Source organism: Xenorhabdus miraniensis (assembly GCF_002632615.1).
Map to the genome: position 1 here is coordinate 54,611 of NZ_NITZ01000014.1, position 57,671 is coordinate 112,281.

43 protein-coding genes, 1 tRNA gene and 1 other annotated feature (1 of these 45 cut by a window edge) are annotated in these 57,671 nt (G+C 41.2%); of the genes, 19 read left to right on the forward strand and 25 right to left on the reverse strand.

What is annotated here, in order from left to right; genetic code table 11:
* Positions 1-68 precede the first annotated feature (68 nt).
* Positions 69-158 carry a DUF2498 family protein gene (locus Xmir_RS35830; RefSeq protein ID WP_145956902.1) on the forward strand — a complete coding sequence of 30 codons (90 nt, stop codon included), beginning with the start codon at positions 69-71 and terminating at the stop codon, positions 156-158.
* Between the two features lie 182 nt (positions 159-340).
* On the opposite strand, the gene sohB is transcribed toward Xmir_RS35830, so the two are convergent.
* Positions 341-1,387: a protease SohB gene (sohB, locus tag Xmir_RS35835; RefSeq protein WP_099114798.1), complete on the reverse strand. Its 1,047-nt coding sequence runs from the start codon at positions 1,385-1,387 to the stop codon at positions 341-343.
* A 238-nt stretch (positions 1,388-1,625) separates the two neighbouring features.
* Here sohB and Xmir_RS35840 point away from each other — a divergent pair, with 238 nt between their 5' ends.
* Positions 1,626-2,390 (forward strand): YciK family oxidoreductase, encoded by a 765-nt coding sequence (locus Xmir_RS35840; RefSeq protein WP_099114799.1) that lies wholly within the window; start codon positions 1,626-1,628, stop codon positions 2,388-2,390.
* On the forward strand, positions 2,390-2,986 hold the full coding sequence (gene cobO, locus Xmir_RS35845; protein ID WP_099114800.1) for a cob(I)yrinic acid a,c-diamide adenosyltransferase: 597 nt from the start codon (positions 2,390-2,392) through the stop codon (positions 2,984-2,986). The genes Xmir_RS35840 and cobO overlap by 1 nt, the downstream gene beginning before the upstream one ends.
* A gap of 68 nt (positions 2,987-3,054) precedes the next feature.
* Here cobO and rluB read toward each other — a convergent pair whose 3' ends face one another.
* The 5 genes from rluB to Xmir_RS35870 all read right to left on the reverse strand — a co-directional run bounded on the left by rluB (position 3,055) and on the right by Xmir_RS35870 (position 12,813).
* A complete protein-coding gene (gene rluB / locus Xmir_RS35850) occupies positions 3,055-3,978 on the reverse strand; it encodes a 23S rRNA pseudouridine(2605) synthase RluB (protein ID WP_099114801.1) in 924 nt (307 codons plus the stop codon).
* A 57-nt stretch (positions 3,979-4,035) separates the two neighbouring features.
* On the reverse strand, positions 4,036-4,656 hold the full coding sequence (locus Xmir_RS35855; protein ID WP_099114802.1) for an L-threonylcarbamoyladenylate synthase: 621 nt from the start codon (positions 4,654-4,656) through the stop codon (positions 4,036-4,038).
* Positions 4,657-4,673: 17 nt separating this feature from the next.
* Complete coding sequence (gene rnm / locus Xmir_RS35860; RefSeq protein ID WP_099114803.1) at positions 4,674-5,546, reverse strand: RNase RNM; 873 nt, start codon at positions 5,544-5,546, stop codon at positions 4,674-4,676.
* A 155-nt stretch (positions 5,547-5,701) separates the two neighbouring features.
* Complete coding sequence (locus Xmir_RS35865) at positions 5,702-11,002, reverse strand: trypsin-like serine protease (RefSeq protein ID WP_099114804.1); 5,301 nt, start codon at positions 11,000-11,002, stop codon at positions 5,702-5,704.
* Positions 11,003-11,034: 32 nt separating this feature from the next.
* Entirely contained in the window at positions 11,035-12,813 is a 1,779-nt protein-coding gene (locus Xmir_RS35870; RefSeq protein ID WP_099114805.1) for a hypothetical protein, read from the reverse strand.
* Between the two features lie 599 nt (positions 12,814-13,412).
* Positions 13,413-13,512, forward strand: a sequence feature (Trp leader region).
* Between the two features lie 40 nt (positions 13,513-13,552).
* Between Xmir_RS35870 and Xmir_RS35875 the strand changes: the two genes are divergently transcribed.
* Genes Xmir_RS35875 through trpA form a run of 6 tightly spaced genes read left to right on the forward strand, consistent with a single transcriptional unit; the run spans position 13,553 to position 20,142 of the window.
* Positions 13,553-15,115 carry an anthranilate synthase component 1 gene (locus tag Xmir_RS35875; protein ID WP_099114806.1) on the forward strand — a complete coding sequence of 521 codons (1,563 nt, stop codon included), beginning with the start codon at positions 13,553-13,555 and terminating at the stop codon, positions 15,113-15,115.
* Positions 15,115-15,693: a glutamine amidotransferase-related protein gene (locus Xmir_RS35880; RefSeq protein WP_099114807.1), complete on the forward strand. Its 579-nt coding sequence runs from the start codon at positions 15,115-15,117 to the stop codon at positions 15,691-15,693. The genes Xmir_RS35875 and Xmir_RS35880 overlap by 1 nt, the downstream gene beginning before the upstream one ends.
* Positions 15,694-15,749: 56 nt before the next feature.
* Positions 15,750-16,748 (forward strand): anthranilate phosphoribosyltransferase, encoded by a 999-nt coding sequence (gene trpD / locus Xmir_RS35885; protein ID WP_099114808.1) that lies wholly within the window; start codon positions 15,750-15,752, stop codon positions 16,746-16,748.
* 2 nt (positions 16,749-16,750) lie between these two features.
* Positions 16,751-18,115, forward strand: a complete 1,365-nt coding sequence (gene trpCF, locus Xmir_RS35890; protein ID WP_099114809.1) for a bifunctional indole-3-glycerol-phosphate synthase TrpC/phosphoribosylanthranilate isomerase TrpF — start codon at positions 16,751-16,753, stop codon at positions 18,113-18,115.
* 30 nt (positions 18,116-18,145) lie between these two features.
* Positions 18,146-19,336, forward strand: coding sequence for a tryptophan synthase subunit beta (gene trpB, locus Xmir_RS35895; RefSeq protein WP_099114810.1), 1,191 nt, complete (start codon positions 18,146-18,148; stop codon positions 19,334-19,336).
* Entirely contained in the window at positions 19,336-20,142 is an 807-nt protein-coding gene (gene trpA / locus Xmir_RS35900; RefSeq protein ID WP_099114811.1) for a tryptophan synthase subunit alpha, read from the forward strand. The genes trpB and trpA overlap by 1 nt, the downstream gene beginning before the upstream one ends.
* A gap of 175 nt (positions 20,143-20,317) precedes the next feature.
* On the opposite strand, the gene hrpA is transcribed toward trpA, so the two are convergent.
* Entirely contained in the window at positions 20,318-24,229 is a 3,912-nt protein-coding gene (hrpA, locus tag Xmir_RS35905; protein ID WP_099114812.1) for an ATP-dependent RNA helicase HrpA, read from the reverse strand.
* A 389-nt stretch (positions 24,230-24,618) separates the two neighbouring features.
* Between hrpA and Xmir_RS35910 the strand changes: the two genes are divergently transcribed.
* On the forward strand, positions 24,619-25,257 hold the full coding sequence (locus Xmir_RS35910) for an FMN-dependent NADH-azoreductase (protein ID WP_099114813.1): 639 nt from the start codon (positions 24,619-24,621) through the stop codon (positions 25,255-25,257).
* Positions 25,258-25,300: 43 nt separating this feature from the next.
* Here the strand turns inward: Xmir_RS35910 and Xmir_RS35915 are convergent, their stop codons facing one another.
* The 3 genes from Xmir_RS35915 to Xmir_RS35925 all read right to left on the reverse strand — a co-directional run bounded on the left by Xmir_RS35915 (position 25,301) and on the right by Xmir_RS35925 (position 28,573).
* Positions 25,301-25,621 (reverse strand): YdbL family probable chaperone protein, encoded by a 321-nt coding sequence (locus tag Xmir_RS35915; RefSeq protein WP_099114814.1) that lies wholly within the window; start codon positions 25,619-25,621, stop codon positions 25,301-25,303.
* 10 nt (positions 25,622-25,631) lie between these two features.
* Positions 25,632-25,817, reverse strand: a complete 186-nt coding sequence (locus Xmir_RS35920) for a YnbE family lipoprotein (protein ID WP_244170935.1) — start codon at positions 25,815-25,817, stop codon at positions 25,632-25,634.
* 146 nt (positions 25,818-25,963) lie between these two features.
* A complete protein-coding gene (locus Xmir_RS35925; protein WP_099114816.1) occupies positions 25,964-28,573 on the reverse strand; it encodes a YdbH family protein in 2,610 nt (869 codons plus the stop codon).
* Between the two features lie 259 nt (positions 28,574-28,832).
* Between Xmir_RS35925 and cls the strand changes: the two genes are divergently transcribed.
* Both cls and Xmir_RS35935 read left to right on the forward strand, forming a co-directional pair.
* Entirely contained in the window at positions 28,833-30,293 is a 1,461-nt protein-coding gene (cls, locus tag Xmir_RS35930) for a cardiolipin synthase (RefSeq protein WP_099114817.1), read from the forward strand.
* A 102-nt stretch (positions 30,294-30,395) separates the two neighbouring features.
* Positions 30,396-30,725 carry an HI1450 family dsDNA-mimic protein gene (locus tag Xmir_RS35935; protein ID WP_208620441.1) on the forward strand — a complete coding sequence of 110 codons (330 nt, stop codon included), beginning with the start codon at positions 30,396-30,398 and terminating at the stop codon, positions 30,723-30,725.
* 120 nt (positions 30,726-30,845) lie between these two features.
* Here the strand turns inward: Xmir_RS35935 and oppF are convergent, their stop codons facing one another.
* The 7 genes from oppF to Xmir_RS35970 form a co-directional block, all read right to left on the reverse strand.
* Positions 30,846-31,847, reverse strand: a complete 1,002-nt coding sequence (oppF, locus tag Xmir_RS35940; protein WP_099114818.1) for a murein tripeptide/oligopeptide ABC transporter ATP binding protein OppF — start codon at positions 31,845-31,847, stop codon at positions 30,846-30,848.
* Complete coding sequence (gene oppD, locus Xmir_RS35945; RefSeq protein WP_099114819.1) at positions 31,844-32,842, reverse strand: ABC transporter ATP-binding protein; 999 nt, start codon at positions 32,840-32,842, stop codon at positions 31,844-31,846. Before oppD ends, oppF begins: the two co-directional genes overlap by 4 nt.
* A 9-nt stretch (positions 32,843-32,851) precedes the next feature.
* Positions 32,852-33,760, reverse strand: coding sequence for an oligopeptide ABC transporter permease OppC (oppC, locus tag Xmir_RS35950; protein WP_099114820.1), 909 nt, complete (start codon positions 33,758-33,760; stop codon positions 32,852-32,854).
* A gap of 14 nt (positions 33,761-33,774) precedes the next feature.
* Positions 33,775-34,695 carry an oligopeptide ABC transporter permease OppB gene (gene oppB / locus Xmir_RS35955; RefSeq protein WP_099114821.1) on the reverse strand — a complete coding sequence of 307 codons (921 nt, stop codon included), beginning with the start codon at positions 34,693-34,695 and terminating at the stop codon, positions 33,775-33,777.
* An 85-nt stretch (positions 34,696-34,780) separates the two neighbouring features.
* Positions 34,781-36,424 carry an oligopeptide ABC transporter substrate-binding protein OppA gene (oppA, locus tag Xmir_RS35960; protein ID WP_099114822.1) on the reverse strand — a complete coding sequence of 548 codons (1,644 nt, stop codon included), beginning with the start codon at positions 36,422-36,424 and terminating at the stop codon, positions 34,781-34,783.
* A gap of 124 nt (positions 36,425-36,548) precedes the next feature.
* A complete protein-coding gene (locus tag Xmir_RS35965) occupies positions 36,549-38,189 on the reverse strand; it encodes an ABC transporter substrate-binding protein (protein WP_099114823.1) in 1,641 nt (546 codons plus the stop codon).
* A 603-nt stretch (positions 38,190-38,792) separates the two neighbouring features.
* Positions 38,793-39,437 (reverse strand): YchE family NAAT transporter, encoded by a 645-nt coding sequence (locus Xmir_RS35970; protein WP_099114824.1) that lies wholly within the window; start codon positions 39,435-39,437, stop codon positions 38,793-38,795.
* A 489-nt stretch (positions 39,438-39,926) separates the two neighbouring features.
* On the opposite strand from Xmir_RS35970, the gene adhE reads away from it, so the two are divergent.
* A complete protein-coding gene (adhE, locus tag Xmir_RS35975; protein WP_099114825.1) occupies positions 39,927-42,590 on the forward strand; it encodes a bifunctional acetaldehyde-CoA/alcohol dehydrogenase in 2,664 nt (887 codons plus the stop codon).
* Positions 42,591-42,708: 118 nt separating this feature from the next.
* On the opposite strand, the gene Xmir_RS35980 is transcribed toward adhE, so the two are convergent.
* Complete coding sequence (locus tag Xmir_RS35980) at positions 42,709-43,305, reverse strand: thymidine kinase (RefSeq protein ID WP_099114826.1); 597 nt, start codon at positions 43,303-43,305, stop codon at positions 42,709-42,711.
* Positions 43,306-43,951: 646 nt separating this feature from the next.
* Between Xmir_RS35980 and hns the strand changes: the two genes are divergently transcribed.
* Positions 43,952-44,353, forward strand: coding sequence for a histone-like nucleoid-structuring protein H-NS (hns, locus tag Xmir_RS35985; protein WP_099114827.1), 402 nt, complete (start codon positions 43,952-43,954; stop codon positions 44,351-44,353).
* Positions 44,354-44,588: 235 nt separating this feature from the next.
* Here the strand turns inward: hns and Xmir_RS35990 are convergent, their stop codons facing one another.
* From Xmir_RS35990 to galU, 3 genes are read right to left on the reverse strand one after another with little or no spacing between them, the layout of a single operon-like run.
* Complete coding sequence (locus Xmir_RS35990) at positions 44,589-45,599, reverse strand: NAD-dependent epimerase (protein ID WP_099114861.1); 1,011 nt, start codon at positions 45,597-45,599, stop codon at positions 44,589-44,591.
* A gap of 8 nt (positions 45,600-45,607) precedes the next feature.
* The gene (locus tag Xmir_RS35995; RefSeq protein ID WP_099114828.1) at positions 45,608-46,951 is read right to left on the reverse strand and encodes a UDP-glucose dehydrogenase family protein; all 1,344 of its coding nucleotides are present in this window, start codon (positions 46,949-46,951) and stop codon (positions 45,608-45,610) included.
* Between the two features lie 24 nt (positions 46,952-46,975).
* Positions 46,976-47,893: a UTP--glucose-1-phosphate uridylyltransferase GalU gene (gene galU / locus Xmir_RS36000; RefSeq protein WP_099114829.1), complete on the reverse strand. Its 918-nt coding sequence runs from the start codon at positions 47,891-47,893 to the stop codon at positions 46,976-46,978.
* 689 nt (positions 47,894-48,582) lie between these two features.
* Between galU and Xmir_RS36005 the strand changes: the two genes are divergently transcribed.
* From Xmir_RS36005 to Xmir_RS36015, 3 genes are all read left to right on the forward strand, one after another.
* Positions 48,583-49,044, forward strand: a complete 462-nt coding sequence (locus tag Xmir_RS36005) for a YchJ family protein (protein WP_145956903.1) — start codon at positions 48,583-48,585, stop codon at positions 49,042-49,044.
* 67 nt (positions 49,045-49,111) lie between these two features.
* Positions 49,112-49,960 carry a formyltetrahydrofolate deformylase gene (gene purU, locus Xmir_RS36010; protein ID WP_099114831.1) on the forward strand — a complete coding sequence of 283 codons (849 nt, stop codon included), beginning with the start codon at positions 49,112-49,114 and terminating at the stop codon, positions 49,958-49,960.
* 154 nt (positions 49,961-50,114) lie between these two features.
* Positions 50,115-50,199, forward strand: a tRNA-Tyr gene (locus Xmir_RS36015).
* 346 nt (positions 50,200-50,545) lie between these two features.
* Here Xmir_RS36015 and Xmir_RS36020 read toward each other — a convergent pair.
* Positions 50,546-51,409 carry a helix-turn-helix domain-containing protein gene (locus Xmir_RS36020; protein ID WP_099114832.1) on the reverse strand — a complete coding sequence of 288 codons (864 nt, stop codon included), beginning with the start codon at positions 51,407-51,409 and terminating at the stop codon, positions 50,546-50,548.
* Between the two features lie 651 nt (positions 51,410-52,060).
* On the opposite strand from Xmir_RS36020, the gene xthA reads away from it, so the two are divergent.
* On the forward strand, positions 52,061-52,867 hold the full coding sequence (gene xthA / locus Xmir_RS36025; RefSeq protein ID WP_099114833.1) for an exodeoxyribonuclease III: 807 nt from the start codon (positions 52,061-52,063) through the stop codon (positions 52,865-52,867).
* Between the two features lie 55 nt (positions 52,868-52,922).
* Here the strand turns inward: xthA and Xmir_RS36030 are convergent, their stop codons facing one another.
* The 3 genes from Xmir_RS36030 to Xmir_RS36040 form a co-directional block, all read right to left on the reverse strand.
* Positions 52,923-54,863 (reverse strand): DNA topoisomerase III, encoded by a 1,941-nt coding sequence (locus tag Xmir_RS36030; protein WP_099114834.1) that lies wholly within the window; start codon positions 54,861-54,863, stop codon positions 52,923-52,925.
* 116 nt (positions 54,864-54,979) lie between these two features.
* On the reverse strand, positions 54,980-56,023 hold the full coding sequence (selD, locus tag Xmir_RS36035) for a selenide, water dikinase SelD (RefSeq protein ID WP_099114835.1): 1,044 nt from the start codon (positions 56,021-56,023) through the stop codon (positions 54,980-54,982).
* 14 nt (positions 56,024-56,037) lie between these two features.
* Positions 56,038-56,589 (reverse strand): NAD(P)H nitroreductase, encoded by a 552-nt coding sequence (locus Xmir_RS36040; protein WP_099114836.1) that lies wholly within the window; start codon positions 56,587-56,589, stop codon positions 56,038-56,040.
* Between the two features lie 167 nt (positions 56,590-56,756).
* On the opposite strand from Xmir_RS36040, the gene sppA reads away from it, so the two are divergent.
* Positions 56,757-57,671: the beginning of a signal peptide peptidase SppA gene (sppA, locus tag Xmir_RS36045; RefSeq protein WP_099114837.1), read on the forward strand. 978 nt of this gene lie beyond the right edge of the window; only the first 915 of its 1,893 coding nucleotides appear in the window; it begins with the start codon at positions 56,757-56,759; its stop codon lies off the right edge, out of view.

Consider the following 57,671-nt stretch of genomic DNA (forward strand, 5'->3'; position numbering starts at 1 on the left):
ACTGGCGAATGGCAATGAGTCGTTTTATTATTGAGTTTGGTGATCGCCTTGACGGTCATTACTAAGAAATGGCACTTACACAAAATGGTGGACAGGCTCTTAATATGTTTAAACATTTAGCACATATACTGTCCGAAAAGTATTCTCTAGTCGATTAAAAAACGAATCGCATTATTCCTAACCAGTTATCAATAATTATGCGGGTAATAAAGGATATAATCATAATTCCCCCTATTTACCCGCATGATCGCATTATATTCACAACGTCTGCCTTAAGACGGGATTAACGCATAATCTTTTGCCAGCTCGTTGCATCTGGTTGCTATAACGATTCACGCTATTATAACAGTGGTTTTTCTCCCCTTTGCCACCAGCGCATCAATAACTTATCAACATTCTCCATCGCACTGCCCATGAAACGTTCAACTACACGTTTACGACGGGAATAACTGACACTGATAACTTCACAATGCTTGATTTTTTCGATCAGGAAATCATCACTGACACCCACTTCATCAATCAGCCCATTTTCTTTTGCTTGTGTGCCATACCAATATTCACCCGTAGCCACTTTCTCTACATCCAAAGATGGACGATGCTGATGGATAAACGACTTAAATAATTTATGCGTTTCATTCAGATCTTCCTGAAACTTCTTCCGCCCCAGTTCGGTGTTTTCACCCAAAACAGTCAGGGTACGTTTATATTCTCCGGCAGTATGCAGTTCTACATCAATATCATTTTTCTTTAAGAGCCGATGAATATTGGGTAATTGTGCAACAACACCAATAGAACCAATAATGGAAAACGGTGCAGCAATGATGCGGTCAGCCACACAAGCCATCATATAACCACCACTCGCAGCCACTTTATCCACGGCAATCGTCAGGCGTATCCCTTTCTGCCGTAAACGAGCCAATTGAGATGCAGCCAGCCCATAGCCATGGACGACGCCTCCCGGGCTTTCCAGACGCAATAGAACTTCATCTTCTTTATCTGCGACGGCGAGTACTGCGCTGATCTCTTCACGAAGGGAATCAACTTCATGAGCATCCATACTGCCTTTAAAATCCAAGACATAAAGATTCGGCTTCTGTAAACCTTTCAGCCCTGCTTTAGCCTCTGCTTTTTTCTGCTTGGCATCATCTTTTTGCTGTTTCTTCAACGCTTTTTGCCAGATTTTTTTCTCTTCTTCACTCATTCGAGCCTGCTGCATCTGACGCTGTTTTTCCTTATATGACTTACCAAGATTAGTAAGTTTCAATTCCCCTTTGTGAATTGTTTTACGTACGCCTAATCCAATACAAACTACCACCAAAACGACGATGGCTAAAACAACCGTGAGCACTTTGGCTAAGAACAATCCGTATAGAGACAAATATTCCACAGATCCACCTTTATTAACTTATGATGAACAATATGTTTCATTCTAACCAAAAACCGAAAGCCGCGCTCTAACAGTTTACTTAACCTTATCTCAATTAGCGTGCTACTCTTTTGCCAATTCCGGTAAATTTGACGGAAACTTTAAGCTTTGTTCTGGTGAAGGCCACATATGCCATCTTGAGATGGCAATCTATATGTAAAAATAAATAGATTGACAAGCAACACAGGAAAATTGCCCGATGTTTGATTACCACCCCAATAGTGACCTGCTGCAACAAAAAATCATTTTAGTAACCGGTGCTGGCGATGGCATTGGACGCGAAGCCGCACTGACTTATGCCCGTCATGGTGCTCAGGTTATTTTGCTCGGGCGTACTACCGCAAAACTGAAAGCCGTCAAGCAGCAAATTGAAAACGATGGCGGTTTACCGGCCGATATTTATACGATGGATTTGCTGACTGTGACCGTAGAAGAATGTCAGGCGTTTGCCCGTGAATTGGCACAGCATTATTCCCGTTTAGATGGTGTTTTGCACAACGCAGGGCTGCTTGGTGTTGTTGCACCGATCATAGAGCAACCTGCCCAGCTTTGGCACGAAGTCATGCAAGTGAATGTCAATGCTACTTTTATGCTGACTCAGGTATTAATTCCCCTTTTATTGAAATCCACCTGTGGTTCTTTAGTCTTTACCAGCTCCAGTGTTGGTCGGGAAGGCAGAAGCGGTTGGGGAGCCTATTCTGTTTCCAAATTTGCCACGGAAGGTCTGATGCAGGTTTTGGCGCAGGAATATCAACATACTTCCCTGCGCATTAACTGTATCAACCCGGGAGGCACCCGCACCAATATGCGAGCCAGTGCTTTTCCTGATGAAAACTCAACCAAATTAAAAACACCGGCGGATATCATGCCTGTCTACCTTTATGTCATGGGCGATGACAGTCGCAATGATTCTGGTATCAGTTTTGATGCCCAACCCGGTCGCAAAGCAGGGCCTGCCGAATAATGACCAGAAATAATAGCCAGTACCAAAAAAGGCAACAACGCCAGAAAGAGAAAGTCGATGCCCGTATTGAAGCAGCACAACAAGAACGAGGTATAATCATCGTATTTACCGGAAACGGTAAAGGAAAAACCACCGCTGCATTTGGCACTGTCACGCGTGCGATTGGGCATGGACAGCGTGCTGGCATTATCCAATTCATCAAAGGGACATGGGAAAGCGGGGAAAGGAACTTACTGGCACAACAGGGGGTTGAATTTCAGGTGATGGCAACAGGTTTTACATGGGAGACACAAAACCGGGCAACAGATACCGCAGCCTGCCAATCGGCATGGAAACATGCCTTGAGGATGTTATCTGATCCTTTGTTGCACCTTGTCGTACTAGATGAATTGACTTATATGGTCAGTTACGGCTATCTGGAACTAACCGATGTCCTGACAGCCCTAAAACAACGGCCTTCACATCAGAGTGTAATTATCACCGGACGAGGATGCCATCGGGAATTGTTGGAGTACGCCGATACAATCACAGAAATGCGTCCGGTAAAACATGCTTTTGATGCTGGAATCAAAGCGCAAAAAGGCGTTGATTGGTAAACAAATCCGCTGTTTCAAATAGAATCAGCATCAATGCTGACGTCAACTGAAACAGCGGCTTGAGAAGATTAACGACCTTTAGGCGTTGTTTTTCTTCCTGCATTCTGACGAGAACTGCTTGCAGGACGTTTCCCCGCTGGACGGGATGCAACCTGCGCATGTCGTTTTACTGCACGGCGGATTTGGTTAGCCTTGATGCGACGTTGATCACGTTCAACGGCGACTTTGGTCACAACCTCTTCGCCTAAACCGACCAGTTGACGTAAATAGTTAGTCTGCTCCAACCCCAACTCAGTCCAACCGCCGCGCGGCAAACCTTTCGGCAGATTGATATCACCATAACGCACCCGTATCAGGCGGCTAACCTGCACACCAACCGCTTCCCACAAACGTCTGACTTCGCGGTTGCGGCCTTCTGTCAAAGTCACGTTGTACCATTGGTTGATGCCTTCTCCACCTTTGAACGTGATAGTTTTGAATGAAGCTGGCCCATCTTCCAACTGCACGCCTTGTGTCAATTGACGAAGTTTTACATTATCCACTTCACCAAAAACACGAACCGCATATTCACGCTCAACTTCACAGCGTGGATGCATCAGGCGATTTGCCAATTCCCCATCAGTGGTAAACAGCAACAATCCGCAGGTGTTGATATCCAGACGCCCTACAGCGATCCAACGCGCACCCTGCATTTTTGGCAGGCGGTCAAAGACAGTCGGACGGCCTTCAGGATCATGGCGGGTACACAATTCACCTTCCGGCTTGTAATAAGCCAGAACACGGCAAACAGTTTTCTGTGGTTCTTTGATATTTAAAATTCGCCCATCCAGACGAACTTTTACTGAGGGTTTAACTTCGATTCGATCACCCAACGTTGCGGTCTTGCCATCAATGCTAATGCGCCCTTGTTGAATATATCCTTCAATTTCGCGACGGGAACCATGACCAGAACGCGCGAGAACTTTTTGTAACTTTTCTGTTTTATCGCTCATTGAGCAACCTCTGTTGTCGCCTTCACAGGCGTCGTATTTAAAATAAAAAAAATCACCTTATAAAAAAGGTGTTACATCACCTTCGCCTTCGCGAAGAATGGCTGGTGAATCACCAGTTAAATCCACTACTGTCGTCGGTTGCTGCCCAAGATAACCACCGTGAATGATTAAATCAACCTGTTTACCTAATGTATCCTGAATCTCTTCCGGATCGGACTCGGCAAAGTCATTTCCCGGTAAAATTAAGCTACATGACATCAGTGGCTCGCCCATCTCTTCCAGAATTGCCAAAGCGATAGGATTAGAAGGAACACGCAGGCCGATGGTTTTACGTTTTTCATTCATCAAACGACGAGGAACTTCTTTCGTCGCTTGTAAAATAAAGGTGTAATTGCCCGGCGTGTTATTTTTAATCAGCCTGAATGCCTGATTGTCCACATGGGCATAAGTGGCGATTTCAGACAGATCACGGCACATCAGCGTAAAATTGTGGCGCCCTTCCAATTGACGGATACGGCAAATGCGAGTCAGCGCATCTTTATTTTCAAGGCAGCAACCAATGGCGTAACCTGAATCAGTTGGATAAATGACAACTCCACCTTTTTTCAATACATCCACACTCTGGTCGATAAGACGTTTTTGTGGATTATCAGGGTGGATATAAAAAAACTGGCCCATAACGATAACCTCTACTTCTATGCAGTCCCAAGCCGCGTCCAGTCGTCCCATATCGGTACAACATCACCGGGTAACCACAAATTGCGCCCAAGCTCTATCCATGAACAAGGCTGGTGAAAATCCGATCCTAATGACACTTTCAACCCATATTCTCTTGCCAGTTGACCAAGTTGTTGCCTTTCATTAGGGGCTTGCTGGCACTGTGCAACTTCCATTGCATCACCGCCATGTTGTTTAAACCAGGCTATTAATCGTTTTAGCCATTTCATTGATAAATCGTACCTGCCGGGATGGGCAATCACCGCCTGCCCGCCAGCCTGGTGAATGGTTTCAATCGCCTGCTCAATTGTACACCATTGTGGGGGAACATAACCGATTTTCCCCTTCGCCAGATACTTTTTGAACACTTTAGGGATAGTGGGTTCAATGCCAGCTTCTATGAGATAACGGGCAAAATGACCGCGAGTGACCTGCCCCCCATTAGCCAGCCGGGATGCTCCTTCCCACGCTTCAGGGATACCTGCTTTAGACAATCGCCGCCCAATTTCAATGCCACGTTGTTGCCTTAAATCAACCTGATTAACCAGAAATTTTCTGAAAGAAAGAGAGTGAATATCAACATTTAAGCCAACAATATGGATTTCAAAATTCTCCCATAATGTCGAAATTTCAACACCGGATACCAATGTCAAAGACAAATCATTTTGCTGAATATGATTTAAGGCCGATGGAATACCTTCCGTCGTATCATGGTCAGTGATTGCCAGTACATCAATGCCCATAGAAATAGCTCTGTCCACGAGCTGTTCAGGCGATAAAACCCCATCTGAAGCAGTCGTATGGCTATGCAGATCATAGCGCCTTGTCATTTCACTGGCGGCTTCAGTCATTGTCCTGTACCTGTTTTGTTGAAAGGGAAAACAAAGGTACTCTCTATCGGGTGATATCGAGTACGAAGCGGAAATGATAACACAGGGGATGAAATTAAAGGGGAGTGAATTTAAGGCTAAAAAACCAGCTCTCATAATAGAGAGCTGGCTCAGCTTTATTTACCGTAACAAATGGCATGAGGTGGGCAATAAATTGGGGGTGGAGCTTGTGCAACTGAGAAATAAACATTCGCTGACTGATTTTGTCCACAAGATTGGCTGGAAACATTTAAAGTATAATTTCCAATATCTAATAAAAACCCGCCCCAAAAAGGTTCCCCATAATTCCATTCTCCTTTTTTGCCAACGTTAACTTTGGCCGTCTTCTTATTTCCTGACGACGATTCAACTACTTCAATAAGAACTTGCGATTCAGGGGTTCCTGTACCTGACACATTAACCCAACCTGAATTCCTGGTCCAAGAGGTAGTTTCATAGTTCTCTCTATTAAAAGGCTCAGTAATTCGAAGATCTTTGTTATAAGTAATATTCACCTTTTGATTTACTATGGGGCTTATTGAATGACCATTTGATGTAATTGATTGTCTCGCTGTTAAATTATATCCTCCTAATTCAATATCATCGACACGACAGCTCCAACTACCATCCGTCTCTAACGTTTGTGTTATGCAAGTTGAGGAATATCCACCATCGGATTCTACTTTTAAAGAGACATATGCACCTTTTGTTGCCGTTCCCACCACAAACGCGGAGGTCGGCCTGTATGAATTTTGATCCAAACAAAATGCATCTGCTGTAGTATCAATTTTAATATCTTGTATTCCATAGAGCACTTCATAATTTCTAGTGATAGATCTTACAGAAGGCGTTCCGTCCACCCATTGCTGGGCCAAAAACTGGTATTCTCCTAGTACAGACTGAACTGTAGGACAACTCCAGTTTTGCTGTTCATCTACCAAAATATCACAAAGCTTCTTGCCAGAAGAAGAAATGGTCACTCTTGCACCAATTTGCCCTTTCCCACTAATCTCATACGTTTTTGTCGTAATTTTTTCCCCTTCTGTCGGTGTAATTACAGCAATATCACGTACACCATATATCACTTCATAGTTTCGTATTACTGGCTTACCTGGGAATTCATCATCCACCCACTGCTGTGCGAAAAGTCGATAATCACCGGGAATAGACTTCACGGCATCCGGACACGCCCAGTATTGATTCTCATCAACGTAAACTTCACAGATCCTCTTACCTGCAATAGAAACGACGACGATAGCGCCAGCCTGCCCTTTGCCACTAATGGTATGCGTTGGAGTTGCAATTTGTTCTCCTTCTGTGGGTTCAAGTACTCGCATTTGCAAATTGTCCCCATAACGCACCTTAAAACTTCTGTTAATCTGGGAACCAGCATCATCTACCACTGCTACATCATAATCCCCCGGTACAGAGCTGTAAGGCCCGCATGTCCACGTGTAATCCTCCATATTGAGCTTCGCCAAGCAATCATCATGACCACTAAATGCTTTCACCGTAACTGTCTTAGCATTACTTGGTATCGTACCGCTAAAGGTATATGAAGGTGTTTTTATCACTTCATCTTCTTTGGGCGTTTCTACTGTTAACGCTGTTTCACCAGCAGTAGGTTCAATCTTAAATGTCACCTTCGCTGTAGATTGACGCACGTTATCCAAAAAGGCCATTGCCACCAGTTTTTGTTCACCTTTAACTGCGGTATCCAGACCATCAATCCATTCCCAATTGCCCTGTTCATCCACAGTGACACCCGTTTGACAGATCTGGGAAAGCACTTTCTCAGCCAAACAAACCGTTGTCCCCGGTTCACCTGTTCCCTGCGGTAAAATATTGTCAAGATGCCGATATACCCCACCATTATGTGGTTGAGTGATAACAACAGGTTTAATGGTTTTAGTCTGAACTTCAAAAGAGATTTGCGATGTTGAATTTAATTGATCACTGATAAATTGATCAGCAGAAAGGGTATATTTACCTTCTTCGGGCTGATAAGGCCCACAGGACCATTGACCCGATGAAGCATCAACGGTGGTATTACAATCATCAGCACCACCGAAGCCCTCAATATATACCTGAGCGCCCTTTTCTCCCGTGCCTGAAACAGTAAAAGGCAGTTTTGCTATTTTTGCTCCATGCTCCGGGTTTGTGATTTGTATTTTTGTTTTAGTGACTTCGTATCTACGCGTAACCTGTGAAGTTCTTTCATAAGTATCGCCTAATTCTCCCAACTGAGCTGAACCTATTTTTTTATATTGAGCGGCATAAAGGAAAAACTTTCCTTCGTTGGTTGCTGTCAGAACGGGATTATCAGGACATGCCCATTTTCCTTTTTCATCCACCGTTGTTGTACAAATGAACCCACTACTTGAAATCGGAAAAGTTACTTTTTCTGGTGGCAGGAGATATTCTGAACCCGCGACAAAAACGAATTGACCGGGGCTTCCCTGACCCTTAATAGAGATTTTGTCATTTAATCTATACTGTGCCCCTAGTTTAGGCTCAGTAATACGCATTGGGACAGTAAAAGCCCATTTAATAGGATCACCAACGTTTACGCCATTTTGGGTCTCCTGCAATGTCATCATATAGGTATCGCCCCCAAAAATATCTCCCGGATGAATTGTGAATTCCCAAAAGAAACCCAGAGCACCACTGAATGCAGAAGCAATCCCTTCAATTACCCCCCAAAGCCCGCCAATCAGACTACTTATAAAACCACCAAAACCACCGCCAGCAGGACCACTAAACGTACCAGAAAAAGTGATGGGATTATCTGGGTCAACCGTTGAATTATTCTTGGGGTTATTTATTTCAAATTTTTTTTGTTCAGGTTCATCATCATCATTTTTATCTTTAATCGTGATGTGTGTGATATCGGTGGCAACAACTTTTCCTTCTTTTATCAATTCGGCGGTTAATTCATAGGTGCCTGCTGGGAAAATAATTGGTTTACCACATTGCCAGTTACCATTGTCACTAACCACAGCTCCTGTGCAAATAACTGTTTCATTACTCAGATTTTGATTGTTTTTTTCCAACTCTAATGAGTGAGCAATCTTACGTCTTTTAATAGCAACTTCATCTCCTGGTACATTAGAACTCCCTGACAAAAAGCTTGAGCTACCTACAGTAGCTGTTTCTCCTTCAGAAAGAGTATTAATCTTAACTTCCGGGGTTTTTATACTAAAATAGCTTCTTTCAGGAGTTAATCTGAACCAATTCTTTTTGAATCTAGTTAATCCCACTGGATGATACTTATCTGCTACCGCAATATAATAAAGTCCATCTTGCAATGTGGAAGGGAGAGAAAGACGCCAAGTTGGGAAGTTATCCTTCTCTAAATAGGTTGCATATTCTATTGGAATATCAGCAACATACTTACCTTTTTCTAACTCAATTTCTTGATAAGTACCCCCTTTTCCTTCTCCATCACATTGATTTCTTTCAGCAAATGAAGATGAATTATTCTCTTTCTTCATACATATATAATATTCTGAAGGCAAGATTATATCTTCATTCGGATCAATGTATCTTTTATCATCACCTCCAATACCAAAAAAACTTTCACTTTTAATTTTTCCAGATAAAACCTCACGCGCATTTTTAATGTCGTTTGAACGAATAAAATTAGGTTTGAAATACCCACCTTCAAGTCTATCCGCCATAGAATCCCGTAATTTTTCATCCAAAGGATCACTATTCTCAATCTTTTGTATTCCACCCACATTAATTTCGGATTCGATTTTATTATAAACATCACCCCCTGAAACATTTAACAAATAAAACTTATGTTTATCATTATGTTTATTTGCACAATCGAAAGATTTAGTATTAAAAATACAAACAATATTCGCCTCATTAGAATAATTAACATCATATTCTAATTTTTTCCTATATACATTACTTTTATCCTCTTCATTTCGTTTAATTTTTAACTTAGTTAATTCTTTTGGTTTTAAACTTATGTTAACCTCATCATAAATGTATTTATTATCTGTAAGTTGTATTGCATTCAACTTATAATCAGTCTCTTTATTAATATTGATTATTTTTTCATATTTTACAGCACATGACCAATATCCATACTCATTTGTTTTTATTACCTCTCCATCTTTTATTTCCTTACATAGTTTATCTTGAGTATAATAATTTTCTTTATTTAAATGAGATTTTAGTATCAATTTAACACCCGAATAAGGATCAGCATAACCGCGTATTATAAAATCCTTAGTAAATATAGTCGATTTATCAATTGGATAATCAATACCAAATTCTTTTGAAATAGAAGGTATTTTTGCCTTTACAGTATCTTCTCTCCATTCTTTTACTCGTTCTTCCGGTGAATATTTTGATGATTCCCTGGCGGTAATTGTTATTACATAATCTTCCATTTCATTAATATCTTCAGCAAAGAATTCTTCATGTGGAATATGACAATCCCATTTTCCATTAAGCGGAATATTCCCACAATCATATACGTTTTTTTTCCCATTCCCAATAGAATAAACAACCTCTATTTTGCTACTTTTTCTTCCCAGGCCTTTAACAATAACATGCTTCCCTCTCTTTCTTAAATGACCATTCCAATCTGGACTGTTAATCCAAATTTGTTTCATTTTTTCAGCAAACAAATAGGCAGATTTACTAGTTACATCTGAAAAAAAAGAAAAAGGATAATTATCCTTATCTTCTTCCTTTTTTATTTTTAATACTTCATACCCCCAAGAAGTAACACCAATAATTGTATCATTCCAAATGATTGGCCCACCAGAATCTCCTCCTTGAGTAATTCCTGAATTTAATTTTTCATTTTCCTTTATCATAAATCCCTGCCATCCTTTAGTATCTAAAGCCTTAGCAAAAAATTTCACATCAGCTCTGCGCAGGGTTCCATCATTACTTATTTCCTCACCTGTTTCTTCATTAATGCCTAGATTACCATAGCCATAAATAGAAGCATTATAATAATCTTCATTTAATTTTCCATAAACCTCATCATAGTTAAAAAAACGACGGATACGACCATAATTATCTAATGACACTGGTTTTTCTAACTTCATAAGGGCGAAATCTTTATCAATGCTAGGTATTATAAAATCCTCAGGTTTTACAGAACTAATCACATCTTTTTTATCATTTAAGATAAAATATTCTTTAATACCTTTTATTTTACAATGTGCAGCAGTTAAAACGTAGTCTTGTGAAATTAACGAACCACTACAGAGTGGTGTATATTCATCATCTGATTTTTTTTCAGAAATATTAACAATCCACGATTTACACTTATCACCTCCAATGTCTATACAACTTTTTTCACCTCCATAAATAGCCTTTAAAGGCGAGGATTTTAATGCAGAGTCAGAAAATGACTGGTCTAAATAAAATAAAAAAAATAGTATGAAAACAGTTCTAAAAATAGTCATAGCAACCTCATTTAATATAAAAATAATTATTATTACTGGATAACACAACTCATTCCAAGATCACTACCTGTACATTTTAGTGTTATTTCATCCCGTACTGCATAATCCCTATTATTGTTACTCTCCTGAAAAGTAAAGATATATACTCCTCTCTTAGCATAATGTTTGCTTTCTCCTTTCCAATTACCTTTCTCATCAGGATCCGCTTCTTCGGAAAAATCAAGTTCATCGTATGATATTTCAACTTTAGGTATAAAATCCTGATCTTTATCTCCACCTATAATATTTTGCATAGATGTTCCACTAAATACTGTGAATACACTGTCATTTTTAGCTTCTACGGAAAAAACCTTAGAGCTCAATATAGTCACTTTTTTACTTTTTTGATTAGAACTATCACTCGCTTCAATGCTTATAAAACCTATAGGAATTTTTATATCTTTAACTTCAAATTTATTATTTACAGCATTTCCTTCTATGATATTAATTTCCTCTTCAGTATCATCTAAAAGTTCCACAGTAACCTTGCCATCAGCAGCATGACCACTAATTGAGATGTTCTGTTCATCATAAATTGTTGAAGAAACAACTTCATGATCTTTAGGGTTGGTTATTTCAATCGAACAATCCGGTGTACGATAGGAAATATTTGTTCCTACTAAACTGGGTAAAGTTGGTTTACTATCAGAAAGCATAAAAAATGCATTAACAGATACATTATAATTAATCCCGCAAACAGCATCTAAATCCTCCAAACTCCATTTACCCGTTCCAGTATCAACATTTGGAGTATAATTCGCTGTTGGTGAATAAATAGTCCCATCCCTTTTATAGCCTGTTATTTCCACTTGCATATTTCTGTCATGATCAGCCGTATCACTGTTCACTCGACCAGATAAACTATATTTCCCTGCCGGAATAGTTTGTCCATTCTGGATAGAAGTGATTGTTGCTCCACATGGCGGGCCATTTAAAGTGACTTCAGAATTTTCTATTTCTACAATGCTAATTTCTCCGGTAATGCCACAACCTATCCAGAGTTGACCCATCCAATTTTTATCATCCCCTGTAGATTGAACTGAATAATTATACGAATTAAAATTTGTCCTAATTTTAGGAAAAGTACCGTCTTCCATTAAACCTTTTCCTAAAATTGTAATATAGTTGTTCTCAACTGTTGAGTTCGGTTTAGGTGAGGTAATTATTGGAGGTGCCCAAGCGTTATAATCATCGATAGTTATAGCAATATTTTTAGCAGCAGGGAAAACTGTCATATTCTTACAATCTTCACCATCGCAAGTTGCTGTGATAGTAAGCTGACAATTATTGTTATTTTCAATATTAACGGCAGTTGTCCACTTTAAAGCCCATATATCAAATGATACTCTAATTTCAATGTCACATGATTTATATACTCCACCATACTCATAAATAGCAACATTCCACTTTAGAAATTTATCGTCCCCCTCACATCCCCACGGCCACCACCAAAAGGGTTTAAAGCTATTGGAATCTTCAATTTCCTCTTGATGTATGCTGTTAGGTTTTAAAATGATATTTTTATCTCCCGTTTCATACATACATGAAAAATTTAACACTTTAATTTGCAAATCATAAAGCTGATTTTTATTCTCAAAAGTTAGATTATAAGTTTCTGATAAATCGCTTACTTTTCCATTTCCCTTTGATTTACTGTAATTGTAATCTAAAGTAACATTATTACTCATCAATTCATTTGCATAAGCATTATTGAAAATAATTAGAATAATAAAAAACAACACATTATATAATTTTATTCTTTTTGTTTTCATAAAGACAACCCTCAATTAAAAATAACATTGTTATTTAAATTAATGATGACACTTTTAAATCACGCTAAGCTTATTAAGGCTAATTTGCAACTGGATTGCTCTTATAAAACTTATAAAAAACCAAACGATTTTAAATTGTTATAATTATATGTCATGCAGATTAAACATTAAAAAACACACTAATGTATCTATACTCTATAAGCTTCAAGTTGCAACCAGCAAGATAACGTGAAGCCTTATATTTCCCCGCGGTGTGGGGAGATATAACACGCATCTTGAAGTTGGATTGGTATAAAATTGAATAGAATTTTAGTTTTTTATAAAAAATTCCATTCATTATCGTTGTTTTTGAATAGCTTTGACTATACACACAACTGTAGATAGGTTACCCAACAAATTTTATATAACCGTTTCACAACCTTCCCTTCTTCACCCAACCTAATAACCTCATTTTTACAAACAAGAAAAAAATCATTGACAAGTCGAACTTGAACCAGTTTACTAGTACAGAGGTAAGGCAAACATTCTTAACCAAAAATACCATTCAGTAAATGAGGCACTTTACAATGATCGTACTTATGCAAAAAGCGATGAAAAACCGTGGTTGGTGGCACAACTTCCCATTCAGGACGGTTGGCTCATGCACATAAGTACAGATATGCAAGTGCCGAAACCCGCCTAACAAGCGGGTTTTTTTATAAATTGAATTTTTGCAATGAAGGTAATGACGGGGTGTAAAATGACTGACGACAAAGAATTTAATATTTCAATAAATCAAACAGATACTGCTTACAAAACTGATCCAACACTGCTTTTCCATCAACTTTGTGGTCATCGTTCCTCTACATTATTATTAGAGTCTGCTGAAATTCAAAGCAAAAATAATATCAAAAGCATCTTGATCATCGATAGTGCCATGCGTATTACAGCCAACAATCGTCAGGTTACTTTTGAAGCACTTACCGAAAATGGCCAAAATCTACTCCCTATACTTGCCAATTTACTCTCAGAAAAAGCCGAATTGAGTGTGAATTCTCAAGTTATTCAAGCAAAATTCCCTGCTGCCGAACACAATCTGGATGAAGATAGTCGGTTAAAATCTGATTCAGTTTTTGACGCATTGCGGGCTTTAACAGCATTGGCATCGTTTACAGAATCCCCCGATGCCATCTTCGTTGGCGGGTTGTTTGCTTACGATTTAGTCGCTGGTTTTGAACTATTGCCCACAGTAGAAAACCGCCAGCGTTGTCCGGATTTCTGTTTCTATCTTGCAGAAACACTATTGGTGATTGACCATCGGTATGAGCACTCATCGTTACAAACTGTACTGTTTGGAGAATCCGATACGGAAAGGCAACGCCTTAACGAACGTATGGCAACATTGGCTTCCGCCATTTCAGAACCGCTTCAGCCATTCTTGCCTGTCAAACTGTCTGACATAACCATTGATTGCAATCGGAGTGATGAGCAATATGCGGATATTGTGCGGCAATTGCAGCAATCAGTTCGTCAAGGGGATGTCTTTCAGGTTGTTCCGTCACGGCGTTTTACCTTGCCATGCCCTTCTCCATTAAACGCTTACCACACACTGAAAAAACAAAATCCAAGCCCCTATATGTTTTTTATGCAAGATCAGGATTTTTGCCTGTTCGGAGCCTCACCAGAAAGTGCCCTTAAATATGATGCCAACAATCGCCAGATAGAAATTTATCCGATAGCCGGTACACGCCCACGCGGACGCAATGCCAACGGAGAATTAGATGCCGACCTTGATAGCCGAATTGAGCTGGAAATGCGTACTGACGCGAAAGAAATATCTGAGCATGTGATGCTGGTTGATTTGGCCCGTAACGATCTGGCTCGCATTTGTGAGCCGGGAAGCCGATATGTCGCCGATTTAACCAAAGTCGATCGTTATTCGTTTGTCATGCACTTGGTTTCCCGTGTTGTCGGTACGCTTCGCCATGATTTGGATATTTTCCATGCCTATCAGGCCTGCATGAATATGGGTACGTTGACAGGAGCGCCTAAGGTTCGGGCCATGCAGCTCATTGCAGAACATGAAGGCGAACGGCGTGGTAGCTATGGTGGCGCAGTCGGCTATTTCACTGGCAAAGGAGATTTTGATACCTGCATTGTCATTCGTTCTGCCTATGTGGAAAACGGCCAAGCTACTGTACAAGTCGGAGCCGGTATTGTTTTGGATTCCATTCCCCAATCAGAAGTAGATGAAACACACAATAAATCCAGAGCCGTCATTCGCGCTATTGCCCAAGCCCATCAAGTAGAGGTGACATTCTAATGGCGAATATTCTTCTGCTCGATAATGTTGATTCCTTCACCTATAACCTCGTGGACCAACTGAGAAGCCACAGTCATCAAGTCATTATTTATCGCAATACTGTGGCTACAGATATCATTATTGCCAAACTCCACGAAATGGGATCTCCCCTGTTGATGCTGTCACCCGGCCCGGGGAAACCATCAGAAGCAGGCTGTATGCCTGAATTAGTCAAGCAAGTGATTGGAAAAATTCCGGTGATTGGCATTTGCCTTGGACATCAGGCAATTATTGAAGCCTATGGAGGAGAAGTCTCTGCTGCCCAGGAAATTTTGCATGGTAAAGCAACATCAGCCACTCATGATGGACAAGCTATGTTTTCCGGTCTGCCAAATCCCTTACCTGTTGCTCGTTACCATTCTCTTGCCGCTGTGCATATTCCTGCGATGTTGACAGTCTCGGCATCATGCGGAGATACCGTCATGGCAGTGCGTCATGATGAACACAAGATTTGTGGGCTTCAATTTCATCCCGAATCTATCTTAACTACCCAAGGCGCTAAGTTGCTTGAACAAACTCTGGCGTGGGCACTGAATTAAAAATGTTAGGTTTGAAGGTATCGAATTAAAGGCACTAAACTTGAAGGAATGGGAAAATGCAATTGATTTTTGAAAAATTATTCAGTGCCCAAACACTGACACAGCAAGAAAGCCAGCAACTATTCACTGCCATTATTCATGGTGAGTTGAGTGATGCACAATTGGCTGCTGTATTAATTAGTCTGAAACTACATGGTGAACAACCACAAGAAATTGCAGGTGCGGCCCAGGCATTCCTGGAAAATGCTGTTCCCTTTCCTCGTCCTGATTACATGTTTTGTGATATCGTCGGCACAGGCGGAGACGGTACAAACAGCATCAATATTTCAACGGCCAGCGCCTTTATTGCCGCAGCTTGTGGGCTTAAAGTGGCAAAACATGGTAACCGCAGTATTTCCAGCCGTTCTGGATCATCCGATTTACTGGCGGCATTCGGCATTGCATTGGATATTTGTGCCGAAGATTCACGCCGCGCTCTGGATGATATTGGTGTCTGTTTCCTATTTGCCCCTCAATATCACAGTGGCTTTCGTCATGCGGCACAAGTTCGCCAGCAATTAAAAACCCGGACATTATTCAATGTACTTGGCCCATTGATTAATCCTGCTCGTCCTCCCTTATCACTCATTGGAGTTTACAGTTCTGAATTAGTAGAACCCATAGCTCGTACCCTACAGGTTTTAGGTTATCAACGCGCCGCCGTTGTACACAGTGGCGGTATGGATGAAGTCGCTTTACATGCCCCAACCTATGTTGCAGAACTCAATCATGGCGAGATTCAACAGTACCGGTTAACGGCCGCAGATTTTGGCTTACCGGGCCATTCTATATCTTCACTGAGAGGCGGAACCCCGGAAGAAAATCGCGATATGTTGGCACTATTACTGCAAGGCCGGGGGCAAAAAGCCCATGCCGATGCCGTAGCAGCGAATGTTGCTCTCTTGATGAAAATTCATGGGCACGAAGATCTACGAGAAAATACACAATTGGCACTCAATACCATTTATAGCGGTCATGCTTATGAAAAAGTGACAGCATTGGCGGCAAGGATTTAATCATGAAAACCAGCATATTACAGAAAATTGTTGATGATAAAGCAGCATACTTGATGACTCGTAAAGCAAAACAGCCACTGGAAAGTTTTATTGATGCCATTATACCGAGTCATCGTCGGTTCTATCAGGCTTTATCCGCTAATCAGACTGTTTTTATTTTAGAATGTAAAAAGGCATCCCCTTCAAAAGGATTAATTCGTGAAGATTTCGATCCTGTTCGCATTGCTAAAACTTATCAGCCTTATGCTGCTGCAATCTCTGTTTTGACTGATGAAAAATACTTTCAAGGCAATTATGATTTTCTCAAAATGGTCAGTTCTGCCGTACACCAACCGGTTCTATGCAAAGATTTTATTATTGATGCCTATCAGGTTTACCTCGCCCGTTATTATCAGGCTGACGCTATTTTATTGATGCTTTCCGTTCTTGATGACGATACGTATCGTGATTTATCTGCACTGGCACACAGCCTTGATATGGGTGTACTGACCGAAGTCAGTAATGAAAATGAGCAGCAAAGGGCAATTGAATTAGGTGCAAAAGTTATTGGTATCAATAATCGGGATCTGCGCGATTTGTCCATTGATTTGGAACGCACCCGCAAACTGGCGGCTGGTTTACCCAAAGATACTATCATTATCAGTGAATCCGGCATCCATCAGCATCGTCAAGTGCGTGAATTAAGCCAATTTGCTCACGGTTTTCTCATTGGCAGCTCTTTAATGGCACAGCAAAACTTAGATCTCGCTTTACGCCGCCTGATTTTAGGTAATAACAAGATTTGCGGCTTAACCCGCCCACAAGATGCCAAAACAGCATTGCAGATGGGTGCAGTCTACGGTGGCCTTATTTTTGCAGAAAAATCACCGCGTAAAGTGAGCCTGCAAAAAGCCCAACAGATCATCAATGAAGCGTCTTTACAATATGTCGGGGTATTTCAAAACCAACCCGTTGATGTTGTCAGTGATATCGCCCGTACTCTTTCGCTTACCGCCGTTCAGCTACATGGGCATGAAAACGAAGATTACATCAATACATTACGTACTGTACTACCTGAACACTGCGAAATTTGGAAAGCTATTGATATGTCCAAAACTGCGGAATTTTCCGAAATACCTAATGTGGATCATTTATTGCTGGATAATGGGTCAGGAGGCACAGGGAAACCATTTGACTGGCAGTTAATTAATCCACAACTTCAATATAACAATATGTTGGCTGGCGGCCTGAATGCAGAAAATTGCCAACAGGCGGCAACTCTTGGTTGTTATGGGCTGGATTTTAACTCTGGAGTCGAAGTTTCCCCAGGCATCAAAAGTAGTCAAAAGATCAAACAGGTATTTCAACAATTACGCTGTTATCACTAATTTTTCAGACAAAAATGGATGAGTAGAATAATGAGTAAATTGAATCCTTATTTTGGCGACTTTGGCGGACAATTTGTTCCTCAAATTTTGGTCCCTGCACTTAATCAATTAGAAGAAGCTTTTATTGATGCACAAAGAGATCCTGAATTTCAGCAGGCATTTCAAGATTTATTGAAAAACTACGCAGGCAGGCCCACAGCCTTAACCCTGTGTCATAACTTGACTAAGGGTACAAAAACTCGTCTTTACCTAAAACGTGAAGACTTACTGCACGGCGGCGCTCACAAAACCAATCAGGTCCTGGGACAAGCATTGTTAGCTAAACGGATGGGAAAAAACGAAATCATTGCTGAAACAGGCGCAGGTCAGCATGGAGTTGCAACCGCGTTGGCTTGCGCGTTATTGGGATTGAAATGCCGTATTTATATGGGCGCAAAAGATATTGAACGTCAATCCCCCAATGTTTTTCGCATGCGGTTGATGGGAGCTGAGGTGATCCCTGTTCACAGCGGCTCAGCAACTTTGAAAGATGCCTGCAACGAAGCAATGCGTGACTGGTCTGGCTGCTATGAAAAAGCCCATTACTTATTGGGAACAGCAGCAGGCCCTCATCCGTACCCGACGATGGTACGAGAATTTCAACGCATGATTGGTGAAGAAGCCAAGGCGCAAATTTTAGAAAAAGAAGGGCGCCTGCCCGATGCAGTTATTGCCTGTATCGGCGGTGGCTCGAATGCGATCGGCCTGTTTGCTGAGTTTATTCCAGAAAATACCGTTCGCCTGATCGGTGTTGAACCTGCCGGACATGGTATCGAAACGGGTGAACATGGCGCTCCATTGAAACACGGAAAATTAGGCATTTACTTTGGCATGAAAGCCCCGATTATGCAGACGGAAGACGGGCAGATTGAAGAGTCTTACTCTATCTCGGCCGGGTTAGATTTTCCTTCAGTCGGTCCACAACATGCTTATTTAAACAGCATCGGCAGAGCTGATTATGTCTCAATCACTGACGATGAAGCACTGGCTGCTTTTCAGGAACTATCACGCAATGAAGGCATTATTCCTGCCTTGGAGTCATCTCATGCGCTGGCTTATGCTCTGAAAATGATCCGTCAGGAACCCGATAAAGAGCAGTTGTTAATCGTCAACTTATCTGGCCGTGGCGACAAAGACATCTTCACCGTTTACGATATTCTAAAATCCAGAGGGGAAATCTGATGGAACGTTATCAACAACTTTTCAAGAAGCTGGAAAATCAAAATCAAGGCGCTTTTGTTCCTTTTGTCACCCTGGGCGATCCTAATCCTGAATTATCACTGGAACTCATTGATACATTAATCGCTGGTGGCGCTGATGCGCTTGAATTAGGTATTCCATTTTCAGATCCCCTCGCTGACGGCCCAACCATCCAGAATGCCAATTTACGTGCGTTATCATCTAAGGTCACGCCTGCATTGTGCTTCAGTCTGCTGGCAAAAATTCGCGCTAAACATCCCGATATCCCAATTGGTCTGTTAGTTTATGCGAATTTAGTATTCCACAATGGGATTGATAAATTTTACCTCTGCTGCAAAGAGGCTGGCGTTGATTCCGTTTTGGTGGCTGATGTACCGATATCAGAATCGTTACCTTTCCGCTCAGCCGCCATGAAATATGATATTGCCCCGATATTTATCTGTCCCCCGAATGCAGATGATGATTTACTGCGTGAAATTGTTTCATTTGGACGTGGATATACTTACCTGCTATCAAGGGCGGGAGTGACTGGTAGTGAAAATCGCGCCAAGCAGCCATTGAACCATCTTGTCGATAAGCTTAAAGAATATCATGCGGCTCCTGCCCTACAAGGTTTTGGTATTTCCGAACCTTCACAGGTGGCAATTGCACTCAATAACGGTGCTACAGGTGCGATTTCAGGTTCTGCCATTGTAAAAATCATCGAAGAAAATCTTCACCAACCTCAGGTGATGCTGGAAAAGTTAATGACTTTTGTCCGTGCCATGAAGACCGCCACACAATTATAATTCTACAATTCCCTCATAGGCTATTTATGAGGGAATATATAAATATGGGATGTAGTGTTTATGTATACAAGTATGTTGTAACTATAAATGTGTTGTAGCTATAAATGTATTGATAGCGCTTCCCCAACAAATTTATGGGCTGCCATAAAACAAAAGCAGCCCATAAGCTTCAAGATCACAGTGTGATATTTTCCATCGCCTGCAAAATACGCTTATCTGATATTGGATACGCCGTCCCCAATTGCTGGGCAAATAAGCTAATCCGAAGCTCCTCAATCATCCAACGAACTTCTTTCACTTCCGGCAATTGTTTCTGCTGGCTAGACAATTTTGCCTGCCATTGTTGCCATTGGCGCTGAATATGCTCAATCCGGCTCATGTGCGCCCTGTCTTTGTTAGGATCAACCGCTAATTTTTCCAAACGACGATCAATGCCATTCAAATAACGCAGAACATCTGCCAAACGCTTCCAACCATGGGAAGTCACGAATCCATTAAAGACCAGACCGGAAATTTGCTCTTTAATATCCGATAACGCCAGTGCGAGGGCAATATCTACCCGCCCTTTCAGTCGCTTGTTGATGTTAAAGACCGCTGTCAGGATCTGCTCCACTTGCTTGGCAATATCAACGACTGCATCATTCAAATCGGCACGGACTTTATCCTGCAAACAAGAAAATGCCTGCTCATTCCACGCTGGCCCACTATTTTCGGCGATCAATCTATCCACACCACAAGAGATGCAATCATCAATCAAATCCAATACCTTTCCATATGGGTTAAAGTACAGCCCCAATTTGGATTTGTTCGGTAATTTCTCATGCAGGTATTTGATCGGTGATGGAATGTTCAGCAATAACAAACGACGAGTTCCTTCCCACATCGCATTTCGCTGTTCAGATTCAGTCTCAAACAATTTAATGCCAATACTGTCTTTTTCATCCACTAATGCCGGAAATGCTTTAACAGAATAGCCACCACGTTTCTGCTCATAGCGTTCAGGCAATTCACCAAAACTCCAAATATGCAGCCCACTTTGTTCAATACCATCATCCGCTACTGCTGAAAGTGTTTCCTGAACTTTCCCTTTTAATTTTAGTTTCAGCTCCGACAAATCCTTGCCTTCCGCTAACAGTTTATTTTTCTCGCCCAGAACACGGAATGTGATCTTAAGATGGTCAGAAACTTGTTCCAATTGCCAATTTTCACGTGACACTGTCACACCAGTCATGCGACGTAGTTCTTTCTCAAGGCTATCCAGTAAGGTAGCCTGAGGTTGGGTAACCCGCTCCAAAAATGCCTGTGCATAGTTAGGCGCAGGTACAAAATTACGGCGTATTGGCTTTGGCAATGACTTAATCAACGCGACGACTAATTCATGACGAATGCCCGGAATTTGCCAGTCGAATCCTTCATCTCTAACCTGATTCAATACCGGTAACGGAATATGCACAGTCACGCCATCGGCATCGGTTCCTGGCTCAAACTGATAACTCAGACGGAATTTCAAATTATCCTGATGCCAATAATTCGGATAATCCAACGCACTGACTTTATTGGCGTCGCCTTTGATCAACATACTCTTTTCAAAATTGAGCAATTCTGGTTGATCTTTACTTGTTATTTTCCACCAGCGATCAAAATGGCGGGATGAAATAACATCTTTGCCAATTCGCTGATCATAGAAACTGAACAACGTTTCATCATCCACCAGAATATCCCGTCGGCGGGATTTATGTTCCAGTTCTTCAACTTCTTCCCGCAGTTTCAGGTTAGCGCGGAAAAATGAGTGACGTGTCTGCCAATCCCCTTCCACCAACGCGTGACGGATAAACAATTCACGACATAACAGGGGATCAATCTGGCTATAATTCACCAAACGCCCCGCCACAATGGGCAAACCATACAGGGTGACTTTTTCCGTTGCCATTACTGCGCCCTGCGATTTTTGCCAATGAGGTTCACTGTAATGGTGCTTAATTAAATGTGCGGCCAACGGCTCTACCCATTCAGGTTCAATACGTGCAGCAATACGTCCCCACAATCGGCTGGTTTCCACTAATTCGGCTACCATTCCCCATTTAGGTGGCTTTTTAAATAAACCGGAGCCAGGAAAAATAGAAAAACGGGCATTACGCGCACCTGTATATTCCTGTTTATCCGTATCTTTTTGCCCGATATGGGATAATAAACCTGTCAGCAAAGCAATATGAATACTTTTATAATCCGCTTCTTGGCTGTTGATCGGTAAACCAATTTCTTTAACAACTTGGCGTAGCTGGGTGTAAATATCCTGCCATTCTCTAACGCGAAGATAATTCAGATAATCCTGACGGCAAAGCTTGCGGAATTGGGAACTGGAAAGCGCTTTTTGCTGTTCCAGCAGAAAATCCCACAATTTCAGGAACGCAATGAAATCTGAATCTTTGTCCGCAAAACGACGATGTTTTTCATCGGAGGCTTGCTGCTTTTCCAGTGGTCTTTCTCGTGGGTCTTGGATCGATAATGCTGAAGTAATCACCATGACTTCACGAACACAACCATGTGCTTTAGCTTCCAAAACCATACGAGCCAAGCGTGGATCGATAGGTAACTGTGCCAATTGCTGACCCATCGCAGTCAGCCGGTAATTTCCTTCTGACAGGGATTCAGGATCAATAGCGCCCAGTTCTTCCAAGAGACGGACGCCATCCTGAATATTGCGTTTATCCGGCGCCTCAACAAATGGAAATGCACTGACATCGCCCAAACCAATAGAGGTCATTTGCAAAATAACAGAAGCTAAGTTAGTGCGCAAAATTTCAGGATCAGTAAATTCCGGGCGTGATAAAAAGTCATCTTCCGAATAGAGACGAATACAAATTCCGTTTGAAACACGACCACAGCGCCCTTTTCGCTGATTGGCAGATGCCTGAGAAGTAGGTTCTATCGGTAAGCGCTGGACTTTAGTCCGATAACTGTATCGGCTAATGCGCGCAAAGCCGGTATCGATCACATATTTGATTCCGGGTACAGTCAGCGATGTTTCCGCTACGTTAGTTGCCAAGATGATCCGGCGGCCAACATGGGACTGGAATATCCGGTTCTGTTCGCTGTTAGACAACCGTGCGAAAAGCGGCAGGATTTCAGTATGTGGGAATTTTTGCTTACTGAGTGCATCCGCCGTATCCCGGATTTCACGTTCACCACTCATGAAAACCAGTATGTCTCCAGCGCTTTCTCGTCCCAACTCATCCACGGCATCAATGATGGCTTCAAGCTGATCCCTATCACTGTCATTATCATCACCATCACCGGCCACGGGCCGATAACGCACTTCCACCGGATAAGTCCGCCCTGACACTTCAATAATCGGTGCATTGTTGAAATGGCGGGAAAAACGTTCAGGATCAATGGTTGCAGAAGTAATAATGACTTTCAGATCCGGGCGCTTTGGTAATAATTGACGCAAGTAGCCGAGAATAAAATCAATATTCAGACTACGTTCATGAGCTTCGTCGATAATTAACGTATCATATTGCAGTAACAAACGATCTTGTTGCAATTCCGCCAGCAAAATACCATCCGTCATTAACTTGACCAACGTATTATCACTGACCTGATCATTAAAACGCACTTTATAACCGACCGTTGATCCAAGCGGGGTTTCTAATTCATCCGCAATGCGGTTAGCAACTGAACGGGCAGCCAGACGACGGGGTTGAGTATGCCCGATTAGCCCTTTGATGCCCCTGCCCAACTCAAGGCAAATTTTCGGGATCTGAGTTGTTTTACCCGAACCCGTTTCCCCTGCAATGATAACAACCTGATTATCCCGAATGGCCTTATAGATATCATCTTTCTTCTGGCTAACAGGTAGGTTTTCAGGGTATTGGATCGAAGGGCATGATGCCTGACGGTTAATCACTTTCTGTTTTGCTGTCGCAATATCCGCAGAAATAGATTGTGCCACAGCCTGCAAAGAAGCTTGATTTTTGATTTTTGCTGCTCCATGCAGGCGTTTTCTTAAACGGAACTGATCGCGCAGCGGGGTGTGATCAAGTTCAGCGAATAATTCAGCAAGTGGTGCTGTCAAAGGTGATTCCACGTGATAAATCCTTGTGACGTTTTTAACTGGGTAGCGCTGTCTTTGCAGGCTCAGAGGATAATTTCTTATGACTTAACTATCAGAGAAGTGTAACATATCTTATGCAGCTCTATGTATTTTATATACACTCTCAGTTTAGTCAATTTACCGTTTTATTGGCGATAAATTTAATGGGTAATCACCCGCTATTCAATGAATTTGAACTCCAATCTCTATATAATTAATGGAGTACAATTTTTACTCGCTTAAACCCTTTTCAATCATTCAATGAATTTGAATTCTTACCTCAAAATATTGAGCTATTGACTGAACAATTCTCTCTATAAAATAGAACACAGTCGATATCATAAATAAAGTTATAGTTCTTAAGATAACTAAGGAAGTAAAGAATGAATAAAGTACTGCTTCTGAAATCCAGCATTCTGGCGCAATATTCCCAAAGTAATAAAATGGCTGACTATTTTGCTGAAAAATGGCTGGCTAATCACTCAGAGAGCAACATTACCACACGCGATCTCGCTGAAAATCCGGTTCCAGTACTGGATGGAGAATTGGTCAGTGCCTTGCGTCCAAGCGATGCAGAATTGACAGAACGCCAAAAATCAGCATTAGCACTGTCAGATGAGTTGATTGCAGAATTAAAAACACACGATGTTATTGTCATCACGGCACCAATGTATAACTTCACGATCCCTACTCAGCTCAAAACCTATTTTGATTTGGTTGCCCGTGCTGGTCTGACTTTTCAATACACCGAGAAAGGCCCTGAAGGTTTGCTAAAAGGCAAACGCGCTATTATCTTGAGTAGCCGTGGTGGCATTCATAAAGATAGCCCTACAGATTTGATGACACCATACCTGCGTGTTTTTCTCGGATTTATTGGCATTACCGATATGGAATTTGTGTTTGCTGAAGGTTTGGCATTCGGCGCAGAACCTGCCAACCAAGCACATCAGAATGCCCATGATGCGATAGATGATGTCATAGAAAAAATGGGACAGGCGCAACTCGAAAAAGCCGTAGCCTAATAAAAGGTAGCTTGATAAAGATTAAGTGCGCCGAACGGCGCGCTTATTTCTTCACCCAATTGCCATTGATACCAAGAACATACTCTCCTGACGTCGCCCGGCTGACTAATTTTTCACCCGCAATTTTCGCGACCTGATCTGTTGTCATATTGTTTTGGACCGCAATTTCAGCATATTTCTTTTCCCGTTCTTCATTAATTTTTTTAACTACAGACTGAGCGTCTTTGGTATTTTTTACGGGTGCCAGATAGCCACTGAATGTTTCCCCCACCAGCCCTTGTTGTTTTGCTTCGTTCAATGTCATTCCCACAGCAAAAGAGCTGAATAGCAGACTCAAAATAAAGACCATTCCTGCTTTTTTCATATTCTAACCCTTAGAATAAATTAGAGTTGTTTTTGAGCATATCTTCAATTTGCCGATCGACCTTAATATGAATTTCATGTTCAATTTTCACATTCATATTGATATTGATGGGTTTATCAGGTGTCGCGACTTCCAGCCTGACACAACCCACCAATACTATGTTAATCAACATTATGCTTACTAACGCCATGCCCATTCTGACGGATGGTATTCTGCATCCAACTTTTGTTATCATTTATCACTCCCAGTTGACAGGAACAGCCCAAAACAAATAAGAATCTTTAATCCATTGCCTTATTACTGACAACCCTACTTGCCGTTTTATTTCCATCTAATTAACCCCTACATCACCGATATATTTTTCTGTAACCACTCTTCCAGATTACTGCCAAACCGTAAGCTGCGCCATAACTGAAAAATATTCTCTTCATGACGGTAGTTGAGCCTGACTTCCCGCTTTTTGTCGACCACGGGATTAACCCCACTGATCTCAGCATGTAATGTCAAAATGCCCAAATTATCGAGGGTCACATAGGCTTTTGAACGGCTGATTTCTAAATAACGTAACCAATCCATTGCCATACCGGCTGAGAAGTCATTTTTTCCTATAGAATCAACCGTATCCTTATCCAACCTCAAGGTCAGATATCTTTCATTAGATACCCAGCCTCGCTGAATAATCCACTTTTCGTCATTTAATAAGATTGGCAATTCACCACTGATTTTTCCTGACATTGCTATTTGCTTCACTTTTAATACGCCAAACAATTTGCTTAGGTTCAGTTTGTTAAATCGCAATACCGCAGCTTCTTTTTGGGGAAGCTGCAATTTGTTCATTTTCAACTGACCATCCAGCGTATCAACATTCACATTAGTCAATGCCAACGGCTGTGCATGGGTTGGTGGATAAAAACCCAGCAAATCGGCTGTTACATTCTGCATGTCAAACAGCCCCTTAATGGCTTTGATGCGAAGCTGGACTGGTGATGTTAATCCCAACTGCCAAGTCTGTTCCTGCAAACGCCATGGAAGCACAAACTCCAAACCATCAACTTCCCCGTTTTTCAGCCACATATTCGCTTCTTTTACTACCCAGTGACCACCAGCGCGCAGTCCTTGCCCTTTCGCGGCTGAAAAAGCAGCCTGAGCATAAATTTTACCGCCACGCACTGTAATTCCCAGATCGGGTGGGATTAAGGATTGAAATGCTAATAAAGACTGCTGAGGCCAACGCGCTTCTCCCCTTAATCGTTCCCCATCCCAACGCCCATAAAATGGAATCGGGCCAATACCTTTGGAATGTAATTTGCCATTTAGCATAAAATTATCTGGTGATTGCCCAGTCAATGTGGCCTTAAAATCAAATGGCGGTAAAAAACCACCCGATCGAAATTCGGTTTTTTGAGAAGATAATTGCAAGTCCCCCGTAAATGCCGGACGACTTGCCGAACGTTCCCAAACTAATGGCTTAGTCAGTTTTAAACGGGGTGATTTCATTTGCACAAGACCATATTGAATACGATTAAACCCTGTATTTAATCCATCCACTGTTATCTGTGATTGCTTCCAGCTTCCTGTACCTGCAAGGTCCCATTTAGCCTGTAGAGGGGGTAAATTTCCATTTCCCCAAGAACGCCATTTCCAGTTTCCCTGATCGGGCATAAAATCTTCTGCATACCCATCCAGGTGTAATTTGAATGTTCCCCAATAGCTATCTTGCGCCCGTAAAATGGCCTGTAGACGGCCAGTAAAACCCTCACGAGTCAAGTACGTGCCTGCTAAAGGCAAACGAGCTTCTTTGACAGTAAAAGTCTCACTCACCTTTCCCCATGCACGAAACAATGCTCCTGATTGAAAAGTGATCTTGGGTGCCACCCAAGACCCAGTGACAACAGCAGGTAATGACATGGTCATGATCATTTCCCCGCTATTGATTTGTCCGGTTAACTGGAATGGAATATGTACATTGATCACATTGATTGGTGTTGATGGCACTGACAAAACGACATTGCCTTTACCTCTCTCATTTTGAGTCACCAGATTTACCCGCCCACTGACAGACATGCCTGCTAACCCTTTTTTCCATTGTTCAAGCCTGATATTAATCCCTCCAGACAACGGTTGGTTTGCTGCCAACCATTGCCATTTACCATTACTGATCAAGAATTGAGAGGCATTGAATGACCAAGGCAACTCCGCGAGTAATTGTTGTCCCTTTTCCTCAATAACAGTAAACAATCCACTCTTCCCCTTCCATTTCAATGCCAGCAGCAAAGGTTCTGGGTATTGGCTCACAGATAAATGAGCTGTTATTTGCCCTTGTTCAGGGAGTGATTTAATCTCTAAAGGTAAGGCCATATCTCCATTCAAGCTAATTTCCTGTTCAGGCAATTTCATCCAAAATTGATTAATAATGAGCGTCTTTTTATCTGTAATATTTGCGTTTAGCGTTAATTTCTCACCCTGATAAGAGAGCATTTGGCTCTGGGATGAGGAATCAAATTGGAGTCTGCCGGCGAATTCTTGCCATGGGATAACAGCAAGATGGTCAACAACAAGGTTAATTGCTGGGATATGGGATAATATCTCTTGTACAGATAATGGTGCTGACTGTTTTTCAATCACGGGCAAGTGAACCAAACATTGGCTTTGAGTATCAACATTGGCAACATGAATATTCCAATGACGGCCCTCGGTATTTTCTCGACGTGAATATTCTATGGATAATCCAGATACATTTATCCATTCACATGTCTTTGCCTTCAATGACAGCCTATCCAACCATAGTGCATTCTTTTTCCATGTTGGTTGGCTCAAAGAAAGCGTTACTCCCTGTGGCAGCCAATGACCGGCAATTGATGGTAGCCAGCGTGGAAGTGTATACCACCCCGCCAATACCAATAACACCAGCACAATCACTATCACTGCAAACACTTTTAATAGTCTTGTCATATAAAACGTCTAATACATAGGTGTATTAACTGATCTTACACCATCACTATAGAAGGAATTAGAATCAGTCCTAAGATGAAAGATAGATTAAGAAATCATAAAAAGCTCGGCGTATCAATAATACACTGTAACTTCTATAATTATCTTTGATGACTACCTGTTAAATTAATGATATTAGGTTGATCGTTTGCTCAAATTTCTAGAAACTTGTGGTAATGACAGTATGAAATACTTAAATAAACAGGATTGATTGCCACGTATGACAACCTTTTATTCTGTACTTAACTGGCTGGCGATTTTCTTATACTGGTTGATTATTGCTGGTATCACTATTCGTGTTTTGATGAAACGCCGTCCAGTGACATCAGCAATGACTTGGGTACTGATTATTTACATTCTTCCTTTAGTAGGCATTGTTGCTTATCTATCATTTGGCGAATTACATCTTGGCAAACGCCGAGTTGAGCAAGCCAAACAAATGCGTTCATCTGTCGCCAAGTGGCTTGCGGAGTTAAGAAAATCCTCCCATATTTTTACCGATGAAAATAGTGAGGTGGCCACGCCGCTATTTCAATTGTGCGAACGTCGTCAAAAAATCAAAGGTGTCAGGGGCAACAAAATGCAATTAATGACATCTTATGATAACTCCCTGAAAGCCATTATTCATGATATTGAAAATGCCAAATATAATATTGAGATGGTCTTTTATATATGGCAATACGGCGGGTTGGTCGATCAGGTTACCGATGCCTTGATGCGTGCGGCCAAACGCGGCGTTAAATGTCGTATCATGGTGGATTCGGCCGGAAGCTGGCAATTTTTTCGCAGCCCATATCCTGATATTATGCGCAAGGTCGGCATTGAATTTGTCGAGTCGCTAAAAGTGAATATCTTTCGCTTGTTCTTGCGGCGCATGGACTTACGTCAACATAGAAAAATTATTCTGATCGATAATCATATTTCATACACTGGCAGTATGAATATGGTTGATCCTCGTTTTTTCAAACAAGATGCAGGGGTCGGGCAATGGGTTGATATCATGGTAAGAATGGAAGGCCCGGTCACGACAACACTCGGAATTGTCTATGCGTTTGACTGGGAAATGGAAACAGGACAGCGTTATCTGCCGTCGCCGCCTGACAGCACCATCATGCCTTTTGAGCAAGCCAGCGGGCATACAGCTCAAGTTATTGCTTCCGGGCCGGGATTTCCTGATGAATTAATCCAACAATCCTTGATGACTGCGATTTTTTCTGCCCGTGAGCAACTTATTCTTACCACCCCTTATTTTGTTCCCAGTGATGATTTAATGCACGCGATTTGTACCGCGGCCCTGCGTGGTGTTGATGTAAGTATCATTGTGCCCAGCCAAAACAATTCCTTTCTTGTGCGCTGGGCCAGCCGGGCATTTTTTACTGAATTACTGGAAGCCGGGGTAAAAATTTATCAATTTGAGGATGGGCTATTACATACCAAGAGTGTTTTGGTCGACGGACAGCTTAGCATGGTCGGTTCAGTCAATTTGGATATGCGTAGTTTGTGGTTGAATTTTGAAATCACGGTTGTGATTGACGATGAACACTTTGGAAATGATTTAACGCTGGTTCAACAAGACTATATTATGCGTTCAACGCTGCTTGCCAGCAATCAGTGGGAAAAGCGCCCAGTTTGGAGCCGTATTCTTGAACGTGTATGCTACTTTTTCAGTCCTCTCTTATAATTCGTGACAGAAAAAGTATTCATGCAATATAGAACATGTTTTAATTTCACTCTGTTATTAATCTCGGATACTGCCATCATGGAAAATCAACCGACACATTCTATGCAATTAGATATTAACAACCGAATGACTGAGGATGAGGCGCTTGAAAAAGCCTACGATATCTTTCTGGAAGAAGCGCTCTCTAATCTCGATCCGGCTGATAGTCTATTGTTTAATTTGCAATTTGAAGAACGGGGTGGAGCAGAATTACTGGAACCTTCTGATATTTGGTTTGAGCATGTTGATTTCAAATTGGATCCAGATTTTTTCTCAGAAGTCATTATTGGCTTGGCAGAATCAGAAAATGCTGAAATTGATGATGTTTTTGCCCGCATTTTGATTTGCCGGGAAAAGTCTCACCCTGTCTACCATATCTTGTGGAAAAAATAACAATTCACTTCCTCCTCAGGATATTATTAACAGATAAATGCCCTCAGGATGAGGGCATTTTATTTATGTTAGTTTAAATCAGTGACAGCGTCACATAATGTATGTTTTCCGCATCACTCACTATAGCGGATCAACTTTGAGACAAGACACTGCATGCTTAAAGCTGCCTTCAAGCAATGGACGGGTCTTAGCACATTCCGCATCTGCCATTGGACAGCGGGTGCGGAATACACACCCGGATGGGGGATCAATCGGTGAAGGTAGTTCCCCTTCCAGCAATTCAATATGCTTATTACGTTCTTTGTCTGGATCAGGAATCGGTACTGCCGACATCAGCGCCCGGGTATAAGGATGTAACGGATTATGATAAACCTCATCATACGTTCCCAACTCTACCGCATTCCCCAAGTACATCACCAATACCCGATCTGATATGTGTTTCACTATCGACAGGTCATGCGCAATAAATATCAGGGAAAGCCCCATTTCCCGTTGCAATTCCTGCAATAAGTTAACAACTTGCGCCTGAATGGAAACATCCAGTGCAGAAACGGGTTCATCACAGATAACTAATTTAGGCTCCAGGATCAAAGCACGGGCAATCCCAATACGTTGGCACTGACCGCCTGAAAATTCATGAGGATAACGGTTAATCAGATTAGGTAATAACCCCACCCGCATCATCATCTGTTTCACTTTTTCTTTTATTTCCCCATCCTTCATTTTGGGGTAATAAGTTTTCAATGGCTCAGCAATAATGTCCCCAATGGTCATACGCGGGTTCAACGATGCCAAAGGATCTTGGAAAATCATCTGAATATCGTTGCGAATATCCCGCCATTGCTTGTCACCCATTTCCAACAGGTTCTGCCCGAGCCACGTCACTGCCCCGCCAGAGGCTTTCACCAGCCCAATAACGGCTCTGGCAAGCGTTGACTTTCCACAACCCGATTCACCTACGACGCCCAGTGTTTCACCTTCGTATAATCTCAAGGTCACACCATCTACGGCTTTTAAGGTTTTAGCTGGTTGCCAGAACCATTGCTTTCCATCTTTAATATCAAAATAAACTTTGAGATCATCGACTTCCAATAGGACACGTTTTTCAGCTATTGTGCTCATACTAATTCCTCCTGGGGTTTAAAGCAGGCACGCAAACGCCCAAGGTTAAATTTTTCCAACTGTGGTTCTTCGTGAACACAACGCTCAGTGGCAAACTGACAACGTGGCTGGAATGGACATCCTTTCGGCAAACGCAACAAGTTGGGAGGATTACCCTGAATGGTTGTCAGTGATTCTTCATCATCATCCAAACGAGGAACAGCGTTCAATAGCCCGATGGAGTACGGATGTGTGGGATGATAAAATATGTCACGCGCCGTGCCATATTCCATCGTTCTCCCTGCATACATCACCAATACTTTGTCACAGATACCTGCCACTACACCCAAATCGTGGGTAATCATAATAATGGCGGTATTGAATTCTTTTTTCAGTTCATTAAGTAACGTCATGATCTGCGCCTGAACCGTCACATCCAATGCCGTTGTCGGTTCATCTGCAATCAATAGCTTAGGCTGGCACAATAATGCCATGGCAATCATGACGCGCTGACGCATACCGCCAGAGAATTCATGCGGATACATTTTCATCCGCTTACGCGCCTCTGGCATTTTAACCGCATCCAGCATACGAATAGATTCTTCGAAGGCTTCGCTTTTACTCATATTTTTATGCAGCATCAGCACTTCCGTTAATTGCTCACCAACTCGCATATAAGGATTGAGGGAAGTCATGGGATCCTGAAATATCATCGAGATCTCTTCTGCCCGCATTTTGTTTAACTCTTTTTCCTGCAAATTGAGAATTTCTCGCCCATTAAAGTTAGCAGAGCCACTGACAGAACCATTACTGGCCAATAATCCCATTAATGCAAATGCAGTCTGAGATTTACCAGAGCCAGATTCTCCCACGATCCCCAGTGTTTCCCCTGCCTGTAAGTCAAAATTCAGTTTGTTCACGGCTGTCACGTTGCCATCAGGAGTGCTGAATGTCACATTCAGGTCTTTCACCGACAAGAGTGACTCAGTATTTTTTGCAGTTTCTACGCTATTCATAGGCTCTCCTTAACGGTCTTTCGGATCGAGGGCATCTCGCAGGCCGTCACCAATAAAATTGAAACAAAACAGGGTCATTACCAGAAAGCCTGCCGGAAATAACAACAACCATGGAGCGACTTCCATAGAATTAGCGCCATCGCTTAACAAAGCGCCCCAACTACTGAGCGGCTCCTGAGTTCCCAAACCAAGGAAGCTCAAAAAGGATTCAAACAGGATCATGCTGGGTACGAGCAATGAGGCATAAACCACCACAACACCTAATACGTTTGGCACGATGTGACGTAAAACAATATGGCGGGTAGAAACACCACAAACCAAAGCGGCTTCAATGAACTCCTTGCGCTTTAAGCTCAATGTCTGACCACGGACGATACGTGCCATATCCAGCCATGACACCATTCCTATCGCAACGAAAATTAACAGGATGTTCTGACCAAAAAAAGTGACCAGAAGGATAACGAAGAACATGAATGGAAAAGAGTTGAGGATTTCTAATAAGCGCATCATGACCATATCAACTTTACCGCCAAGATAGCCTGACATTGCACCATACAGAGTGCCGAATAACACGGCAATCAAGGCTGCGGCAATGCCCACCATCAACGAAATTCGTCCGCCGATGGCAACACGCACCAATAAATCACGCCCTGATGAGTCGGTGCCAAAATAGTGGCTGGATTCAAAATCCGGTGGCATCGTCATCATGTTCCAATCTGTATCATCGTAGGCAAATTGAGACAGCATTGGCGCTAAAATCACAAATAATGTAATCAGAAATAAAATACATAAGCTCGTAATCGCTGCTTTGTTATGCATAAAACGACGACGGGCATCCTGCCACAAACTGCGGCCTTCAATTTCGAGCTGCTCAGAAAAATTTTCCAGAGCCTCGCTATTTTTTTTATTCAGTAACATTGCGTGCTCCAGTCTCAGTAACGAATTTTCGGATCAATGACGGCATACAGCACATCAACGATAGCATTAAACATGATGGTTAAACTTCCCACCAGAATCGTCAAACTGAGTACCAGTGAGTAGTCACGATTTAATGCGCCATTAACAAACAATTGACCCAGGCCCGGTAAACCGAAAATAGTTTCAATGACCATTGAACCTGTAATAATACCTACGAATGCAGGTCCCATATAAGAAATGACGGGTAACAGGGCGGGTTTTAACGCATGACGGAAAATAATCTTTCGCAATGGCAAACCCTTGGCTCGTGCTGTGCGAATAAAGTTGGAGTGCAGAACTTCTATCATAGAACCGCGGGTAATACGGGATATGCTGGCAATATAAGAAAGGGAAAGTGCAACCATCGGCAGAAGCATATATTTAGGTGCCCCGCCATTCCAGCCCCCACCCGGCAACCATTTTAAGGTAATGGCAAATATAAGCACTAATAAGGGGGCAACCACGAAGCTGGGGATAACAACCCCCGTCATGGCAAACCCCATCACCGTATAGTCCCATTTTGTATTCTGATTTAATGCTGCAATAACCCCTGCACTGACACCAAATATGACTGCCATAATAAAAGCAGCAAATCCCAATTTGGCCGAAACTGGCAGCGCTTCTGCAACCAGATCATTGACACTGTAGTCTTTATATTTAAATGAGGGGCCAAAATCCCCTTTGGAAAGTTGGATTAAGTAATTGAAGTATTGTTTATAGATAGGGTCATTCAAATGGTATTTCGCTTCAATATTTGCCATAACTTCCGGCGGTAGCTTCCTTTCCCCTGTAAATGGGCTACCCGGTGCAAGCCGCATCATAAAAAACGAAATAGTAATAAGAATAAAAAGTGTCGGGATCGCCTCTAAGCAGCGGCGTAAAATAAACTTTAGCATTGCCCGTTCCTATTGTTTAGCCAAACCATAGCCTTAAATTATCTGACAAGCAGGCGACCCAATAGATTGAGCCACCTACTGATTCCTAATGTTTTATTATGTACATATCCTTCGCATGGAAGTTATCCAATGGATCTTTGCCGGTATAGCCACCAACATAAGGCTTCACTAAACGAGAATTGGTATAGTAGAAGATTGGAACAATTGCAGAATCTTTATCTAATTGAGCATTCGCTTTGGCGTAAATTTCCGCACGTTCTTCATCAGTTTTTGCTTGAAGTGATTGTTTCAATAACGCATCAAACTCTTTGCTCTTGTAGTGAGCGGTATTATTACTGCTATTGGATAACATTGAATTCAAGAAGGTAGAGGCTTCGTTATAATCAGCACACCATCCGGCACGGGCAATGTCATAATTACCCTGATGGCGAGAATCCAGAAACGTTTTCCATTCCTGATTTTCGAGGGAAACATCAACACCGATATTCTTTTTCCAAAGGGAAGCAGCAGCAATAGCTAATTTTTTATGCAGATCGGAAGTGTTGTACAGTAACTTAATTTTCAGGGGATTATCTTTGGTAAACCCGGCTTCCGCCAAAAGTTTTTTCGCTTCGTCGTTACGCTGTTGCTGATTTAGCTTGGTATACCAATCCGGTTTTTCATCTTTAAAATCGGCGATATAAGGTGGTGTATAACCATAAGCGGGTATATCCCCCTGATTTTTCACCTTATTAGTCATAATATCTCGATCTATACCCAGATTCAGCGCGGTACGTACTCGTGGATCATTAAAGGGTGGCCTTTCATTATTAATTTCATAGTAGTAGGTACACAGTTTCGGATTAACAACTAACTGCTCAGGGATCTCTTTTTTCAGTTTTTGGAACAACTCAACAGGTAAGTTGTCATAGGACATCTCAATTTCACCAGCACGATAACGGTTAACATCTGTAATTTCAGAGGAAATTGGCAAGATAGTGACTTGATTAATGATGGTGTTTTTATTATCCCAATACTGGGGATTACGTTCGAGAACCAGTCGCTCATTGATCACCCAACTTTTCGGTTTATAAGCGCCATTACCTACAAAGTTTTGCGGTTGTGTCCATCTATCACCATATTTTTCTACGGTTGCACGATGGACAGGAGATGTGGTCGGGTGAACAAACAATCTAACTAAATAAGGAATAGATTCACTGAGGGTTAACTGTAATGTGTGATCATCTAATGCCTTCACCCCCAAAGATTCAGGTTTTTGTTTGCCTTTGATGATATCGTCAACGTTAAGAAGATGGGCATATTGCATAAAACTTGCATAGGGAGATGCCGTATTGGGATCTACTACTCGGCGCCAGCTGTAAACAAAATCCTGTGCGGTGACAGGGTCACCATTTGACCATTTTGCATCTTTACGCAAATGGAATGTCCAAACTTTAAAGTCCTTATTTTCCCAGCTTTCTGCCACTCCTGGTATAATTTTACCGTCAGGCTCATTGATGACCAAAGTTTCAAACAAATCACGGGCAATGTTGGATTCAGGAACACCTTCAATTTTATGCGGGTCCAGTGATTGCGGTTCAGAGGCATTATTGCGAACCAGTACCTGTTTTGCAGCGTCTGCCAGTTGCACACCAGCCGGTACTTGTGCTGCAAATGCCTGCCCCCCTATCAACATGCCTAATGCTACAGCAATGCCAGTAGCAAGTTTTTTCTTTGTTGTGTTTACCATTTTATTCTTACTCCTATTAATATCATCTGATCCATGAATGCGATATCCACGCATTAGAATGGTTGTTATTCGTACCCTAAAGGAACTATTTTGTTTACAGCAAGATAATATTTTGTGATAACGATCAGTTAATCGCTTTTTTAATATACAGATTCTTTAAATCGATATAATCAAGGGGGTCTTTTCCTGTCATTCCCCCAACCGTCGGACGAATAAGGCGCACACTGACACGGTAATAAACCGGTATCAGCCCAGAGTCTTTATCGAGTTGAGCCTCAGCTTCCTGATAAAGTTTCTTACGCACTGCTTCGTCTTTAGCGACAAGTGCCTGACTCAGATAATTATCAAAAACCTCACTTTGATAGAAAGTGGTGTTGTTACTGCTCGTTGACAACAACATATTCAGGAAAGAAGAAGGTTCGTTATAGTCGCCACACCATGTCGCTCTTGCGACATCAAAATTTCCCTGATGACGATTCTGGAGAGAGGTTTTCCACTCCTGATTTTGCAGAGTGACTTTTGCACCAATATTTTTCTGCCACATAGAAGCCGCAGCAATGGCTTGTTGTTTGTTTTGTTCTGATGTGTTGTATAGCAAGGTAAATTTCAGGGGATTACGGGCATCAAAACCCGCTTCTTTCAATAATTCCCTTGCCCGCTGATTGCGTTGCTCTTGTGTCCAGCTTGCCCATTCGGGATTAATCGTCAGGCCGCTACCAATATAAGTCGGGCTGAAACCATACGCAGGAATTTGTCCCTGCCCCATAATCCTTTCAACAATAATATCCCGGTCAAGACTCAGTTTTATGGCTTCCCGTACCCGTTTATCTTTAAACAGCGGTTTTTGGTTATTGATTTCATAGTAAAATGTGCACAGGTAAGGTGAAATTTGCAGTTGGTCGGGAATATCCCGTTTCATTTTTTTATACAGATCGGGTGGAATAGCGTTGTCAGTAATATCCACTTCTCCGCTGCGATAGCGGTTAACACCGCTGATTCCTGAAACAATCGGCAGGAAAGTCCCTTTTTCAATAATGGTTTCTTTATTATTCCAATACTGAGGGTTACGCGTTAACACAATCCGCTCATTAACTACCCAGTCTTTCAAAATATAAGCCCCATTACCAATATAGTTTTCTGGTAACGTCCACTTATTACCCCATTTTTCGATCACATCCTGCCTGACGGGTTTCACTGCCGTATGGCTCAACATATCAACAAAATAGGAAACTGGGTGACTGAGAGTGACTTGAAGACGATGATCATCTAACGCCTTAACACCCAATTGATCCGGTGATTTTGTTCCTTTTAAAATCTCATCGACATTCTGAATATAGGCATATTGTAAATAACTGGTATAAGGTGACCCTGTGCTTGGATCAGCCAAGCGACGCCAACTATAGACAAAATCCTGCGCAGTCACAGGCTTACCATCGCTCCATTTGGCATCTTTACGTAAATAGAATGTCCATAGCTTATGGTCCTCATTTTCCCACCTTTCTGCCACCCCCGGAATTGTCTCGCCATTTGGGCCTGTCGTGACCAACCCTTCCAACAAATTACGGATAACGGCCGTTTCTGGACCACCTTCAACTTTATGTGGGTCCAGTGAAGTGACTTCAACGCCATTGTTAACGGTTAGTTCTTGTTTTTCGGCTAGCGTGATCCCTGCTGGTACGGTCGCCGCAATTCCTTGTACGGCAGGAACCGATAATAAAACGATACTCGAAATCAACCGACTCAACTTTGATGGTTTTTTCCCCATTTTTTCCTCCAAGCGATAAACAGCAAATGAATCGTTTTTAATCTACTAACCCCAATAATTTACTTATCGCGTTAACAAGTGGTAATTAACCTACTAAAAAGCTATGCTCACATAATAATTGTTATATAGTTTTTATAATAAATTTATTAAAGGATTAAGGTTATTCATTTCCCTTGTATACAATCCATTCACAATACCAATGTAACGCATTAATAATATTAGTTTTTATTTTGTTACCCCAAGGCAATGATCATAAAATGCGATTACGAGAGAAAATAAACATTATTTTAACAAAATGCAATCACCACAGAGTAAAAATCCACCTTCATCACAAAATAGCTAAGCAAGCTACCAATTAAATAAGATTATAAAAAGTAAAATAGTGTGGAAAATTACAGTATTATTTTGAGGTAGTCAGGCTAGAAAAGAATAAAATATGAGCAAAGATATTTAAGAAACTATTCGAAATGGTGTTATTGACCAATTGTATTTTAATTGGTCACCTGTTGATTGAGTTTTGGCTGATTTACTCTCTTTTTGAGTAAAAAATTTCATCTTATTACATTAATGATTTAAATAAATACATAAGTGATCTTGACTGTATCATAATAATCCTGGAAACAGCACTTTTACTCCCGTGACAATAAATTCAACACCTAACGACATTAACAATAATCCCATAATTCGGGTAATCACGTTAATGCCGGTCTGCCCCAAAAATTTCACCAACAAAGATGCTGAACGGAATAACAACCAACAACAAAAAGCAAACAGCACACTGGTTAATGCCAATCCAAAATAATTTTGCCATCCTTGATAACGTGCGCTCCATACCATGCAAGAACTAATCGCCCCTGGGCCTGCCATAAGGGGTAACGCCAATGGCACAACAGCAACACTACTCCTCACTGCGGCCTCCGATTTTTCCAGCTTATTTTGTTTATCTTCTCCCAATTTGCCATTAATCATCGCTACTGCAATTGTAACTATCAACATCCCACCTGCTATACGAAACGAGTTTATTGAAATACCAAACACATAGAGGATCGAATCACCAACCAATAAGGAAATACATAAGATAATGGCAACAGATAAGTTTGTTATGAAATTGGTTTTATTACGTCCCGCAGGTGTCTGATAATTAGTCATACTAATGAAAACAGGTAAAACGCCAATCGGGTTGACTAATGCAAACAATCCCATAAAAAATTTAATATAACCAGAAAATCCCAGTAATGACTCACCCACAATCAACCCCTTCTCATACAAATAAATAAAACTTATAGCAATAACTAAACAATACAGTAAATCGAAATCAATTCGTTACGTTAAATCAACTAATTCGGAAATTTTTATCAATAAGCTCAGCCTATCAATAAGAAATACAATAAAAATAAAGTTAATGAATTGTATTAAATTGGTTAATTGAAAATGTAAATTTATACCAATATATCAATTGGTAATTGCCCTCCAAAACAAAAGCTGAATTGTGTCAGCTTAATGTTTTCATGATCTAAATCACAATATAAAAGCCTGTAAATGGTAATCTGTATTCAACGTAAAATTTCAAGACAAGGAATTATTCCTATATCGATCATTTCATTAAGCAATTTTTTAAGGCAATTAGCCGTATTTTTGATTAAATCTAAAAAATTAATCTCATTACACTATTTGATAATTTAATAATCTCGCAGCTAATTACCTTAAAAAATTTAACATTTATCAGGAGTAATTTTTATGGCTGTAACTCAACTTGCTGAACTCAACGAATTAGTTGCTCGCGTAAAAAAAGCCCAACACGAATTTGCTAACTTTTCTCAGGAACAAGTTGACCGAATTTTTCGTGCTGCTGCCCTTGCTGCCGCAGATGCTCGTATTTCACTGGCAAAATTAGCGGTGTCTGAATCTGGAATGGGAATAGTAGAAGACAAAGTGATCAAAAATCATTTTGCTTCTGAGTATATTTATAACGCCTATAAAGATGATAAAACCTGCGGCATCTTATCTGAAGATAATACGTTCGGTACTATTACTATTGCGGAACCTATTGGCCTAATTTGCGGTATCGTTCCAACAACAAACCCGACATCTACAGCCATTTTCAAGGCACTTATCAGCCTGAAAACCCGAAATGGCATTATTTTCTCCCCCCATCCACGAGCTAAAAAGGCAACCAATAAAGCAGCCGAAATCGTCTTAAAGGCAGCAGTTGAAGCAGGGGCGCCAAAAGACATCATTGGCTGGATAGATGAACCTTCTGTCGAGCTTTCAAATGCTTTAATGCATCACCCTGATATTAATTTGATTTTAGCAACCGGTGGCCCTGGCATGGTGAAAGCAGCCTATAGTTCCGGCAAACCTGCAATTGGTGTCGGTGCCGGTAATACCCCTGTGGTCATTGATGAATCAGCAGATATCAAACGTGCCGTCGCCTCAATTCTGATGTCAAAAACCTTCGATAATGGTGTGATTTGTGCTTCGGAACAATCAGTGATTGTTGTTGATGCTGTTTATGAGCAAGTTCGTGAACGTTTTTCAACTCACGGTGGATATATTCTGCAAGGAAAAGAACTGAAAGCGGTTCAAGATATTATTTTAAAAAATGGTAACTTAAATGCTGCAATTGTTGGCCAGCCAGCAACAAACATTGCTGAAATGGCTGGGGTTAATGTACCTGAAAATACTAAAATTCTTATCGGTGAAGTCACGCTGGTCGATGAGACTGAACCTTTCGCTCATGAAAAATTATCGCCGCTACTTGCTATGTACCGTGGTAAAGACTTTGAAGATGCCGTTGAAAAAGCTGAGAGATTAGTTGAAATGGGCGGTATCGGGCATACTTCATGCCTTTATACTGAACAAGATAATCAGGCTGAGCGCATTAAATATTTCGGCGATAAAATGAAGACTGCCCGTATCTTGATTAACACACCAGCATCCCAAGGTGGAATCGGCGATTTGTATAACTTCAAGCTATCCCCTTCTCTTACGCTGGGTTGTGGATCTTGGGGCGGTAACTCCATTTCCGAAAATGTGGGGCCAAAACATCTGATCAATACGAAAACAGTCGCTAAAAGAGCCGAAAATATGTTGTGGCATAAACTTCCAAAATCAATCTATTTCCGACGCGGCTCTCTGCCGATTGCGTTGGAAGAAGTCGCTACAGACGGCGCAAAACGTGCTTTTATTGTTACAGACCGCTTCTTATTCAATAACGGTTATGCCGATCAGGTTATCAATGTGTTGAAATCTTACGGTATAGAAACTGAAGTCTTTTTCGAAGTTGAAGCAGACCCTACTTTGAGTATCGTCCGTAAAGGCGCTGAACAAATGCATCTGTTCAAACCGGATGTCATTATTGCTCTTGGTGGCGGTTCCCCCATGGACGCGGCCAAAATTATGTGGGTGATGTATGAGCATCCAGAAACACATTTTGAAGAACTGGCCCTGCGCTTTATGGATATCCGTAAACGCATCTATAAGTTCCCGAAAATGGGCGTAAAAGCCAAAATGGTTGCTATTACCACGACGTCAGGAACAGGTTCAGAAGTAACGCCTTTTGCGGTTGTCACTGATGACATAACCGGGCAAAAATACCCATTGGCAGACTATGCACTGACTCCTGATATGGCGATTGTCGATGCCAATTTAGTTATGGACATGCCAAAATCCCTGTGTGCTTTTGGTGGTCTGGATGCAGTAACACACGCACTGGAAGCCTATGTTTCTGTTCTGGCTAATGAATATTCTGATGGACAAGCCCTGCAAGCACTGAAGCTATTGAAAGATTTTCTGCCTGCCAGTTACCACGAAGGGGCAAAAAATCCCGTTGCCCGCGAACGTGTCCATAACGCAGCGACCATTGCCGGCATTGCTTTTGCCAACGCATTTTTAGGCGTATGCCACTCTATGGCCCATAAACTTGGCTCCGAATTCCATATTCCACACGGTTTAGCCAATGCGCTGTTAATCTGCAATGTGATTCGCTACAACGCGAATGACAACCCAACGAAACAAACCGCATTCAGTCAATACGACCGTCCACAGGCGCGACGTCGCTATGCGGAAATCGCAGATCATCTAGGACTAACCGCATCAGGTGATCGTACTGCGGCAAAAATTGAAAAACTGTTGACCTGGCTAGAAGAGATAAAATCCCAGTTAGGCATTCCCGCTTCTATCCGCGAAACAGGTGTTCAAGAGGCTGATTTTTTGGCAAAAATTGACAAACTCGCAGAAGATGCGTTTGATGACCAATGCACTGGGGCCAATCCACGTTATCCATTAATTTCTGAATTGAAGCAATTGCTATTGGATTCTTTTTATGGTCGTAAGTTCGCAGAACAAAGCGGACCTCAGGAGGCAATAAGACCAAATAGAAAAAATAATAAGAAACAATAATAAATGATAGGCTGATGTAATTTAAAAGGCGCTAGGTTACCCTAACGCCTTTTTCTATTATTACATTTACCTGGTTTAATAACTTTATGCCCATTCTTAGATCGCAACGTTTGTCGTATTAAGCTTTTTTTGCCTTAGCCTCACGAATAACGTCACTATAGTGCTTACGGCACACAGAGACGTACTTTTCATTACCACCAATATCAACCTGAGCCCCGTCGTAAACAACGTTCCCATCGCTGCCAAAGCGCAATACACGGCTGGCTTTTCTCCCACAATGGCAAATTGTTTTCAACTCCACCAACTTATCTGACCATGCGAGAAGATATTCGCTTCCACTGAATAACTCCCCTTGAAAATCGGTTCTCAGACCATAACAAAGAACAGGGATATCATCATAATCTACAATTTCACATAGCTGTTCGACATGTTCTTTCGTCAAGAATTGACATTCATCAATCAAAACACAATGAACTTTTTCCGCCTCATTTTCACTTCTGATAAGCTCGGCAATATTTTTTTCGGGTGAAAACAGCAAAGCTTCAGCGGATAAACCAATACGGGAACTTACCTTTCCTTTACCGAACCGAGTGTCGATTTCCGCTGTAAAAATCAGCGTCCTCATTCCTCTTTCGTTATAGTTATAGGATGATTGCAATAAGGAAGTTGATTTCCCTGCATTCATGGCAGAATAATAAAAATAAAGCTGAGCCATTGGCCCGTCCATCCTCTTGTCAAATTTAATCAGTCGGTATATCGCGGTAAGTTTACCACAAACTCTGATTGAGATTGCTCCCTGTTATTGCTAAATGTGGAGTAGCAGAAACAAATTAGAACAAATAAGAAAATATTATTTTCATGATAATCATCACATTTGAGCATATAAAATCAGCACACAAGCACATTCTGCATGACAAATGAACGAAATTAACATCAAAAAGAAATAGTTATTTATCCTTCCACTCTTTGCATATTAATAATCATAGCGGTTTACTTTTGCTCAATTCGGTCACTATAATCATAACCAATAGATTACCCATAAAAAACTTTCAGCTCACACTAAATTCTTCAACTTATTTCCAGAAGAACAGTTAACATTTCTTACGGATTGACTATAAATTAGTTTTATACGTCTCAGTTTATCCCTTACTCAACTTTACAGTAATCCGTCCTCAATGCTTATTGAAAAATGGCAATCTGAATAGCGTGATTAAAACGCAATATATCGATTATCAAAAAAATTGCATTTTAAAATGACATGTTTTAGCCTGAGAAAGTAAATTCACTATTGCAGAAAATAAAATAGCATTCTATTATTATCCCTACATCAGCCATCATCATTATAATTTGAGACCAGGACAATGAGCGAAAATTTAAAATCCTTAAATAACATCCGTACCTTGCGCGCACAAGCAAGAGAATGTGAACTTACTACTTTAGAAGAAATGCTGGAAAAACTTACGACTGTTGTTGAAGAACGTCGCGATGAAGAAAGCCATGCTCGTGCACAAATAGAAGAGCGTACACGTAAACTTCAAGAATACCGTGAAATGCTGGAAAAAGACGGCATTGAATTAAGTGATTTAGTAGATGCTTTAAGCGGTAAATCTACTGGTAAATCTAAACGTGCAGCACGTCCAGCTAAATATTCATACGTTGACGAAGGTGAAACTAAAACTTGGACCGGTCAAGGCCGTACACCAGCTGTAATCAAAAAAGCAATTGATGAACAAGGCAAAAAACTGGAAGATTTCCTGATCTAATCAGTTGTCTTGTAGACTCAATAACAAAAATACCCCTTATCGGGTATTTTTGTTTTTATGCTTAATACAACTAACTAGGTTAATTACTGGCTGATGTAAAAAAACACCGAGATTTATATTAACGACTAAGTCGCTTTCATATTCTCATGTGCTAAAGAAGAACTTAACACTAACTTAGTTTTTTATTAACATAAACTGATAAAAAGGAGCTAATCGCTCCTTTTTTATTTCACCATTACGCTGCCTGATAAAAGTTTAAGTACCAATCAACAAAGCGTTTTACCCCTTCCTTCACCGGAGTATCAGGTGAAAAGCCAATTTTAGCGTAAAGCTCACTAGAATCTGCGCATGTTGATAACACATCGCCATCCTGAATTTCCATAAAGTTTTTCTTTGCTTCAATTCCTAATGAATCTTCAATGGCTTCAATAAAATCCCCCAGCTTTGTCGGTTGGCCGTTACCAATATTGTAAACACAGTATGGCGCAGAGCTGGCAGATATCTGACCATCTTCAACTGACCAATTTTTATTGGAAGCAGGAATGACAGCTTGCAATCTGATTATAGATTCAACAATATCATCAATATATGTGAAATCCCTCACCATATTCCCATGGTTATAAATATCGATTGGTTTGCCTTCTAACATAGCTTTAGTAAATTTAAATAAAGCCATGTCAGGGCGTCCCCATGGCCCATATACGGTAAAAAATCTCAACCCGGTAGTAGGAAGGTGATAAAGATGCGAATAACTGTGAGACATTAGCTCATCAGCTTTTTTCGTGGCTGCATATAAAGAAACAGGGTGATCAACAGAATCATCAGTAGAGAATGGCTGCTTTCTATTTAAACCATATACTGAACTTGAAGACGCATATAATAAGTGTTCCACATGATTATGGCGACATCCTTCAAGGATATTGATATGACCGATGATATTGGCATCAATATATGCCATTGGGTTTTGGATAGAATAACGCACGCCAGGTTGAGCACCCAAATGGATAACTCGCTGAAATTGATGCTTAGTAAACAATTCCGGGATGGCAACTCTATCGGCCAAATCTAATTTTTCAAATTTGAAATTCGAATAAGGGAGTAATAAATTTAATCTCGCCTGTTTTAAATTAACATCATAATAATCATTGAGGTTATCGATACCGACAACCTCATACCCCATATTCAATAATCGCTGGCTAACATGAAAACCAATAAAACCAGCGGAACCTGTAACTAAAAATTTCATATAATAACTCAAATAACCGGATTGATTGAGGCCCCGCGCCCAATTCCATAGTATGTAAATCCACGCGATTGCAGGCGCTCAGGATCATAAAGATTACGTCCATCAAAAATCACTGGCGTTTTCAATGAATCCTTAATCACATCAAAATCAGGCGCTCTGAAGTTTTGCCATTCTGTGCATATAACCAAAGCATCGGCACCTTTTAATGCTGCCTCTTTGGTACCCATTAAAGAAAGATCGTCACGCTGTCCATAAATACGTTGGGCTTCCTGCATGGCTTCGGGATCATATGCCTGTATTTTAGCGCCACATTCCCATAATGTTTCCATCAAGACACGACTTGATGCTTCACGCATATCATCCGTATTAGGTTTAAACGATAACCCCCAAATAGCGAATGTTTTGCCAGATAAGTCATTACCAAAATGACGTTTTACAAAAGTAGGCAATTTTGTTTTCTGTTTTTCGTTAACCTGCTCAACGGCCTGAAGAATTTTTGGCGTATATCCAATTTGTTCAGAAGTACGAATCAATGCCTGAACATCTTTCGGGAAACATGAACCACCATATCCACATCCAGGGTAAATAAAATGATATCCGATGCGCGAATCAGAACCAATTCCCTGACGTACATTCTCAATATCCGCTCCCAATATCTCTGCCAGGTTAGCAATTTCATTCATAAAACTAATTTTGGTTGCCAACATACAGTTAGCTGCATATTTAGTCAGCTCAGCACTGCGAATATCCATGACTATCATGCGATCGTGGTTACGATTAAAAGGTTCGTAGAGTTCACGCATTACATCAACTACATTATCGTTATCACAACCAATGATTATGCGCTCAGGTCGCATGCAATCGGCAACTGCCGCACCTTCTTTCAAAAATTCAGGGTTAGAGACAACATCGAACGGGAGTTCTACATTGCGTTCTGCCAGTGTTGCCTGCATCACTGCCCTGACTTTATCAGCCGTGCCCACGGGTACTGTTGATTTGTCAACAACGACTTTATAGCCATCCATATTTTCCGCGATGGTTCTGGCTACCGCAGTGACATATTGAAGATCGGCTGATCCATCTTCATCGGGAGGTGTTCCTACTGCAATAAACTGTAATTTGCCATGAGCAATACCGGCTTTGGCATCCGTTGTAAAATTTAAACGCCCTTCTGCATGATTTTTCTTTACCAAAGGCGTCAAACCCGGTTCAAAAATAGGGATCTGACCATTTTTCAGGTTCTCGACTTTTTTTGCATCAACGTCAACACAAAGTACATCATGCCCAACTTCTGCAAACACGGTTGCCTGAACTAAGCCCACATAGCCAATACCAAATACAGTAACTTTCATATCACACCTTAAATCACCAGTAGATTATTTTTCAATCCGATTTTGCAAAGTCATGACCCAATCCGTGAATAATTTACCCAGTTCCTTATGTTTCATGCCATATTCAACAAATGCCTGCATATAACCTAATTTATTACCACAATCGTGGCTACGCCCCTGCAAGTGATAAGCCTCAACAGGTTCTTTTTCCATCAGCATGGCAATTGCATCTGTCAATTGTATTTCATCTCCTGCACCTGGTGCAGTTTTTGCCAATAACGGCCAAATATTTTCAGATAATACATAGCGCCCAACGATAGAAAGATTTGAGGGTGCTTCTTCTGGTTTTGGCTTTTCAACAACGCGAACAATAGGCTTGCTATCACCCGGTTTTAGTTCTTCACCTAAACAATCGACGATACCATAATCCGAAACACTCTCTACAGGAACAGGTTCAACCAGAATTTGGCTTGCGCCACTACTATTAAAGCGTGACAACATTTCGCTCAAATTATATTTTGACAAATCAGTACTATATTCATCCAAAATAACATCGGGCAAAATCACTGCAAATGGCTCATTACCAATAAGCGGCTTGGCGCATAGCACGGCATGCCCCAACCCTTTTGCAATCCCTTGGCGGGTCTGCATAATGGTCACATGCTTTGGGCAAATAGACTGTATTTCATCTAATAACTGGCGTTTCACTCTTTTCTCAAGAATCGCCTCCAGTTCAAAGCTGGTATCAAAATGGTTTTCTATCGAGTTTTTGGATGAATGTGTAACCAGAATAATTTCATTAATGCCCGCTTTGATACATTCATTGACGACATACTGAATAAGTGGTTTATCCACAAGAGGGAGCATTTCTTTAGGAATGGCCTTCGTGGCTGGTAACATCCGAGTTCCCAAACCGGCAACGGGTATAACAGCCTTTTTTACCTTTTTATTTATTACTGACATTACATTGTCTCCTACTGCTCTGTTGTCACTGACAAAATCCTTTACAGCTTAAACAATAGCATTAACTCTCTAAAAAAATGGTATGTGTGAAGAAAATCGTACTTGCAAAAAAATAACGCGCATGAGTATACCAGTTAATTCAACTAGATATACAGTACGAAAACATTTAATCGCACTTCAGTGATTCAATATTTAGTATCACGATAAAATGATACATAAATGTTATAAACCAACTGATAAAGAGATGAAAAAAACATCAGTTTTATTTCTATTATGCTATACGCTGTATTAGCAAAAGAGTTGTATTACCAAAAGGACTGTGCTCAGCGATTTAAATTGAATGAATATTCTTCAATACAGAGAAGACAATTTGTTATCTCACGGCATCTAATAATTACGGAACTTAATATATGTATTTAATCTGGTTGGCAACAATAAAATGTTTTCTCTGTAAAGAGTGATATAACTCATAATTTCAAAATCATTCATGATAATCATATTCGAACCCTGCTCCACCATAGCGGACACTTAGCAAGCGTTGCGACGGTTGCCCATATTCGAGTATCATCAGCCAATGATAGCTCGATAGACCTGTACTATTTATTATATTCTTACATTTATTATAGTCTTACATATCTTTGCAATATTGCTCATATTGACAGCAACCACTTTGAATAATTGGAGTTATTTTGACAAACATGTGTTCCTGCGGCAGTGGTTCACCTTTCACTCATTGTTGTAGCCCCTATCTCGAAAATCATCGTCTTGCTCCAAATGCCGAATCTTTGATGCGTTCCAGATATAGTGCTTATGTGACGCAAAATGCAAACTATCTTATCGCTACTTGGCATCCTGATTGTCAGGCTGAAAATTGGCGTACAGAAATAGAGAAAAGTTTCGCGGGCGTACAATGGCTGGGACTGAACGTCCTCGAAACGAGCGAAGGTAAACATAATAACGAGGCCTATGTTGAATTTTCAGCTTGCTTTATTGAACAAGGAAAGCAAGATAGACAATTGATTCATGAGCGTTCGCGTTTTTTGCGCATTGAACAACGTTGGTTTTATATCGATGGCGTTCGCCCTCAGACAGGCCGTAATAGCCCTTGTCCGTGTGGTTCAGGCAAAAAATACAAGAAGTGCTGTGGATAAATCAGTATCTAAGTATTAAACATAACAATTCACAAGTAGTGAAGAATATTCGGGGATCTCGTAATCCATGCAAAACACAAACATACAAAAAAAAATCTTGCGTACAATCTGTCCTGACGCTAAAGGATTAATCGCAAAAATCACAAATATTTGTTACAAACATCAATTAAATATCGTTCAAAACAATGAGTTCGTAGATCATCGTACTGGACGTTTTTTTATGCGCACAGAACTAGAGGGTATTTTCAACGATGAAACACTTCTGGCAGATTTGGATGATGCCCTGCCAGTCGGTTCAAACCGCGAATTAAATACAGCCGGTCGCCGCCGTATCGTTATCATGGTGACAAAAGAAGCACATTGTATTGGCGATATCTTAGTAAAAAGCGCCTATGGTGGATTGGATGTTGAAATTGCTGCTGTTATCGGCAATCACACAACCCTGCAACATTTGGTTGAACAGTTTGGTATTCCATTCCATTACATTAGCCATGAAGGTTTAACTCGTGAGCAACATGATGAAGCTCTCATGGCTCAAATTGATCAATATGAACCCGATTATGTTGTGCTCGCTAAATACATGCGTGTTTTAACACCCGCATTTGTTCAGCATTATCCAAACCAAATAATCAACATCCATCATTCATTCTTACCGGCATTCATCGGTGCACGCCCTTATCATCAGGCTTATGAGCGTGGTGTAAAAATCATTGGCGCCACTGCTCATTATGTAAACGATAGCTTAGACGAAGGCCCAATTATTACTCAGGATGTAATTAATGTGGATCACACCTATACTGCGGAAGAGATGATGCGTGCAGGGCGAGATGTTGAAAAAAATGTTTTGAGTCAGGCATTGCACTCTGTTTTTTCTCAACGAGTCTTTGTATATGGTAACCGCACTATTATCCTTTAAAAAGTAAGAAGTTATTGGACGTTAGAGCATAATCTGCTCATGAGGTTTAAAAAAACATCGTTCGATACTTTATTTTCAATAAACTACTTTACAGCGGCGGCTTATTTGGTATTATGCCGTCCGCTGCTAACGACAGCGAACAATTCAAAAATCTGGTGGGGTTCCCGAGCGGCCAAAGGGAGCAGACTGTAAATCTGCCGTCACAGACTTCGAAGGTTCGAATCCTTCCCCCACCACCATCAAAGAATCACCCTTACTTTACATCACCCAATAATTCAACATATCCTGCTTTAGAGAAGCTCCAAAACCCTTTGAGCAAAATTCGAATGAATACAGCGTAATGATAATGCCTATAGCGTATAGAATTACACGGAATGAGATAATGAAATGTATAGGTATGGATATAGTGTGGCGTGCGTGATGTGCTAATCCGAAGGTGAGGAACAAAATGACGAATCACCCTTCCTCACCACCATCAAAAATCTACCCCAAGCCCTGAGTGCATTACAAAAGCAATAAATGCCTTTGGATAAGTACCAATAGCGGAGCTGGGAAATCTGGAGTTCGCTCCGCTTATGTAATCGGCTACTCCATATCGCTAACAGAGTCGATGAAACGATTTAACACGCTTGAATGAGACTTTGATTTGTAGACATAACACTGATTCACTGCATCAGGTCGTGATATTGGAATGAAGCCTAAGCTTTCTCCCTCTTCCAATGCGCCGGAGTGGGAATCTGTAATACAAATATAATCGGTTGACTGAATAAAATTAAGACAGCATTCTATATTGTCCATCTGTCGAATATTGACCTTCTCTCCATTTTTTATCATTTCCTCTTCCAAATTCTTTATCAAATTACCTTTGTAGAGTACGGGATCACATAACCATGTTCTCTTTTTCAGTAATTGAGTAAAGTCCCCATTCACTTCATTCAATAACTCTTTACGGCAGCAGATCCCTAAATTTGGCCCATCAATTTTCCGTACAAGACTGAATCTATCACTAAGTACTTTTTCTGAGCTTAAAATTATCGTATTACCCTCATAGTCAACTATTTCATCAATGTTATCATAACTGAAGCGTAATATATTTACTTGAGCATTATTTCTGTCCGCTGCTTTATAAAGCGAAATCAGATGCTTTTTCTTACCCCAATCATGGTATATATTTACCACATTACAAATACTCCCGCTGATGTGTTTCTTTGTAATTTCTTTCTCTTTCAAATAGAGCTCTTTTAGGTCATTATATAACTCCACTCCGTCTTTGGTCAGAATCATCCCAAACTTCTCCCTTTTAAATAAGCGCTTTCCTAACGTCGCTTCAAAGTCTTTAATTGATTTAGCGACTGGGGGAGTAGTACGGTTCATCACTCTTGCCGCCTTGCTTAAAGAACCCATTTCCACCACCGCCATGAATGCTTCTAATTTACGAGAAAAAAACATAATTCACCGTTCCTATGTAACTTGTGGCTAAAATAATTTCCTTGAAATGGCCTTCTCATCAGGTAACCGCTAAATCAAACTTGATATTATGAAGGTACAATTTTGTACAATAAAAATAGATATTTTTCAAATGACATTTATATAAAATGCCAGCCCCTGATGCAATAATGCGGTTTAGATGAACTATATAATTCATCTATATCATGATGAATATTCCACCGTGATTGTAAGCCATTAATAAATATAACCATGACCTACAAGTCCAAATTTCTATCAGAGATTGATTAACTCTTCTACTTTTTCATTAATTAATTTTTGTAACGCACAACATAAAATAAATTCAAAGCATAAAAAACCTAACAAGGATTATAATATCACTCGTTTAATATAACATATTAAAACTAGTGAATTATCATATATCCTTTAATTCATTACTTGTTATCTTTGTGTTTTATTATTATTTATAAAACGATTCGACACTATAAATTTGGGGTAGCAAGAGTATTATACTCATAATAGTATTACATATAGGAGTAAAGTAGCGAAATATCAAGTTAGTTAGGTAAAATTTATTATTTAATAAATAGTTACATCTTTATTTATATCTGTTAACATTAAAAACCAGTACATTCTCAAGGTGATTATAACGATATGAAATTTATCTCATTCAATATTAATGGATTGCGAGCACGCCCCCATCAACTTGCTGCCATTGTTGAACAACACCAACCAGATGTGATCGGATTACAGGAAATAAAAGTTCACGATGAAATGTTTCCCTTAGAAGAAGTGAGCAAACTGGGCTATCACGTCTTCTATCACGGCCAAAAATCACACTATGGTGTTGCCTTGCTTACCCGCCAGCAACCCGTAGAAGTTCGCAAGGGTTTCCCTACAGATGGTGAAGATGCACAACGTCGTATCATTATGGCTGATATCGAAACACCTCTCGGTTTATTAACTGTAATCAACGGCTATTTTCCTCAAGGAGAAAGTCGTGATCATCCAGTCAAATTTCCGGCAAAAGAAAATTTTTATCAGGATCTGCAATCCTACTTAGTCAATCACCATACCCCAGAATCACACATTCTGATCATGGGAGATATGAATATCAGCCCTACTGATCTTGATATAGGAATCGGAGAAAACAATCAAAAACGCTGGTTAAAAACGGGGAAATGCTCTTTCCTGCCAGAAGAGAGAGAATGGATGGAACGCCTTAAGAATTGGGGATTAATCGATACATTCCGGGCTAAACATCCCGAAATCAATGACCAATTCTCTTGGTTTGATTATCGCTCAAAAGGGTTTGATGATAATCGCGGATTACGCATTGATTTGTTGCTTGCCAGCCAATCCTTAGCAGAACGGTGTATCTCTTCAGGCATTGATTATGCCATTCGCAGCATGGAAAAACCGTCTGATCACGCTCCTGTCTGGACAGAATTTGAAATATAATTACCAAATTATGAAACACAGCACCATGAATTATGGTGCTGTGCTATCACATTTATTACGTCCGATTAACTTTATCTGTCTTTGTCTTATTCTGACGGGATTTTGTCTGTTTCCCTTTTTTACCTTTTGCAGGAGCAGGAGGTAAGTCCCTGAACGCCTTCAAATTTCGGTATTGTTTTGCCTGCCAGATTAATTGTTGCAACGTCTCTTGAAGAGGCAACATAAAATCCTGATAGCGGAATTGCTTTTCACTGATTTGCGTCAGCCGGGATTCCCAATGTGCTGTCATATCGGGTAATACAGCCATATCCGGCAATACATGGATCAACGCTCGCCCGGCAGGTGTGGCATGAATATAACGCCCTTTTTTATATAAAAACTCCCGTTTAAATAGCAGCTCAATAATCCCTGCCCGGGTTGCTTCCGTACCTAAACCATCTGTTGCCCTCAGAACCTTTTTCAATGCCTTATCCTGGACAAATCGGGCGATACCCGTCATTGCAGACAATAATGTTGCATCGGTAAAAGGTCGTGGTGGTTGTGTCTGCCTTTCCACCACTTCCCCCTTCTCACACAAAAGCTCATCGCCCTTAGCAACAATCGGTAATGGAGTACCTTCGTTCTCTTCATCCCGCTCCTTGTTACCAAGCAAAGTTCTCCAGCCCGCTTCTGCTAAAAAACGTGCTTTAGCGATAAATTTTCCACCTGCAATATCGAGTTCAATCGTACACTTACGGAATACTGCATCAGGGAAAAATTGCATCAGATATTGCCGGGCAATTAAGCCATAAATGTGACTTTCATTATCTGTCAAATTAACTTGGCTACTGCGGGCAGTAGGAACAATGGCATGATGCGCATCCACTTTCTTATCATCCCAACAACGATTCTTTTTATCCACATCCAAAGCATCTTGAGGAAGCAAATGTGCAGCATGCACTGAAATAGCATTCAGGACCGCATGACGCCCTGCAAAATGTTCTTCTGGTAAATAACGACAGTCCGAGCGTGGGTAAGTAATCAATTTATGGGTTTCATAGAGCCGCTGACAAATATCCAGTACTTCTTGGGCACTCAAACCAAAACGCTTGGCTGCTTCAATCTGCAAGGAAGAAAGCGAAAATGGCAATGGTGCAGTTTCTGATTCCCGTTTATCCTGATAGGCTGCGACATAGGCAGGTTGCCCTGTAATACGCGCTACAACATGCTCTGCTAATGGACGGTGAATTACCCTTCCTTCCTCGTCCTGAAAATCAATACATGATTCACTTGGCTGCCATAATGCCGTAAACCGCTCTTCATTTGGCGTGACAATATGTGCTTTAACCTCAAAAAAATCTTTCGGCACAAAATGCTCTATTTCTTCATCACGACGAACAACTAACCCTAAAACGGGTGTTTGAACACGCCCAACAGATAACACCCCCTGATAACCTGCATTCTGGCCCAATAACGTATAAGCACGGGTCATATTGATGCCATAAAGCCAATCTGCTCTCGCTCTGGCAAGTGCAGAAACACACAAAGGAACAAATTCCCTGTTGCTTCTCAGACGTTCAATCGCTTTTGTGACTGCCTGAGGATTCAAGTCATTAATCAGGCAACGTTGGACATTTTGCTTTTTTTCCGTATCCAGCGCTAAAAAATCCAGTACTTCATCCACCAGCAATTGCCCTTCACGATCCGGGTCACCTGCATGGACAATTTCGTTCGCCCTTTCCAGTAGGGATTTAATTGTATTGAGCTGCTTAGCCACGTCAGCCCGTGGCTTTAACTGCCATTTTTCAGGAATGATCGGTAAATCAGCCAATACCCAGCGGGCATAACGGGTATCGTAAGCATCTGGCTCAGCCTGCTCTAATAGATGACCAACACACCAGGTAACAAACTGATTATTACCGCACTCTATAAACCCATCCCCACGCCGATGAGGTTTCGGTAACACATCCGCTATAGCTCTCGCTAGGCTGGGTTTTTCTGCAATAAAAAGACGCATGGAATTATTCAATATTTACCTGTAAAAAATATACTTTAAATACATCATACTATTTCAACAAATTTTCTAAGCTTCCTTACTCGGATAATGGCTTTTAAATGAGTAATTGTGGTTATTTATTCAACAACTTCAATTAATGCCCTGTCTGAGCTTGGTTCAGACAATTCACCAATCGCTATCAAATCAATGTCGTGGTTGCGTGCAATGGCTTCCGCCTCTTTCACGGCATCCGGCAAAATAGCCAGCAATAAACCGCCCGACGTTTGTGGATCACACAGGAGATGGCGTTGACGAACAGTCATTTCTCCTATTAAGTGCCCATAACTGTCAAAGTTGCGCCCCGTGCCACCAGGTACGCAACCTTTTTCAATATAAACATCAACATCCGGCAATCTTGGTATCTGCGAAAACTTGACCGTTGCCTGAACGCCTGAGCCTTCACAAATTTCACCTAAATGCCCTAACAGGCCAAAACCTGTTACATCCGTCATCGCCGTGACACCTTCAATACCTGCAAAATCTGCGCCTGCTTTATTCAGCCTGCACATGGTTTCTTTCGCAACACCTTGGTGTTCAGGCCGAAGCAAACCTTTCTTTTCAGCGGTGGTCAATACGCCAATACCTAAAGGCTTAGTCAAAAACAGGTGGCTGCCTGCCCTTGCCTGATTATTACGCTTCACACGCTCAATATTGATGATACCGGTCACTGCCAAACCAAAAATGGGCTCAGGGGCGTCAATCGAATGCCCGCCAGCAAGGGAAATACCTGCCGCCTGACAAACAGCCCGCCCCCCCTCAATGACTTTTTGGGCAATTTCCGGGGGCAATTTAGCAATTGGCCACCCCAGAATTGCGATCGCCATTATCGGCTTGCCTCCCATCGCGTAAATATCACTGATGGCATTAGTCGCCGCAATACGACCAAAATCAAATGGATCATCAACAATTGGCATAAAGAAATCCGTAGTGCTAATGATGCCTGTGCCATTGCCAATATCATACACAGCAGCATCATCACGGGTTTCGTTACCCACCAGCAAATTAGGATCGAAAAATTTTGCTTGTTCACTATGCAAAATAGTTTCCAATACCTTAGGAGAAATTTTGCAGCCACATCCGGCGCCATGGCTATACTGAGTCAGACGGATTTCTGTTGACATTGTTGTTCACTCCGTTAGAAGTAACTGACAAATTGTGTTAAGTCTGGCGTGGCTACTTTTACTGGAGCCTTGAGTTCCGGCGTCCCTAAATAGAGGAACCCCACAATTTTGTCATTCTCATTACATCCCAGACCCGCTTTGACAATAGGATCTTCTGTCCATGAGCCTGAGCGCCATATGCCGCCAAAACCCTGGGCAACAGCCGCCATCTGCATGGCGTGAACGGCACAGCCCGCAGCAACAACTTGTTCCCATGCAGGTACTTTTGCATGTTCAACCACTTTAGCAATAACCGTGATGATCATCGGAGCACGATAAGGTGCATTTTTTGCTTTTGCTTCAACCTCTTTGCCTAATTCTCCCTCAATAGCCGCTTTTTCAAGAAGTGCGCTAAATTTATCAATGCCTTCTCCCTGCATCACAACAAAATGCCAAGGACGCAATGCCCCATGGTCAGGTGCTCTCATCCCTGCGGCCAAAATATGTTGTAATTCGTTTCCTTCTGGGGCGGGTGTCGTTAAGCGGGCAATTGAACGACGATTCAACAAAAGTTCCAAAGCATTCATGATTTCCTCCTGAATAAGATAATCTGTCACAAACCAACATTCTCTGTTTATTTGTTAATGAATGAAAGCACAGAAATCGTTTTTTCAACCACTCACGTGATTTCTGGCTGACATTTACAAATAAGCTGATTAGGATAACCCCATTTGATACCATAACTGGAGACGATATGCGTACTTTATGGAAGTTTATAGCGTCATTATTTAAATGGAGTTGGAAGCTGCTAAATTTCGTTCGCCAACTTATTTCTAATTTTATCTTTATCCTGCTGATTGTTGTCGTTGCCGTTGGCATAATCGCTTACCAGCACCAATCTAATTCTAACGATAACTACCAAGGCGCATTATATGTAGATCTATCTGGTATAGTTCTTGACCGAGTATCCTCTCGCAACCCGCTTGATCTATTGGGAAAAAGCCTTTTCGACTCCTCCGGTAAAAGTTCACAGGAAACTTCTGTATTTGACATTGTTGACAGCATTCGTCGTGCCAAAAATGATCCCAAAATTACTGGAATGGTATTAAAGCTGAATAACTTTATCGGTGCAGATCAGCCTTCCATGAGGTATATCGGCAAAACCATCAGCGAATTTAAAGCGGCGGGCAAACCTGTTTTTGCAATAGGTGATACTTACAGTCAATCACAATATTATTTAGCCAGTTATGCAAATGAAATATACCTGTCCCCACAAGGAACCGTTGATATCCATGGTTTCTCGACCAATCATTTGTACTACAAATCATTATTGGACACGCTGAAAGTTTCTAACCATATTTTTCGTGTAGGAACCTATAAATCGGCAGTGGAGCCCTTTTTACGGGATGATATGTCAGAAGAAGCACGTCAAGCTGACAGCCTGTGGCTCAACGAGCTTTGGAATAATTACTTAAATACCATTGCCGCTAACAGGAAGACTTCTGCCGAACAAATATCCCCTGCTGCAACTAACTTCCTTGAAAAATTTCGTAAAGCAGATGGTGATGCCGCACTGTATGCGTATCAAAACAAGCTGGTCAATTATATTGAGCCACGCAGTACTATTGAAAACAAAATGAAGGAAATCTTCGGTTGGGATGCGGAACGA

What these genes read in the sequence shown, in the direction of transcription:
- Xmir_RS35830 (WP_145956902.1), top strand. Translation starts at nt 69, where the DNA reads ATGGCACTTACACAAAATGGTGGACAGGCTCTTAATATGTTTAAACAT.
- Xmir_RS35840 (WP_099114799.1), top strand. Translation starts at nt 1,626, where the DNA reads ATGTTTGATTACCACCCCAATAGTGACCTGCTGCAACAAAAAATCATT.
- cobO (WP_099114800.1), top strand. Translation starts at nt 2,390, where the DNA reads ATGACCAGAAATAATAGCCAGTACCAAAAAAGGCAACAACGCCAGAAA.
- rluB (WP_099114801.1), bottom strand. Translation starts at nt 3,978, where the DNA reads ATGAGCGATAAAACAGAAAAGTTACAAAAAGTTCTCGCGCGTTCTGGT.
- Xmir_RS35855 (WP_099114802.1), bottom strand. Translation starts at nt 4,656, where the DNA reads ATGGGCCAGTTTTTTTATATCCACCCTGATAATCCACAAAAACGTCTT.
- rnm (WP_099114803.1), bottom strand. Translation starts at nt 5,546, where the DNA reads ATGACTGAAGCCGCCAGTGAAATGACAAGGCGCTATGATCTGCATAGC.
- Xmir_RS35865 (WP_099114804.1), bottom strand. Translation starts at nt 11,002, where the DNA reads ATGACTATTTTTAGAACTGTTTTCATACTATTTTTTTTATTTTATTTA.
- Xmir_RS35870 (WP_099114805.1), bottom strand. Translation starts at nt 12,813, where the DNA reads ATGAAAACAAAAAGAATAAAATTATATAATGTGTTGTTTTTTATTATT.
- Xmir_RS35875 (WP_099114806.1), top strand. Translation starts at nt 13,553, where the DNA reads ATGACTGACGACAAAGAATTTAATATTTCAATAAATCAAACAGATACT.
- Xmir_RS35880 (WP_099114807.1), top strand. Translation starts at nt 15,115, where the DNA reads ATGGCGAATATTCTTCTGCTCGATAATGTTGATTCCTTCACCTATAAC.
- trpD (WP_099114808.1), top strand. Translation starts at nt 15,750, where the DNA reads ATGCAATTGATTTTTGAAAAATTATTCAGTGCCCAAACACTGACACAG.
- trpCF (WP_099114809.1), top strand. Translation starts at nt 16,751, where the DNA reads ATGAAAACCAGCATATTACAGAAAATTGTTGATGATAAAGCAGCATAC.
- trpB (WP_099114810.1), top strand. Translation starts at nt 18,146, where the DNA reads ATGAGTAAATTGAATCCTTATTTTGGCGACTTTGGCGGACAATTTGTT.
- trpA (WP_099114811.1), top strand. Translation starts at nt 19,336, where the DNA reads ATGGAACGTTATCAACAACTTTTCAAGAAGCTGGAAAATCAAAATCAA.
- Xmir_RS35910 (WP_099114813.1), top strand. Translation starts at nt 24,619, where the DNA reads ATGAATAAAGTACTGCTTCTGAAATCCAGCATTCTGGCGCAATATTCC.
- Xmir_RS35915 (WP_099114814.1), bottom strand. Translation starts at nt 25,621, where the DNA reads ATGAAAAAAGCAGGAATGGTCTTTATTTTGAGTCTGCTATTCAGCTCT.
- Xmir_RS35920 (WP_244170935.1), bottom strand. Translation starts at nt 25,817, where the DNA reads ATGGGCATGGCGTTAGTAAGCATAATGTTGATTAACATAGTATTGGTG.
- Xmir_RS35925 (WP_099114816.1), bottom strand. Translation starts at nt 28,573, where the DNA reads ATGACAAGACTATTAAAAGTGTTTGCAGTGATAGTGATTGTGCTGGTG.
- cls (WP_099114817.1), top strand. Translation starts at nt 28,833, where the DNA reads ATGACAACCTTTTATTCTGTACTTAACTGGCTGGCGATTTTCTTATAC.
- Xmir_RS35935 (WP_208620441.1), top strand. Translation starts at nt 30,396, where the DNA reads ATGCAATTAGATATTAACAACCGAATGACTGAGGATGAGGCGCTTGAA.
- oppF (WP_099114818.1), bottom strand. Translation starts at nt 31,847, where the DNA reads ATGAGCACAATAGCTGAAAAACGTGTCCTATTGGAAGTCGATGATCTC.
- oppD (WP_099114819.1), bottom strand. Translation starts at nt 32,842, where the DNA reads ATGAATAGCGTAGAAACTGCAAAAAATACTGAGTCACTCTTGTCGGTG.
- oppC (WP_099114820.1), bottom strand. Translation starts at nt 33,760, where the DNA reads ATGTTACTGAATAAAAAAAATAGCGAGGCTCTGGAAAATTTTTCTGAG.
- oppB (WP_099114821.1), bottom strand. Translation starts at nt 34,695, where the DNA reads ATGCTAAAGTTTATTTTACGCCGCTGCTTAGAGGCGATCCCGACACTT.
- oppA (WP_099114822.1), bottom strand. Translation starts at nt 36,424, where the DNA reads ATGGTAAACACAACAAAGAAAAAACTTGCTACTGGCATTGCTGTAGCA.
- Xmir_RS35965 (WP_099114823.1), bottom strand. Translation starts at nt 38,189, where the DNA reads ATGGGGAAAAAACCATCAAAGTTGAGTCGGTTGATTTCGAGTATCGTT.
- adhE (WP_099114825.1), top strand. Translation starts at nt 39,927, where the DNA reads ATGGCTGTAACTCAACTTGCTGAACTCAACGAATTAGTTGCTCGCGTA.
- Xmir_RS35980 (WP_099114826.1), bottom strand. Translation starts at nt 43,305, where the DNA reads ATGGCTCAGCTTTATTTTTATTATTCTGCCATGAATGCAGGGAAATCA.
- hns (WP_099114827.1), top strand. Translation starts at nt 43,952, where the DNA reads ATGAGCGAAAATTTAAAATCCTTAAATAACATCCGTACCTTGCGCGCA.
- Xmir_RS35990 (WP_099114861.1), bottom strand. Translation starts at nt 45,599, where the DNA reads ATGAAATTTTTAGTTACAGGTTCCGCTGGTTTTATTGGTTTTCATGTT.
- Xmir_RS35995 (WP_099114828.1), bottom strand. Translation starts at nt 46,951, where the DNA reads ATGAAAGTTACTGTATTTGGTATTGGCTATGTGGGCTTAGTTCAGGCA.
- galU (WP_099114829.1), bottom strand. Translation starts at nt 47,893, where the DNA reads ATGTCAGTAATAAATAAAAAGGTAAAAAAGGCTGTTATACCCGTTGCC.
- purU (WP_099114831.1), top strand. Translation starts at nt 49,112, where the DNA reads ATGCAAAACACAAACATACAAAAAAAAATCTTGCGTACAATCTGTCCT.
- Xmir_RS36020 (WP_099114832.1), bottom strand. Translation starts at nt 51,409, where the DNA reads ATGTTTTTTTCTCGTAAATTAGAAGCATTCATGGCGGTGGTGGAAATG.
- xthA (WP_099114833.1), top strand. Translation starts at nt 52,061, where the DNA reads ATGAAATTTATCTCATTCAATATTAATGGATTGCGAGCACGCCCCCAT.
- Xmir_RS36030 (WP_099114834.1), bottom strand. Translation starts at nt 54,863, where the DNA reads ATGCGTCTTTTTATTGCAGAAAAACCCAGCCTAGCGAGAGCTATAGCG.
- selD (WP_099114835.1), bottom strand. Translation starts at nt 56,023, where the DNA reads ATGTCAACAGAAATCCGTCTGACTCAGTATAGCCATGGCGCCGGATGT.
- Xmir_RS36040 (WP_099114836.1), bottom strand. Translation starts at nt 56,589, where the DNA reads ATGAATGCTTTGGAACTTTTGTTGAATCGTCGTTCAATTGCCCGCTTA.